This is a genomic window from Vibrio sp. Vb0349 (genome assembly GCF_033338975.1).
In genome coordinates this window covers 1-49,443 of record NZ_JAWOTS010000026.1, presented here as the reverse complement: position 1 = coordinate 49,443, position 49,443 = coordinate 1, and the positions used below count along the sequence as shown (strand labels likewise).

44 protein-coding genes and 1 tRNA gene are annotated in these 49,443 nt (G+C 45.4%); 28 read left to right on the top strand and 17 right to left on the bottom strand.

Annotated elements, in window-relative coordinates:
- The first annotated feature begins 255 nt into the window (after positions 1-255).
- The gene (locus R7Q47_RS19890) at positions 256-975 is read left to right on the top strand and encodes an SIMPL domain-containing protein (RefSeq protein ID WP_005379714.1); all 720 of its coding nucleotides are present in this window, start codon (positions 256-258) and stop codon (positions 973-975) included.
- A gap of 43 nt (positions 976-1,018) precedes the next feature.
- Here R7Q47_RS19890 and R7Q47_RS19885 read toward each other — a convergent pair whose 3' ends face one another.
- The gene (locus R7Q47_RS19885; RefSeq protein WP_318089349.1) at positions 1,019-2,068 is read right to left on the bottom strand and encodes a DUF4382 domain-containing protein; all 1,050 of its coding nucleotides are present in this window, start codon (positions 2,066-2,068) and stop codon (positions 1,019-1,021) included.
- A 229-nt stretch (positions 2,069-2,297) separates the two neighbouring features.
- On the opposite strand from R7Q47_RS19885, the gene R7Q47_RS19880 reads away from it, so the two are divergent.
- Positions 2,298-2,573, top strand: coding sequence for a hypothetical protein (locus tag R7Q47_RS19880; protein ID WP_005383040.1), 276 nt, complete (start codon positions 2,298-2,300; stop codon positions 2,571-2,573).
- A 94-nt stretch (positions 2,574-2,667) separates the two neighbouring features.
- Here R7Q47_RS19880 and R7Q47_RS19875 read toward each other — a convergent pair whose 3' ends face one another.
- The 6 genes from R7Q47_RS19875 to rpsU form a co-directional block, all read right to left on the bottom strand.
- Positions 2,668-3,471, bottom strand: a complete 804-nt coding sequence (locus R7Q47_RS19875; protein ID WP_017633488.1) for a MetQ/NlpA family ABC transporter substrate-binding protein — start codon at positions 3,469-3,471, stop codon at positions 2,668-2,670.
- A gap of 262 nt (positions 3,472-3,733) precedes the next feature.
- Positions 3,734-3,809: transfer RNA gene (locus R7Q47_RS19870), tRNA-Ile, on the bottom strand.
- Between the two features lie 155 nt (positions 3,810-3,964).
- Entirely contained in the window at positions 3,965-5,827 is a 1,863-nt protein-coding gene (gene rpoD / locus R7Q47_RS19865; RefSeq protein WP_005395986.1) for an RNA polymerase sigma factor RpoD, read from the bottom strand.
- A gap of 99 nt (positions 5,828-5,926) precedes the next feature.
- Positions 5,927-7,693 (bottom strand): DNA primase, encoded by a 1,767-nt coding sequence (gene dnaG, locus R7Q47_RS19860; protein WP_005379719.1) that lies wholly within the window; start codon positions 7,691-7,693, stop codon positions 5,927-5,929.
- 149 nt (positions 7,694-7,842) lie between these two features.
- Positions 7,843-8,286 carry a GatB/YqeY domain-containing protein gene (locus tag R7Q47_RS19855; RefSeq protein ID WP_054574265.1) on the bottom strand — a complete coding sequence of 148 codons (444 nt, stop codon included), beginning with the start codon at positions 8,284-8,286 and terminating at the stop codon, positions 7,843-7,845.
- A gap of 27 nt (positions 8,287-8,313) precedes the next feature.
- Complete coding sequence (gene rpsU / locus R7Q47_RS19850) at positions 8,314-8,529, bottom strand: 30S ribosomal protein S21 (protein WP_001145625.1); 216 nt, start codon at positions 8,527-8,529, stop codon at positions 8,314-8,316.
- Positions 8,530-8,759: 230 nt separating this feature from the next.
- Here rpsU and tsaD point away from each other — a divergent pair, with 230 nt between their 5' ends.
- Positions 8,760-9,776, top strand: a complete 1,017-nt coding sequence (gene tsaD, locus R7Q47_RS19845) for a tRNA (adenosine(37)-N6)-threonylcarbamoyltransferase complex transferase subunit TsaD (protein WP_213972999.1) — start codon at positions 8,760-8,762, stop codon at positions 9,774-9,776.
- Positions 9,777-9,952: 176 nt separating this feature from the next.
- On the top strand, positions 9,953-10,768 hold the full coding sequence (locus R7Q47_RS19840) for an alpha/beta fold hydrolase (protein ID WP_203346674.1): 816 nt from the start codon (positions 9,953-9,955) through the stop codon (positions 10,766-10,768).
- 34 nt (positions 10,769-10,802) lie between these two features.
- On the opposite strand, the gene plsY is transcribed toward R7Q47_RS19840, so the two are convergent.
- On the bottom strand, positions 10,803-11,414 hold the full coding sequence (gene plsY, locus R7Q47_RS19835; protein ID WP_005379857.1) for a glycerol-3-phosphate 1-O-acyltransferase PlsY: 612 nt from the start codon (positions 11,412-11,414) through the stop codon (positions 10,803-10,805).
- Positions 11,415-11,664: 250 nt separating this feature from the next.
- Here plsY and folB point away from each other — a divergent pair, with 250 nt between their 5' ends.
- From folB to R7Q47_RS19820, 3 genes are read left to right on the top strand one after another with little or no spacing between them, the layout of a single operon-like run.
- Positions 11,665-12,024, top strand: a complete 360-nt coding sequence (gene folB, locus R7Q47_RS19830) for a bifunctional dihydroneopterin aldolase/7,8-dihydroneopterin epimerase (RefSeq protein ID WP_154204854.1) — start codon at positions 11,665-11,667, stop codon at positions 12,022-12,024.
- Entirely contained in the window at positions 12,021-12,503 is a 483-nt protein-coding gene (gene folK, locus R7Q47_RS19825) for a 2-amino-4-hydroxy-6-hydroxymethyldihydropteridine diphosphokinase (RefSeq protein WP_005387457.1), read from the top strand. The genes folB and folK overlap by 4 nt, the downstream gene beginning before the upstream one ends.
- Positions 12,504-12,517: 14 nt before the next feature.
- Entirely contained in the window at positions 12,518-13,321 is an 804-nt protein-coding gene (locus R7Q47_RS19820; protein ID WP_017636143.1) for an undecaprenyl-diphosphate phosphatase, read from the top strand.
- A gap of 52 nt (positions 13,322-13,373) precedes the next feature.
- Here the strand turns inward: R7Q47_RS19820 and R7Q47_RS19815 are convergent, their stop codons facing one another.
- A complete protein-coding gene (locus tag R7Q47_RS19815; protein ID WP_213962863.1) occupies positions 13,374-14,594 on the bottom strand; it encodes a multifunctional CCA addition/repair protein in 1,221 nt (406 codons plus the stop codon).
- Positions 14,595-14,732: 138 nt separating this feature from the next.
- Between R7Q47_RS19815 and R7Q47_RS19810 the strand changes: the two genes are divergently transcribed.
- The 3 genes from R7Q47_RS19810 (at position 14,733) to ggt (ending at position 19,039) form a co-directional block, all read left to right on the top strand.
- Positions 14,733-16,349 carry an ExeA family protein gene (locus tag R7Q47_RS19810; protein WP_248487329.1) on the top strand — a complete coding sequence of 539 codons (1,617 nt, stop codon included), beginning with the start codon at positions 14,733-14,735 and terminating at the stop codon, positions 16,347-16,349.
- Entirely contained in the window at positions 16,349-17,035 is a 687-nt protein-coding gene (locus tag R7Q47_RS19805; RefSeq protein WP_248487331.1) for a general secretion pathway protein GspB, read from the top strand. The genes R7Q47_RS19810 and R7Q47_RS19805 overlap by 1 nt, the downstream gene beginning before the upstream one ends.
- A gap of 273 nt (positions 17,036-17,308) precedes the next feature.
- Positions 17,309-19,039 carry a gamma-glutamyltransferase gene (gene ggt / locus R7Q47_RS19800; protein WP_248487333.1) on the top strand — a complete coding sequence of 577 codons (1,731 nt, stop codon included), beginning with the start codon at positions 17,309-17,311 and terminating at the stop codon, positions 19,037-19,039.
- An 88-nt stretch (positions 19,040-19,127) separates the two neighbouring features.
- On the opposite strand, the gene R7Q47_RS19795 is transcribed toward ggt, so the two are convergent.
- From R7Q47_RS19795 to R7Q47_RS19785, 3 genes are all read right to left on the bottom strand, one after another.
- Positions 19,128-19,739 carry a TIGR04211 family SH3 domain-containing protein gene (locus R7Q47_RS19795; protein ID WP_248487341.1) on the bottom strand — a complete coding sequence of 204 codons (612 nt, stop codon included), beginning with the start codon at positions 19,737-19,739 and terminating at the stop codon, positions 19,128-19,130.
- 178 nt (positions 19,740-19,917) lie between these two features.
- A complete protein-coding gene (locus R7Q47_RS19790) occupies positions 19,918-21,177 on the bottom strand; it encodes an inorganic phosphate transporter (protein ID WP_005379898.1) in 1,260 nt (419 codons plus the stop codon).
- Positions 21,178-21,308: 131 nt separating this feature from the next.
- Positions 21,309-21,989: a TIGR00153 family protein gene (locus R7Q47_RS19785; protein ID WP_005379896.1), complete on the bottom strand. Its 681-nt coding sequence runs from the start codon at positions 21,987-21,989 to the stop codon at positions 21,309-21,311.
- 212 nt (positions 21,990-22,201) lie between these two features.
- On the opposite strand from R7Q47_RS19785, the gene R7Q47_RS19780 reads away from it, so the two are divergent.
- Positions 22,202-23,734, top strand: coding sequence for an inorganic triphosphatase (locus R7Q47_RS19780; protein ID WP_005379894.1), 1,533 nt, complete (start codon positions 22,202-22,204; stop codon positions 23,732-23,734).
- 41 nt (positions 23,735-23,775) lie between these two features.
- On the opposite strand, the gene R7Q47_RS19775 is transcribed toward R7Q47_RS19780, so the two are convergent.
- Positions 23,776-24,549, bottom strand: coding sequence for a potassium channel family protein (locus R7Q47_RS19775; protein WP_005387432.1), 774 nt, complete (start codon positions 24,547-24,549; stop codon positions 23,776-23,778).
- A gap of 105 nt (positions 24,550-24,654) precedes the next feature.
- Here R7Q47_RS19775 and R7Q47_RS19770 point away from each other — a divergent pair, with 105 nt between their 5' ends.
- From R7Q47_RS19770 to hldE, 3 genes are all read left to right on the top strand, one after another.
- Positions 24,655-25,911, top strand: a complete 1,257-nt coding sequence (locus R7Q47_RS19770; RefSeq protein WP_158173663.1) for a methyl-accepting chemotaxis protein — start codon at positions 24,655-24,657, stop codon at positions 25,909-25,911.
- 113 nt (positions 25,912-26,024) lie between these two features.
- On the top strand, positions 26,025-28,868 hold the full coding sequence (gene glnE, locus R7Q47_RS19765; RefSeq protein ID WP_262592350.1) for a bifunctional [glutamate--ammonia ligase]-adenylyl-L-tyrosine phosphorylase/[glutamate--ammonia-ligase] adenylyltransferase: 2,844 nt from the start codon (positions 26,025-26,027) through the stop codon (positions 28,866-28,868).
- Between the two features lie 67 nt (positions 28,869-28,935).
- Positions 28,936-30,366 (top strand): bifunctional D-glycero-beta-D-manno-heptose-7-phosphate kinase/D-glycero-beta-D-manno-heptose 1-phosphate adenylyltransferase HldE, encoded by a 1,431-nt coding sequence (hldE, locus tag R7Q47_RS19760; RefSeq protein ID WP_017633601.1) that lies wholly within the window; start codon positions 28,936-28,938, stop codon positions 30,364-30,366.
- Between the two features lie 177 nt (positions 30,367-30,543).
- Here the strand turns inward: hldE and tolC are convergent, their stop codons facing one another.
- Positions 30,544-31,872, bottom strand: a complete 1,329-nt coding sequence (gene tolC / locus R7Q47_RS19755; RefSeq protein WP_005379884.1) for an outer membrane channel protein TolC — start codon at positions 31,870-31,872, stop codon at positions 30,544-30,546.
- Positions 31,873-32,101: 229 nt separating this feature from the next.
- Between tolC and nudF the strand changes: the two genes are divergently transcribed.
- The 6 genes from nudF (at position 32,102) to parC (ending at position 39,114) form a co-directional block, all read left to right on the top strand.
- On the top strand, positions 32,102-32,752 hold the full coding sequence (gene nudF, locus R7Q47_RS19750) for an ADP-ribose diphosphatase (RefSeq protein WP_017633602.1): 651 nt from the start codon (positions 32,102-32,104) through the stop codon (positions 32,750-32,752).
- Positions 32,752-33,195, top strand: coding sequence for a DUF1249 family protein (locus R7Q47_RS19745; protein WP_005379879.1), 444 nt, complete (start codon positions 32,752-32,754; stop codon positions 33,193-33,195). Before nudF ends, R7Q47_RS19745 begins: the two co-directional genes overlap by 1 nt.
- 61 nt (positions 33,196-33,256) lie before the next feature.
- A complete protein-coding gene (cpdA, locus tag R7Q47_RS19740; protein ID WP_248487345.1) occupies positions 33,257-34,063 on the top strand; it encodes a 3',5'-cyclic-AMP phosphodiesterase in 807 nt (268 codons plus the stop codon).
- A gap of 47 nt (positions 34,064-34,110) precedes the next feature.
- Positions 34,111-34,695: an esterase YqiA gene (yqiA, locus tag R7Q47_RS19735; protein WP_248487347.1), complete on the top strand. Its 585-nt coding sequence runs from the start codon at positions 34,111-34,113 to the stop codon at positions 34,693-34,695.
- Between the two features lie 249 nt (positions 34,696-34,944).
- The gene (gene parE, locus R7Q47_RS19730; RefSeq protein ID WP_005379872.1) at positions 34,945-36,825 is read left to right on the top strand and encodes a DNA topoisomerase IV subunit B; all 1,881 of its coding nucleotides are present in this window, start codon (positions 34,945-34,947) and stop codon (positions 36,823-36,825) included.
- 3 nt (positions 36,826-36,828) lie between these two features.
- Positions 36,829-39,114 carry a DNA topoisomerase IV subunit A gene (gene parC / locus R7Q47_RS19725; protein ID WP_017633605.1) on the top strand — a complete coding sequence of 762 codons (2,286 nt, stop codon included), beginning with the start codon at positions 36,829-36,831 and terminating at the stop codon, positions 39,112-39,114.
- Positions 39,115-39,151: 37 nt separating this feature from the next.
- On the opposite strand, the gene degS is transcribed toward parC, so the two are convergent.
- The 3 genes from degS to zapG all read right to left on the bottom strand — a co-directional run bounded on the left by degS (position 39,152) and on the right by zapG (position 42,418).
- A complete protein-coding gene (degS, locus tag R7Q47_RS19720) occupies positions 39,152-40,216 on the bottom strand; it encodes an outer membrane-stress sensor serine endopeptidase DegS (protein ID WP_213877071.1) in 1,065 nt (354 codons plus the stop codon).
- Positions 40,217-40,406: 190 nt separating this feature from the next.
- A complete protein-coding gene (locus tag R7Q47_RS19715) occupies positions 40,407-41,774 on the bottom strand; it encodes a Do family serine endopeptidase (protein WP_025768400.1) in 1,368 nt (455 codons plus the stop codon).
- Positions 41,775-41,974: 200 nt separating this feature from the next.
- Positions 41,975-42,418 (bottom strand): Z-ring associated protein ZapG, encoded by a 444-nt coding sequence (gene zapG / locus R7Q47_RS19710; protein ID WP_005379861.1) that lies wholly within the window; start codon positions 42,416-42,418, stop codon positions 41,975-41,977.
- A 195-nt stretch (positions 42,419-42,613) separates the two neighbouring features.
- Between zapG and zapE the strand changes: the two genes are divergently transcribed.
- From zapE to sspB, 8 genes are all read left to right on the top strand, one after another.
- Positions 42,614-43,717 (top strand): cell division protein ZapE, encoded by a 1,104-nt coding sequence (gene zapE / locus R7Q47_RS19705; protein WP_005387411.1) that lies wholly within the window; start codon positions 42,614-42,616, stop codon positions 43,715-43,717.
- Positions 43,718-43,968: 251 nt separating this feature from the next.
- Positions 43,969-44,397, top strand: a complete 429-nt coding sequence (rplM, locus tag R7Q47_RS19700) for a 50S ribosomal protein L13 (protein ID WP_005372872.1) — start codon at positions 43,969-43,971, stop codon at positions 44,395-44,397.
- 15 nt (positions 44,398-44,412) lie between these two features.
- The gene (rpsI, locus tag R7Q47_RS19695) at positions 44,413-44,805 is read left to right on the top strand and encodes a 30S ribosomal protein S9 (RefSeq protein ID WP_005372876.1); all 393 of its coding nucleotides are present in this window, start codon (positions 44,413-44,415) and stop codon (positions 44,803-44,805) included.
- Between the two features lie 694 nt (positions 44,806-45,499).
- Entirely contained in the window at positions 45,500-46,090 is a 591-nt protein-coding gene (petA, locus tag R7Q47_RS19690; RefSeq protein WP_005372877.1) for a ubiquinol-cytochrome c reductase iron-sulfur subunit, read from the top strand.
- Positions 46,090-47,355: a cytochrome b gene (locus R7Q47_RS19685; RefSeq protein WP_005372880.1), complete on the top strand. Its 1,266-nt coding sequence runs from the start codon at positions 46,090-46,092 to the stop codon at positions 47,353-47,355. The genes petA and R7Q47_RS19685 overlap by 1 nt, the downstream gene beginning before the upstream one ends.
- Positions 47,352-48,089 (top strand): cytochrome c1, encoded by a 738-nt coding sequence (locus tag R7Q47_RS19680; protein ID WP_005372881.1) that lies wholly within the window; start codon positions 47,352-47,354, stop codon positions 48,087-48,089. Before R7Q47_RS19685 ends, R7Q47_RS19680 begins: the two co-directional genes overlap by 4 nt.
- A 96-nt stretch (positions 48,090-48,185) precedes the next feature.
- Positions 48,186-48,821 carry a stringent starvation protein SspA gene (gene sspA, locus R7Q47_RS19675; protein WP_005372897.1) on the top strand — a complete coding sequence of 212 codons (636 nt, stop codon included), beginning with the start codon at positions 48,186-48,188 and terminating at the stop codon, positions 48,819-48,821.
- Between the two features lie 17 nt (positions 48,822-48,838).
- On the top strand, positions 48,839-49,324 hold the full coding sequence (gene sspB / locus R7Q47_RS19670; protein WP_005387408.1) for a ClpXP protease specificity-enhancing factor: 486 nt from the start codon (positions 48,839-48,841) through the stop codon (positions 49,322-49,324).
- Positions 49,325-49,443 lie beyond the last annotated feature (119 nt).

The following is a 49,443-nucleotide window of genomic DNA, read 5'->3' as shown; positions in this document are numbered from 1 at the left end:
GAAAAGGGGTTGAACTATCCATATTTACCTCAGCGTACAAGTTGCTGATTGGATAGTAGAAATTACAGATGACAGTTAAGAGGCAAAAGCATGAGCCTTTGGTGACAAACCAATGAAGCTTTATTGACTAAAGAAAACGGTATATCACTGTGCTATGAATCAAAACTCGCGTTATGTCTCCCTCTTAAAACAATAGATAGGCTATCTTATCTAGAACAAAGATTAAGCTAAGTTGATATTTATCAGGGGGAAATAATGGAACGAGTTTCCAATAAAGCAGCACTTTGGATTGGGCTAAGTTTGATACTTGGTCTTGGCATCCTTGGCTATTTTATGCAGCAGACGGCGGTGAAATACCGAGCCTATGAAAGAGTCGTGACAGTAAAAGGTTTGTCGGAGCGTGAGTATCCTGCTGATACGGTGATTTGGCCGATTCAATTTACTCTAGCGAGTAATGATATGGGGGCCATGTTTGATGAAATTGACCAGCAAACCCGTTTGATTTTGGACTTTCTAAGTGCCAAAGGGCTTCCTGAAACCAGCGTTTCCCTTTCTTCCCCAGCGGTCATTGACAGAAAAGCACAGCAATATGGGAGCGAGCAAGACATTGAGTATCGTTATTTAGCCTCGCGAACCGTTACGGTTTACAGCCAGAGTGTTGATGTTGTTCGAGCGGCAATCAATGAAATAGGTGAGCTAGGAAAACAAGGCGTTTTGCTTAACCAAGATCCTTATGCAAATCGTGTTGAGTACAGCTTTACTAAGCTGAATGATGTGAAGCCAGACATGATCGAAGAAGCGACTAAGAATGCGCGTGAAGTGGCTGAGAAATTTGCGAAAGACTCACAGAGTTCACTGGGTAAGATCAAACGTGCAACTCAAGGGCAGTTCTCGATTTATGACCGAGACAGCAACACGCCTTACATTAAGAAAGTGCGAGTGGTATCGACGGTTCAATATTACCTTTCTGACTAAGTAAAAAGCCGCTCAGTACGAGCGGCTTTTTTAATGTGGTGACTTAAAGAATTGGATTAATGTCCTGAGTTGTCAGTTCTGCCTCGACAACATCAACTGGCGTGTAGTGCTGGTAAATCAAGAAACCGTCTTCTGAAGTTTCATGAGCGTCTGGCGTATCAATATACGCAGCACATGTGTAGCCAATGCTGTAAGTACCCGGGCCGATGTAACCAAACTCGTAGCTGTAGGTTGTATTACCTTCTTCGTCTTGCGATTCATTCACGTTAGCTACCGCAACTGGCGCGTTGAGTGGATCTGTCGCACCCATATCGCCCATGGTTGAGCGATCCATTGAACCTGTATACAGATAAACAGAGTGAACGGCAGGAACGTCATTTATTGCATTTGATGCGGCACTGTCTGCTTCACATGCTTGATACTGAATTTCACTGACTTCACCACTAATATGACCTGATTCTGATGCGTTTACTAAGCTTACCGCATTAGAGTTCATGTTCATGTAATCTTTGCCTGTTGGATCCGCCAGACCTTTGCGTAAGTCAAACTCGACAACATAGCTATTATGACCAGTATGAACTTTTACATACTGACCTTTTTGCGAAAACTTTAAGCGACCTTGATCGCTCGTATCTGGTTTAAAACCAAAACAGCTGCCTCGGCTAGGTACAACTAAGCCTTTGATGTTGCCGTCTGTCTTCTCTACGTATGACAGTGTTGTATCGTTTAATTGTTTGCCGTCTTTAGCGTACACACACATAGCATAATCACCAGGAGCGATGTCCTGTTCGTGAATGATCGTTTTAGCGTTGCTTCCCTGATATTCCATTAGATCAACTTGGTGTAGTGCTCCATTGTCACTAGCATCTAACAGAATGTGTTCTCCAGTTTGCTCGCCAGTTTCAGGGTCAAATGGTACAAGGACAACATCTTGAAACGCTAAAACGACTTTGCTGGCATCGTCGACAGGAGCATCGGAAACGCTGAGAGAAAAAGTGGCTGCTTCTGTATCGGATGAAGAGTCGTCGCTACCGCAGCCCGTCAATAAAAGACCACCTGAGATAGCAAGTAAAGGATAGGTATATTTTTTCATTATGACCTCTTGTTTACACTGCTGATAAATGTAAAAGGCTAGTCTCAAAGTCGAGAAATGATGTCATTGTATTGTGATAGACAGGTCAATCTTCAATGGTGCTATATACAAGTCCTTTTTTATAAAACTAAGTTCTTAACTGTGATGAGGGGAGTTTGATGATAGTCAAGCTGGCTTCTTTCTTATGAGCGTAAGTTAGTATGACTTATTGCTAGAAGGAATTAGTATCATGGCATACAAGCACTTTATTAGAGAACTACTGGGTTTAGCGATTGTTGTCTCTGTCGTCTTTGGCGTATTAGGCGTGATGTTAGAGCTCTTCGCACTGACGGCACTTTGGGAGCATCAGCAAACGATAGCCGATGTTTTCTTCCATGAATCACTCTACTTCATCGTATTTTTAATCCCACCATACTTCCTCTGGAAGTTGATTAACCGTCCTGAATTGGTTTCTGCTGACCAAGCTTATTTGGCAATGAAGTTAGAGGCTGAAAGTCGACAATGAGTCGATTTAGTGAGTAATGAAAAGAAGAGGCTATGAGAAAACATTAGCCTCTTTTCTATCTGATTCGTGGGCAAAGTATTCGCTGCTTTATTGATTAAAAAGCTGCTTCGATTGTGCCTTTGAACGTACGATCGAGATAATCACGAATCGCTTGAGATTGATAAATAGAAACGAACTTTTTATACGCTTCATTATTTTTGTCTGCGTCACGAGTGGCGATGACCATGACTGCTAATGGGGCGTCTTTTGCTTCAAGATAGATACTTTGTTTCTTCGGATCTAAACCAGAAGACATTACGTAGTTCATTGTAATCGCAGCCGCGTCCACATCATCTAATGTTCTTGGTAGCTGAGCGGCATCTACCTCGACAAATTCAAATGATTTTGCGTTTTTTGTGATATCAGTTAGGGCGGCTTTATGGCCAACACCCTGTTTCAGCTCAATTAAACCTGCATCGGCGAGTAGCAACAGACCACGACCACCGTTGGTAGGGTCATTTGGAAGCGCTATACGTGCATTGTTTGGAAGCTCTTGCAGTGAGCGATACTTATTGGAATAAAGCCCCATACGCATAAGAATGGACTGACCAATTGATACTAATTGGGCGTTATGGCTACTGTTGAAGTTGTCTAAAAATGGCTGGTGCTGATAGCTATTAATATCGATGCTACCATCGCTAAGAGCGGCATTAGGTGTCACGTAGTCAGAAAACTCAATGACTTCGACATTCAAACCTTGCTTTGCTGCCTCCTTCGCTACCGCCTCGACTACTTGTGCATGTGGTCCAACTGTCGCGCCCACTTTAATGACAGAGTCATCTTTTTCTCCACAAGCGCTTAAGCCGACTACTGCCGTGAGAATCAAAGCTAGTTTCTTTAAGTGACCAATACTTTTCATTGTAGCTCCATTTTTTGTTTTAGACGTCCATACGTTTGTATGTCCATCCTATCAGAAGTTGTCTGAGGGTCAATGGTTTAAATCACGAGCGGACATTTTGTTTCATTGCTACATATAGAAAGCCAGATAATAGTTAAAGAAAAGGGGAAGAGGAAAAGCTATTACGAGGTTAGTGACGAGTTACCGCAACCGAAACTGTACCCAAAGATATAAGATACAAAAAAAGCGTAGTAGGTATTAACCTGCTACGCCTTTCGGAATATGGTGGCCCCTCGCAGACTTGAACTGCGGACCAATCGATTATGAGTCGACTGCTCTAACCACTGAGCTAAGGGGCCTTAATAGGACAACGATTATAGGGGAAGCGTTGCAAGGTGTCTAGATACCAACTAGGGCAATTGCGCTTAGTTTTTATCCACTTAGAACAGTAGATAATAAAAAAGGTGACCTAAAGTCACCTTTTTTGATTTCTAAAAGCTTGTATGCGCTGCGATTATTCGTCTAGGAAGCTGCGCAGAGTCTCTGAGCGGCTTGGGTGGCGAAGTTTACGTAGTGCTTTTGCTTCGATCTGACGGATACGCTCACGAGTAACGTCGAACTGCTTACCAACTTCTTCTAGAGTATGGTCAGTATTCATGTCGATACCAAAACGCATACGAAGTACTTTCGCTTCGCGTGGCGTTAGACCTGCAAGCACGTCTTTTGTTGCCACCTTAAGGCTAGTTGCAGTTGCAGAATCTAACGGAAGTTCTAGCGTTGTATCTTCGATAAAATCACCTAGATGCGAATCTTCGTCGTCACCGATTGGTGTCTCCATTGAGATAGGCTCTTTAGCGATTTTTAGAACTTTACGAATCTTGTCTTCTGGCATTTGCATGCGCTCTGCCAGTTCTTCCGGTAGTGGCTCACGACCCATCTCTTGCAACATTTGACGAGAGATACGGTTTAGCTTGTTGATCGTTTCGATCATGTGTACCGGGATACGAATCGTACGTGCTTGGTCCGCGATTGAACGAGTGATTGCCTGACGGATCCACCACGTTGCGTAAGTCGAGAACTTGTAACCACGACGATATTCGAACTTATCTACCGCTTTCATCAGACCGATGTTACCTTCCTGGATCAGATCCAAGAACTGTAGGCCACGGTTGGTGTATTTCTTCGCGATAGAAATTACAAGACGCAAGTTCGCTTCAACCATCTCTTTCTTCGCACGGCGAGCTTTTGCTTCACCGATAGACATACGACGGCTGATGTCTTTAATGTTCTGTACGTTTAGAGAAGTCTCTTCTTCAATCATTTTTAGCTTAGCGATTGAACGACGGATTTCTTCTTCGTTACGTTTGATCTTTTCAGCGTATGGCTTGTCTGACGCAAGAACTTCATCCAGCCAAGCTTCACTTGATTCATTACCAGTGAACAGCGCGATGAATGATTTCTTCGGCATTTTGCCGTATTCAACCACGGACTTCATGATCAGACGCTCTTGTGTACGAACGCGATCCATAGCAGTACGCAGTTCATTCACTAGGTGATCAAACTGTTTAGGCGTTAGACGAAACTCGCGGAATACGTCTAGCATCATTTCATTAGCAACGGTTGCTTTCGGGCTGTTATAGCCGTACTCATTGATTGCTAATTGAAGATTTTGATAGGTGCTGCGTAGTTGGTTGAATTTCTCTAGCGCTAATTCTGGATCGATACCTACATCTTCTTCAGAATCATCTGAATCGTCATCGCTATCTTCGTCGTCATCAACGTCTTCATCGTCTTCTTCTTCTAACTGAGATTCAGTCAGTTCAGAACCGATGTGTGTTGCCGTTGGTGCAGCGGTGTCGTCAGCATCTGGATCTACAAAACCTGAAATTAGGTCTGTAAGACGTAGTTCTTCAGCTTGAACTTTGTCAAATTGCTCAAGAATGTACGGAATTGTGCCTGGGTATTCAGCAACAGACGATTGAACTTGGTTAATACCTTCTTCAATACGTTTTGCGATGTCGATTTCGCCTTCGCGAGTTAGAAGTTCGACAGTACCCATCTCACGCATGTACATACGTACTGGGTCTGTTGTACGACCAATCTCACTCTCTACGCTAGAAAGTGCAGCGGCTGCAGCTTCGGCTGCATCTTCATCGGTAATATTTGTGTCATCGTTCAGTGCTAAATCATCAGCATCAGGAGCAGTTTCTACTACCTTAATGCCCATGTCGTTGATCATCTGAATGATGTCTTCTACCTGTTCTGAATCTACGATTTCAGCAGGTAGGTGGTCATTTACTTCGGCGTAGGTCAGATAGCCTTGTTCCTTGCCTTTAATAACAAGTGACTTTAGCTGTGACTGCGGATTGTGATCCATAGACGGTATCCAACTTCGTAATCTGGTGAAGGAATCAGTATGCGAAATGCAAACCACTTACTATAACAAATTAAATCGTTGCTGACTAATTAAACAGGGTTACGCTTTTAAATCTAGCATAAGTGCTAGCAGCTCCCTTTTCTCTTCGGCTGATAAACCGACACTTCTTGCTTTGGCCTGCAGGTTTTCAATTTGTTTTTCTACGCACTGGGCAATAATTTTATCCAGTGAGTCTAAAAAGATTTCTTCTTGGTTGTCCTCATCGAGTGGAATGTCCCAACTCGCGAGACGAGACAGAAGGGTCTCATTTTGGCTGTTTCGCCAATGCTCTAATAATTGGCCTGTGTTGATATGGGGATGCGCTTGGCATTTATCAAGTACATCAACAAATAAACTTAGACCAGGAATGGGCAAATCTCTAACGCTAGTTAGATCTGGCACCATACTTACGTATTGTGGGTTTTGAATCAGTAACGCGATCACTTCTCGCATCGGCGTTCGCTTGATTTCTTTATGAGGTTGAGGCCTTTTATCCTCTTTACCTTGTTTTGAAATTAGCTGCTGTAGTTGGCGTTCATCAACCAAACCCAAACGGCGGCCAAGCAATTCTCTCAAGTATAGTCTTAAAGTGCCGCCAGGGACTTTATCAATGAGAGGAACCGCAAGAGTACTCAGTTTTGCCATGCCTTCTTTCGTGCTCATATCGACCTGCTGAGTCAATGAGCTGAACATGAATTCAGACAAGGGCATCGCATTAGACACTTGCTGCTCAAATGCTTGTTTTCCGTTTTGTCGGATATAAGAGTCGGGATCTTCTCCATCCGGCAAAAACATGAATTTTAACTGGCGACCATCCGTTAGGTAAGGCAATGCATTTTCCATGGCACGCCACGCGGCTTCACGGCCTGCGCGGTCACCGTCATAACAACACACTACGGTGCTTGTTTGCCTGAATAACACTTGCAAGTGATCGCCCGTTGTCGAGGTTCCCAATGAGGCAACGGAATAATCTACGCCATATTGAGCAAGCGCGACAACATCCATATAGCCTTCAACCACTAAAATTTGTGGTGGCTCACGGTACGCTTGTAGTACTTCATAAAGGCCATACAACTCTTTACCTTTATGAAATATCGGGGTTTCGGGTGAGTTGAGATATTTTGGTGTCCCATCACCTAATACTCGACCACCAAAGCCTATTACTCGGCCGCGTCTGTCTCGAATAGGAAACATCACTCGACCACGGAATCGGTCGTAGCGGTTGCCTTTATCGTTTTCAATCAACATACCGCCAGTGACGAGCATGTCTTGGTTTTCTTTATTTTGGCCAAAGTTCTTACGAACTAAATCCCATTCATCAGCCACATAGCCGATGCCAAACTTCTGGACGATTTCACCAGACAGGCCGCGATCTTTTAGATACTCAATCGCCACCTTACTTGCTGGCTGTTTGAGTTGGTTACGATAAAATTGAGCAATGCTGCCCATTAAGTCGTATAGGTTACGTTTTTCACTGCTGCTTGCTTGTGGGCCTGATTGAAACGAACCATTACCGCCGCTACGTTGTTCGCGAGGAACATCTAAACCCAAGTATGAAGCGAGTTCTTCAATGGCTTCGACGAATTCTAGTCGGTCGAATTCCATCAAAAAATCGATGGCATTTCCATGCGCGCCACAACCAAAACAATGGTAGAACTGCTTTTCTTGACTGACACTGAATGAGGGGGTCTTTTCGTTGTGGAAAGGGCAGCATGCGCCGTAGTTTTTGCCTTTTTTCTTAAGTTTCACACGTGCGTCGATGATATCGACAATATCAAGTCGAGCTAGAAGGTCATCGATAAAACTGCGAGGGATGTGTCCAGCCATAAAACCTAACAAAAAAAGAAGATGATGAGTGGAGTGAATGCCTTAAAAGAATGAGCGTATTGCCCATTGATTTCATTCCATCCATCCAGATACAAACAAGCCGTGCGCTCCAAAGGATAGCACGGCTTGCTGCAATTGGGTGGGGTACCTTAAGCCAATTTAGCGCGAACTAAACCGCTTACTTTACCCATATCTGCACGCCCTTGAATTTGCGGTTTCAGAACGCCCATTACTTTGCCCATGTCTTGCATGCCAGCTGCGCCAGATTCAGCAATCGCGTTCTCGATGAGAGCCGCTACTTCTTCGTCTGTCAGTGGTTGAGGCATAAAGTCCTCAAGAACGGTAATTTCTGCTTGTTCCGCATCAGCAAGATCTTGACGACCCGCTGCTTCAAACTGCGTTACAGAGTCGCGACGTTGTTTAACCATCTTGGTCAATACTGCAAGAATGTCGTCATCGTTCAGAGTAATCTGTTCGTCAACTTCACGTTGCTTGATTGCTGATAGGGCTAAACGAATAGTACCAAGGCGCAATTTGTCCTTGGCTTTCATCGCTAATTTTTGCTCTTCTTTGAGTTGATCAATCAGAGCCATAACTAAATTCCTTTTGGAGCTCAGTTATTAGTACAGGCGAACGCGACGAGCGTTTTCGCGAGCTAGCTTCTTAGCGTGACGCTTTTGAGCTGCTGCTTTAGCGCGTTTGCGAACTGTAGTTGGTTTTTCGTAGTGCTCACGACGACGCACTTCAGAAAGGATACCTGCTTTTTCGCAAGAGCGCTTAAAACGACGTAGAGCAACGTCGAACGGTTCGTTTTCACGTACTTTAACTACTGGCATATGCCTTTCACCTCAGGGGTTATTCGTTAACGCTGGTATTCAACAGACCAAATCACAATTGTTAGGTCTCTTACCAGCTTGATCAAAAATGGTGCGGAATTTTAATCCGATCACAACTACTTTGTAAAGCCTTTTGTCGATTATTGTCTGTACAAAATTTGTTTGCAGCACCAAGGCGAGGTAATATGACGCCCAAATTTCCTCTATACAGAAAGCATACTGAGAAAACCATGCGCATTATTGGTATTGAAACCTCTTGTGACGAGACTGGCATCGCAATTTATGACGATGAAAACGGTCTCTTGTCACACAAGCTATACAGCCAAGTAAAACTGCACGCAGATTACGGCGGTGTGGTGCCTGAGTTGGCTTCACGTGACCACGTAAAGAAAACCATTCCTCTTATTAAAGAGGCACTAAGAGAAGCGAACTTAACTTCAAAAGACATCGATGGTGTCGCGTATACCGCGGGGCCTGGTCTTGTTGGGGCGCTATTAGTGGGTGCGACTATCGGTCGCAGTATTGCTTATGCTTGGGGAGTGCCAGCGGTACCTGTTCATCATATGGAAGGTCACCTATTGGCCCCAATGTTGGAAGATAACCCTCCACCGTTCCCGTTTGTGGCGGTATTAGTATCGGGCGGTCACTCTATGATGGTGGAGGTGAGAGGCATCGGTGAGTACAAAATTCTAGGTGAGTCGATTGATGATGCGGCGGGCGAAGCGTTTGATAAAACAGCGAAGCTAATGGGTTTGGATTACCCAGGCGGCCCACTATTATCTAAACTGGCGGAAAAAGGTACACAGGGCCGCTTTAAGTTCCCGCGCCCAATGACGAATGTGCCAGGTTTGGACATGAGTTTCTCTGGTCTAAAAACCTTTACGGCTAACACGATTGCTGCAAACGGTGATGACGAGCAAACTCGCGCGGACATCGCATTAGCATTTGAAGAAGCTGTGTGTGCTACGTTGGCTATTAAATGTAAGCGCGCGCTTGAGCAAACAGGCATGAAACGTATTGTTATTGCTGGTGGTGTGAGTGCTAACCGTCGTTTGCGAGCTGAGTTAGAGAAGTTAGCGAAGAAAGTTGGTGGCGAAGTTTACTACCCACGTACTGAGTTCTGTACAGATAACGGTGCGATGATCGCTTACGCAGGCATGCAGCGCTTGAAGAATGGCGAAGTGGCTGATATGTCAGTAGAGGCTCGTCCACGTTGGCCAATTGATCAACTAACACCTGTCGCTTAATCAAATTTATGCGGTAGGTTTGAAACCGGTTCTGTGTAATAAAGGTCTCTGCTCCTCAGAGGCCTTTATTTTTAATTATTCAATGAACCGCCTCGTTTTACATTCTGACTGATGCGATCAGTTCGCTATTGTTTCAGTGCTAGGATGACGTGGAAGAATAAGAAATGGATATAACAATGAATAAGTTTGAAATTGAAGGTCAGCAACTTGCTTATCTAGATAAAGGTAAGGGCCCTGTGCTTTTATTTGGTCATAGTTACCTTTGGGATAGCCAAATGTGGGCGCCGCAAGTTGAGGTTTTAAGCCAGTCATTCCGTTGTATTGTGCCAGATCTTTGGGCACATGGTGAATCGGACGCTGCACCTGCATCGACACAGTCATTGGCCGACTATGCACAACATATGTTGGCATTGATGGATCATTTAGATATCGAAGAGTTCTCGATAGTGGGCTTATCTGTTGGCGGCATGTGGGGAGCAGAGCTAACGGCTCAAGCGCCGCAACGTGTTAAGTCACTGGTATTGATGGATACCTTCATTGGCTGGGAGCCAGAAGTTACGTATAAGAAGTATTTTGCAATGCTTGATACCATCAGCCAAGTCCAAGCAGTGCCTGCGCCAATTATTGAAGCCGTTGTGCCGCTGTTCTTTGCCAACAACGTCAATCAGGATAACCCTAAACTTGTCGCTTCATTCAAACGCAGTTTAGAAGACCTGAATGGTGAGCGTGCGGTGGAAGTAGCTCGCATAGGGCGCATGGTGTTTGGTCGCCGTGATGTGATTGAGGATTCGGAAAAATTTGCTCTGCCGACGTTAATTGCAGTGGGCTGTGAAGATAAACCCCGTCCAGTTTTTGAATCTTATTTAATGAAAGACTGTATCACAGGCAGTGAGTTGGTGGAGATTCCTCAAGCGGGACACATCAGTTGTTTAGAGCAACCTGAGTTCGTCAACCAGATGTTGTTGAGCTTCCTGAATCGAGTTCATGCGTAACCAATACATCCTTCTTTAAACGAAAAACTCGGCATTAAGCCGAGTTTTTTTGTGTCAGTTTTTTCTCGCCGATTTTTGGCTCGTCGCCAGACAAAAGCCGACGAATATTTTGATGATGCTTAAATACGATTAAGCAGCACAGCATAGCAACAGGTAACGTGTATTGCGGTTTAAACATCCAAGTATAAAACGGAGTGACCAAAACCGTGACGAGAGCCGCTAAGGATGAATAGCGGAATAGCGCGGCTACTGACAGCCAAGTTAACATTACCAATCCTGTTAAGTCCAAACCAATCGGAGCGATAGCGCCAAGCGCGGTCGCGACACCTTTTCCGCCTTTAAAGTGGAAAAAGATGGGGTACATGTGGCCAAGACAGGCAGCAATGGCGATGACACCAAGAATGATAGGGTCGATACCAAGAAAGTATCCGCCCCACACGGGGATAGTGCCTTTGAGCATATCGCACAACAAGACTGAAACAGCGGCTCCTCGTCCGCCAATACGCAATACGTTCGTTGCTCCAGGATTGTTAGATCCCACACTGCGTGGGTCTGGCAGTTTTAAGAGTCGACAGATCAAAACCGCACTGGAAACCGAACCTAATAAATAGGCGGCCATTGTCATTATCAGTGCCAGTGCGTCCATAGAAGTCCTTGATGGATTGGAATTTAATGCTCGGTTCCCGCGTAGTTGCTATCATACCCCGAATTTACATAATGCAGAAATCCTCACTGTGATAGAGCTTGCATTATGTGATTTCTTGTATATAAAGATGCTTTCGCAGTTTATACCTAAGTAACATTGTGATGACCAAAGTAAATGTTACTTAGGTATAGAATACTACGATCAAATTACCCCTCACGGGTATCCGACCTCTGTAATAGAAGGACATAAGATGGCTCTGGATAAAGTTTTTATTGAACAGTTAGAAGTAATCACCACAATTGGCGTGTACGACTGGGAACAACAAATCAAACAAAAGTTGGTTCTAGATATTGAAATGGCACACGATAATAAACCTGCGGGCAAAAGTGATGATGTGCAAGATGCACTGGATTATTCGCAGGTGAGTGAGGCGGTACTTAACCACATTGAAAATGGTCGTTTCTTACTGGTCGAGCGCGTGGCTGAAGAAGTAGCAGAGCTTATCATGCAGCGTTTCTTTGTGCCTTGGGTGAAAATCCGCCTAGCGAAGCCTGGCGCCGTGCCACAAGCACGTGCTGTTGGTGTGGTGATTGAGCGAGGCCGAGCATGATCACCACCTATATCGGTGTTGGGACGAACGTAGAAAGAGAGCAACATGTGCTTGCTGCGTATCAGGAGCTGCAACGGCTTGGAGAAAATCTCCTCGTATCACCGATATATGAATGCGAACCTATTGGTTTTAGCAGCAAGAATTTCTACAACTTTGTCGTTGCAATGCGTACCGAGTTGTCATTAGAAGAGTTGAGCCATCAACTACGCGAGATTGAATTTAAGTGGGGACGCGAAGAAAACGCGCAAAAGTATCAGGATCGAACACTGGATCTCGATATAGTGTTGTTCGGTGAGCGCGTCTCCAAGAAAAAACCTGAGCTACCTCGCAGTGATATCTACAAATATCCTTTTGTCACAAAGCCACTGTATGATCTCGAACCGCAATTAGTTATCCCAGGCGATGGACGCACAGTCGCAGACATTTGGCATGCTATGCAGCCAGTCGATTCGCTCAAACCCGTTTCCTTTCATTTTTAATTTGAGTTGTTTACATGAGTTATTTTGAAGCCTTTATTTTGGCTCTGATTCAGGGGCTGACAGAGTTTTTGCCTATCTCAAGCTCTGCCCATTTGATCCTGCCTTCCGCTATTTTAGGATGGGAAGACCAAGGTCTGGCCTTTGATGTTGCTGTTCACGTCGGTACATTAATGGCTGTCGTGATCTATTTTCGTCATGAAGTAATCACTTTGTTTCAAGCGTTATTTGCTTCGATCTTTAAAGGAGATCGCAGTAAAGAAGCTAAATTGGCTTGGATGATCGTGATTGCGACGATTCCAGCTTGTGTGTTCGGCTTATTGATGAAAGACATCATTGAAGTGTATCTACGTAGCGCTTACGTCATCGCGACTACTACGATCGTATTTGGCCTGTTGCTATGGTGGGTAGACAAAAACGCTAAACTCGTTGCCGATGAATACCAAACGGGTTGGAAGAAAGCTGTATTTATCGGTATTGCTCAAGCCTTAGCGATGATTCCTGGAACTTCACGTTCAGGGGCGACCATCACAGCAGCGCTTTACCTTGGCTTTACTCGAGAAGCGGCTGCCCGATTTTCGTTTTTAATGTCGATCCCAATCATTACATTAGCTGGTAGCTACTTAGGCATGAAGCTAGTGACCAGTGGTGAACCTGTCCATGTTGGTTTCTTACTTACTGGCATTATCACATCGTTTATTAGTGCGTACATCTGTATCCACTTCTTCTTGAAGATGATTTCACGCATGGGCATGACACCGTTTGTGATTTACCGTCTGATTTTGGGCGTCGGTTTGTTCGCTTTTCTATTAAGTGCATAATTGATGTTAACGAAAAACGCCCGTGAAATCCGCGGGCGTTTTTGTTTGTTCGTTACTTCTTAAGTGCAGCTTTCACTGCTTCAATACGTCGTTTTTCTTGCTCGTCACGAATCGCAGGGCCTTTAAAGCCCTCTTTGATTATGGTTTGAACGTCAACTGCCGCTGCTGCTTGGTAGGCTTGCCTAAAAATATCCGCCTGTGGATATGGTTGCGTTTCCAGTCCTTTACGACCAGCGTGATCCGCTTGGCAGGAAAGCAAGATATCTTGCAGACGTTCGGACTTACGCCACACATCAAGTTTATTGAGTATTTTAATTATGGTTTGTGGTTTAAGTTCAGCCGCGCGATGAATATTGGAGTGCTGTTCGCACACCATCAAGGCTAAATCACGAAACTCATTTGGTACCCGGACACGTTCGCACAGCTTTTTGATCAGTTTTAATCCTGTATGGCAATGCATTTTGTGGCTTGGCCATTCGCTCTCTGGCGTCACGCCTTTACCCAAGTCATGCACTTGGGCGGCAAACCTGACGGGGAGTGAGTTACTCAATTTTGCGGCTTGCTCTGCCACCATCAAAGTATGGATGCCAGTATCGATTTCTGGATGCCACTTCTCAGGTTGAGGTACGCCAAATAGTGCATCAATTTCAGGTAACACCACGGTTAATGCACCACAGTCTCGTAGAACCGATAAGAAAATATCAGGGCGAGGAGTAGAGAGAGATTTATGCCATTCTTGCCAAACACGCTCGGGAGTCAGTGTGCTCAGCTCTCCGGACTCTGCCATGTGACGCATTAACCGCATAGTTTCGTCGGCAACCGTAAAGTTTAGATCAGCAAGCTTCGCTGCGAAGCGAGCGACACGTAAAACGCGTAGAGGATCTTCAATAAAGGCGTCTGATACATGGCGTAGCAGTTTATCGTTGAGATCTTGCTGGCCACCATATGGGTCATGGATCGTGCCATCACTCTCCATTGCCATCGCGTTAATGGTTAAATCACGACGTATCAAATCTTCTTCTAAGGTGACGTTTTGATCGAAGAAACATTCAAAGCCAGTGTAACCAGAACCTGACTTTCTCTCTGTTCGTGCAAGGGCATGTTCTTCTTTACTTTTGGGATGCAGAAATACAGGAAAGTCTTTACCAACGGCGGTGTACCCTTGGGACAACATCATCTCAGGCGTCGCGCCTACGACCACCCAATCGTTGTCATAACTATCAATTCCGAGCAATTTATCTCGAACTGCGCCACCTACTAAATAAACTTGCACGAATTACCTCTTAATTTATGGATATGCCGTTGGACATTGTAGCAAGCAATGGTACTTTTCTTTACTCCCGAGAGTAGATGCGGCTATGTTTATATTATATCTGACTATTCTCAGGTGGTTTTTTAGCTGGAGAGCCTAATGTATAAGGACTTTTTTGGGTTTGTCGAACAACCATTTTCGATTGTTCCAAACTCACGTTATTTGTATTTAAGCCAACGTCACAAAGAGGCAATCACACATCTCCAAGCTGGGCTAGGCGATGGCGGTGGCTTTGCTATGCTTACTGGCGAAGTAGGTACAGGCAAAACGACTGTCGCAAAAGCGATGCTGGCGAATTTGGGTGATAACACCAAAGCGGGTCTTATCCTCAATCCCACGTTTTCGAGCAGAGACTTGCTCGAAGCCATTTGTGATGAGTTCAAAATCACCTATCCGCCAGACGCAAACCTCAAACAGCTAAACCAGGTTATCCATCAATATTTGCTGCGTAATTATCGTTCAGGTTGGCAGACATTGCTGGTCATTGATGAGGCTCAACACCTTGCTGCCGACGTTCTAGAGCAGTTGCGCTTGTTGACCAACTTGGAAACCGATACCAGAAAACTGCTCAAAGTGTTGTTGGTCGGGCAGCCTGAATTGCAGCGGTTATTACAAACAACACAACTACGCCAACTTGCCCAGCGTATTACCGGGCGTTATCACCTGTTGCCGTTGGATGAAAAAGAGACAGAAGATTACATCGCATTTCGACTACATACAGCAGGTGGCGACCAGCAACTGTTTAATCGTGCTTCTTGTAAACTTATAGCCAAATACAGTCACGGTATACCGCGGCTCATCAACCTTATCTGTGACAAATCCCTCAACATTAGTTATCACCAGGGTAATGTGGTTGTGGATAAGCAAACCGTTCAGCAGGCCTGTGAAGAGGTGATGCAGTTTCAGGCAGATATTTATCAGCAAGATAAAAAAGAGCGCCGGACTTTCCGTTGGCCTGCTTGGGGCTCTGTCACGGTAGGCCTTATTGCTGCATTAAGTACGGGGTGGGCGGTCGTGAATTATATGCCAGCTCAAGCGACGTCAGTGTGGACACAAGTGACGGAGCCAAGAGTAGAGCCAACACCAACCGTCGTCAGCCAACAGTTAACGGATGAGCAGCGTGATTTATTGTTAACACAAAAACAGTCGAACCTCGCTGTAAATGATTTGTATCGTTTGTGGGGATATCAAGCATCGGTTCGCGATAATCTTTGTTTGTCAGAACCGCAGTCGACTATGCGTTGTGAGCGTAAAATGGCGACTTGGCCGCTGTTGATGCAACAAAATCGCCCTGTGATCTTGGAGTTGAATTATCAAGGTGATGTTGGGTATGTCATTCTATATGCCGTCGGTAATGATCAAGCTGAAGTGCTCAATGGTAAGCAGCGTCTCCGTCTGCCAGTTTCGTGGCTAAAGCCGTTGTGGCAGGGCAATATTATCGAACTGTGGCATGCTCCGCTGAATGAAACATTACGTTTAGACATGGGAGGCCCTGCGATTGAAGTATTAGACCGATTATTAGCAGAAGCGGTGAGTGAGCCACTGCTTGAAACGTCTATTTTTGATGGTGCGATGAAAGAGCGAGTCGAGTTATTTCAACGCTGGCAAGGAATTGGTGTCGATGGTATTGCAGGTAAGCGAACGCTAGACCGACTTCAGCAAAATGTTCAGCCAGATGCGCCTCAACTGGCGAGAATAGAGAAGGAGGACGCATAATGTCAGCTGTGAAACATATAGGTCTGTTCTTGCTGCCAATCACTGCTTCTGCTATTGGAGTCGCTTGGTACTTAGATCTCTTTGCACCGAGTGTTGAAGTAGATACAACGTCCCCGATAGAAAAGGTCGAAGTGGTATCACCTTTCAAAGTATTAGACTATCCAGAGAACCCCCAGTTGGCCCAATTGCCAAGAGAGTGGCCAAGTGCAGAGCTATCGCGTGATTTTGGTACATTTACCACCCCCGATGAATACACGAGCCATACACCAAGCAGAGATGAAACACGCAACTCAGCATCAACCCAAACGACTTCTGCTGCTGAAGAGGACCTCGGGTTGTCTTTGGATGATCTGGATTTATCCTCATTATCTCCTGATTTAGCTAGGAAGGTCGAAAATGCCTTATCCCGAGATGATGACAATTCGTCATCACAAACGGCACGCGTGAACGATTTAGAGCGCAACGCTCACCAGTGGCAAGGGCGTCTACCTGCGCTTAATTTGCAAACCCATATGTACGCTAGTGATGAAAATCGCCGTTGGGTGAAAATTAACAATGTTGAGTATCATCAAGGGGATGTCGTTGATGATCAGGTCACTCTAAGAGAAATACAACCGCAAGCTGTGATTGTTGAGTTCCAAGGTGAGCAAATTCGTATACCAGCGTTGTATGAGTGGAAAGGGTAACTCTTGTAGAAACACATCAAGCCAGCGAAATCATATCGCTGGCTTTTTATTTTTCAGAGCATCTTTTGCATCTATTCTGGTGATGATTTTTAGATACTCAAACAAGCAAAATATAGCTTTTCTCAGTCGTTTAAATAGCACCAATATCATTCATCTATTGATAGCGCGATTCCAGTCAGCGTTGTGTAAAAAGACACCATCTTCACGAACTTCGGAGTAATGACTTGGTCCACGTTAGACCCCATCACATAATAGGAGTCTAAACAGAGACACATGCGTATTCTGATTTTTTCTTTAAGTATTGTTGCATCGACAAGCTATGCAGCAAAGCCAGACCCATTCCCAGTTACACCAGATAGTCGCGGGCAAGATTTCATGGTCAGTGCGACGAATCCTTACGTGAGCAGTACCGGTTACTCAATATTGAAAGAAGGCGGTAACGCTGTTGATGCTATGGTCGCGATGCAGATGGTGATGTCTGTCGTTGAGCCAGATATGACCGGAATTGGCGGCGGGACTTTCGCGCTGTTTTATCAACATGACGAGAAAAAATTTCTGGCCCTTGATGGTCGAGATGAAGCGCCCTCTAGCGCGAACCCTGAAATGTTTGTTGAGAATGGGGAAGTACTCAGTCGCAACGAAATATTAGGCCCTCGTTCTGTTGCGGTTCCGGGCACGTTGCGGTTGCTTTACATCACTCATGAACAATACGGCAAGTTGCCATGGGCAGAGCTGATTAAGCCGGCGATTACATTGGCGAGCAATGGGTACGCGATGAACAGCTACACCTACGACATCGTAGTAAGAGAGCAAAGCCGACTTGAGCAAGATCCGGAAGTGAAAGCCTTGTATTGGCAAGGGGACGATATTAAGCCGACGGGAACCTTGATGAAGAACCCTAAGATGGCTGAGACGCTGAGGAAGATCGCGCAACAAGGCGATAGTTACCTTTATGGTGGTGAGCTTGGTCAGCACATCGTAGAGACGGTTAATAGTCGTATTGACGACCAACACGAGAAGTTGTCTTTAGAAGATTTTAAACATTACCAAGTGAAGCTGCGTGACATCATTGAGAGCGACTACCGTGGGAATAAAATCGTCTCTTTTGGTTACCCAGCTTCGGGCGGTGTGATGGTCGCTCAGAGTCTTGAACTGCTTGCACCCTATGACATTGCCCATATGGCGAAAACGGATGTGGAGCCTTGGCGTCTCATGACTGAAGCGATGCGAATTGCAAAAGCCGATCGTATTGCGTATGCCGGAGATCCGGATTATGTGGAAGCACCAGTTGAACAATTGTTATCTAAAACCTATTTGGACCAGAGACGTGATTTAATCCCTGATAATGGCACCTCGAAAGAGAATCCAAAAGCCGGACAGATAACGCAAACTCAGTATGCGCAATATCAAGGCTTCGAGAGCAAAGATACAGGGCACATTTCTATCGTCGATAGAGATGGAAATGCAATAGCGATGACTAGTACGGTAGGAACGGGTATGGGCTCGGGTGTGATGGTCGATGGCGTTATCTTGAACGCGCAGATGGCTAACTTCTCACCTCAGCCAACGGTTAACGGCAAGCCTACGCAAAACTCAATTGAAGCGGGCAAGCGTCCACGTTCGGCTATTACGCCATTAATGGTGATGGACAGTGATGATAACTTGCGTTTGGTGGTTGGGTCACCAGGTAGTTCACAAATCCCGGGGTATGTACTCAAAACCGTGGTTGGGGTGCTGGATTGGAATTTATCAGCGCAAGAGGCTATTGACTTACCAAACATCCAGTATGGCACTAAGATAGACCGCACCAAGTCTTATGACCCGACTGGTTTGCTGGTGGAAAAGAAAACGTTCGCAGAAATGTTGGTGCCTGAGTTTATGGAGCTTGGCTACCCAGTACACGTTATTCCAGTGGTAAGCGGTTTGAATGCAATTGAGCTAAAAGATGGCAAGCTTTATGGCGCAACGGATCGTCGTCGAGCCTCTAGTTCAATGGGGGAGTAGTACTCACTTCTATCAAACGAAGCAAACTAAAAAGCCAGTCAATATCGACTGGCTTTTGCGTTCTTTTTAAAGATAAAAGCGTAAGGGTTTATGCCCAACCCGCAGGAGAGCGCTTTCTACGAGGCATGACATGCGGAAGAATCAAACCAAATAGTAAACCTAAACCTGCGACACCGCCGCCATAAGTGAAGTACTTAAGCAGCATGTCATCTTTTTGTGTATCCAGTTTTGCGCGTAGCTCGCGGTTTTCTGTTTCAACAGAAGTAAGCTGATCGCTGATCTCAGAGTATTTATTTTCTAGATCTGAAATTTGTTGGTTACGTGTTTCGAGAGAGGTAACAAGACCGGCTTTCTCTGCATCAGAAGTTTGACGAGCATTAGCAAGCTGCTCTTTTACTTCGGCTAGCTCTTTCTCAATGCGAGGAAGGCGAATTGCCATGCTCTCTTGGTTTGTCACAAACTTGCTTTGTACCCAACCAGTGCGACCACGGTCATCACGAACTTGCGTATAGCCAGTATCTCGGTTGGTTTTAATCAGTTGTACTTTAGAACCGGCGTTAACACTACCAATAATACGGTAGGTGTTATTTGGACCTGAGTGCATAAAAGTGAAGAGGTCATCAGAAATATAACGGTCTGCTGCTAGGGCCGCTGGCGCTGCTAGCAAAGTAAACAAAACCGCGATGATTAGTTTTTTCACAGTAAATCCCTTAACGATTTTTCTTGGAGACAGCGTTGGCACCGAATGATTGGAGCCGGAAATAGACGAATAGTATGCAGTTTCAAACTTCGGTGCAACAAAGAAGGGAGGCAAAGCCTCCCTTTCTGTGCGTTTGAGTCAATAATGACAAAGCGCTTACATTCTATTGACGAGTGTCTTAAGCGAACATCGCTTGAAGTCCGTAGAAGAATACTACGGCCAATAACGCACCCGCTGGTAGTGTAACGATCCATGATGCCACGATGTTACGAACTACGCCTAGGTTCAGTGCTGCGATACCACGAGCAAAGCCAACACCGAGAACCGCACCAACCAATGTTTGAGTGGTTGAAATTGGCAGGCCTGTACCAGACGCTAGAACTACCGTACATGCTGTTGCTAGCTGTGCTGCAAAACCGCGGCTAGGCGTTAGCTCAGTGATGCCTGTGCCAACGGTTGCCATTACTTTGTGACCTAGTGTTGCAAGACCGACCACGATACCAATACCACCAAGAGGTAGAATCCACCAAGCGATGGTGCTTTTCGTGCTGATTTCGCCCATGTGTTCAACAGTCGATACGACAGCAGACAGTGGACCAATGGCGTTTGCAACGTCGTTTGAACCGTGTGCAAATGCCATCGCACAAGCGGTGATAACCATCAGAACGCTGAAGATACCTTCCACGCCAGAAAAGCTGCGGTCTTCTTCGCGATTAGCGAATTTTTTCTGGATGTATACGTAGCCGCCAATCATCACAAGTGCTGAAACTGCTGCTGCCCACATCCAGGCTTCACCATTGGTCAGGTGAAGACCAACGTGTTTTAGACCTTTTTTGATGGTTACAAGTGCAATCACCATTGTTGTGATGAACATGTAAACAGGTACAAAACGTTTCGCATTAAACAGAGGGTTCTCTGTATCAAAAATCAGGCGTTGTGCGCTGACAAAGATAACGTAAGCAAAGAAACCTGAAATCACTGGCGTAATAATCCAGCTACCAACAATGCCTTGAACGCTGCCCCAGTCAACCGCTTCAGTACCTACTGATACGCATGCAAAACCAATGATTGCACCGATGATTGAGTGAGTCGTTGATACTGGCCAGCCCATGTAAGAAGCAAGAAGCAGCCATGTACCTGCTGCTAAAAGCGCAGACATCATGCCGTAGACAAGAACATCTGGTTGACTAGCAAATAAAGAAGTTTCGATTACACCTTTACGGATAGTGTCGGTTACTTCACCGCCTGCAAGGTAAGCACCTGCAAATTCGAAGATCATCGCAATGATGATAGCTTGTTTTACAGTTAGCGCTTTTGAACCTACAGATGTACCCATCGCATTAGCAACGTCGTTCGCGCCAATACCAATCGCCATCATGAAACCAAAAATCGCTGCAACAATAATCAGGACAGTGCCGTAGTTCGCAAGGATATCCATCGTAATACCTAGTTGTTTTATAACAAGCGGAACAAAATTTTACGCGCGCCAAACCATAAGACGATGAAAATAGTCATCGTCCCTATGACACGTGTTAATTATGCTCTTCGTTATGTCGTTAACTTTATGTTTTAAGATCGAGATAGCATGACTTCCAAACGAGCACCTACGCGCTGCGCTTGGTCGGCAATACCACCTACCCATTCAAGAATCTTGTACAGGAACATGACATCGATAGGGTTCATGTCAGCTTCAATCACCATCAACTGTTGGCGAAGTTCAATCTGCATGGCATCGGTATCATCTTCGATAACGTCTAATTGATGAATCATTTCAGCGACGAGCGTCACTTCACGGCCTTTGAAGCCGGTTTCTAGCAATTCATCAAGTTCATTGATTACCTTTTGCGCCTGATCGGCAGCATCAAGACAACGTTGAACGTAAGCGAGGAAGTTTGGTTGGAGAGCCTCAGGGATGACAAGTTGACGACCATATACACGGCCAGCAATGTCTTTTGCCAGGTTTGCAAGTTTGTCCTGTTGAGTCAAAAGCTCAAGCATGTCAGTACGGTCGACTGGCATGAACAAACCGCGAGGCAGTTTTAGACGGATTTCACGTTTCAGCACATCCGCTTCTTTCTCTAGGTGAGAAATTTGTGCACGGATTTCTGCTGCTTTTTCCCAATCACCCTTTGAAGATACTTCAAAGAATTTCACCAAGTGTGAACAACATTCGTTGACACACACAACGTGGCGTTGCAAAGGCTTAATTGGGGACTTTGCAAATAACCCCATAATTGTATTTACTGGCATGGTCATTCAACCTAATAACTATAACCTTAAAAAAACATACACCATTTCTGAGTGCTTGGCGAAATGTTGAACGATGGCTATAAAGGCGCGCATGGTAACGCATTAAATCGCTCATTAAAACTGTTTTAGATCATCAATCCGGCGATATTTCTCTCTTGCCGTGTGAGAAATTACGCAATATCCTGTTTCTATCTGCTTTGAAAGGTATAGCTATGGAAACCGAAATAGAACTGAAGTTTTTTGTTTCTCCTGAATTTTCAGAAACTTTAAAAGAAAAAATTTCTGAGACAAAAGTACTTCAGCATAGTTGTCGTGACTTGGGTAACACCTATTTTGATACTGCCGATAAATGGCTTCGAAAGCACGACATTGGTTTAAGAATTCGCCGTTTTGATGATGTATTCGTCCAAACCGTAAAGACAGCAGGACGCGTCGTCGCAGGCTTACATCAAAGACCAGAATACAATGCTGAGCACACTAGCGACGAGCCTAATCTGTCGCTTCATCCTCTAGATATTTGGCCTCCAGGTAAAGATGCAGAAACGCTGCAATCCGAGCTTATGCCATTATTCTCGACCAACTTCACACGTGAACAATGGCTGATTGGCATGCCCGATGGCAGTCAGATTGAAGTTGCCTTTGACCAAGGCTTAGTTGTAGCCAAAGGTGAAGACGAAGAAGAGAAGCAAGAGCCGATTTGCGAAGTTGAACTGGAACTTAAGTCTGGCCAAACCGAAGCTTTATTCACGCTGGCACGCAGCTTTTGCGAGCAAGGCGGTATGCGTTTGGGTAACTTGAGCAAAGCGGCGAAAGGTTATCGACTTGCAAGCGGTTATGCGGGTGATGAAGTAAAATCATTGGCACTTGTGGACAGTAGTCCGACGGATACCGTTGAATTTTGCTTGATCAACTCTTTAGAGCACGCTTTGTCTCATTGGCATTATCACGAGCAAATTTATGCTGAGCGTGACAGCGTGGAAGCACTGCGTGAAATCAGTAATGCCATTCGTTTCATTCGTCAAACATTGACTATTTTTGGCGGGATTGTCCCTCGTCGCGCGAGTGCGATTCTGCGCCAAGAGCTTAAATGGTTGGAAGAAGAACTGAGTTGGTTAGATGAGCATGCACACCTTGAAGAGCTTTTAGATGACAAAGGCAATGTGCTGCGTAAGTTGGATGCGCGTAAGTTCTTAGTATCTGAGCTGACTCAGCAGTTACAAGAGTTGCCAAGCCGTGAAGAAGTGCTAGGGTTGCTCAATTCCGCGCGTTACACAGGGTTACTGCTGGATCTAAGCCGCTGGATCTTAGCACGCGGTTGGCAGCCATTTCTTGATGAAAAAGCACGTGAAAAAATGGCAAGTAACATCATGCCGTTTTCAGTTACTCAGCTCGATCGCACTTGGGCTGAGCTAATGGAAGCTTTCCCAGCAGAGCGCGATCTGACGGCGCAAGAGTACGTTGATCAGCGTTATCGCTTATTGCGTAACCTCTATACTGGTATTGGTTTCGCGAGTTTGTATAACTCGGATGAGCGTAACAGCTTCCGTTTACCATGGGCAGATCTAGTGCATGGTATCGATGATCTGCTAATGCTGAACCACTTACTCCCGTTGGTTGATATGCTGGAAGACGCAGAAAAAGAGCAGTTAGAACGCTGGTTGCACCGTCAAGAGCGCTCAATTTTGCATGCAATGGATCAAACCCGAGCGATCAGTGTGGAAGTTCAGCCTTATTGGCGTGAATGATCGTTCTGGTGATAAGAACAAAAAAATAGGACCGCATGGTCCTATTTTTTTGTCTCTGTTTTACGTTGTTGTAGCTCTTTTTCCATGAAATCGAGTCGTTCTAGTATTTGCGCTTGTTGGCTTAGGAGCTGCTCGAGCATACGTTCTTTATTGATTGAACTGTGCGTCTGTTGTTTCGTTGGGGCAGTAAGGATAGAGGTGATAAGACCCGAGATCATACCAAAGATACCCACCCCGCAAACAATGATGATGACAGCCAAAAACTTTCCTATGGAGGTCACTGGATAATGATCGCCGTAACCAACCGTTGAGATTGTTACAAATACCCACCACAAAGCATCGGCGCCAGTACGAATATTCGCTTCTGGGTTTTTCGCTTCGATAAACAGCATTGCACTAGAACCGAGTGTTATGAGGATAACCATCAATAGCAGTATAGAGGCGACCGTGGTTTCGCGGCGGTTTTCTTTGAGCTGATGCAAAATGAACTTTGACGAACGCAGTACTAATACCACTCGCATAATATGAAAAATACGAGCAAAGCGCAGGGGCTCTATCAATGGGATGCTCGCCACGAAATCTATCCAATGACGTTTAAGGAATAACCAGCGATCTGTGGACCGGATCAAATCAATGGTGAGCTGTAGTAGAAAAATACTACAGATTATGAAATCCAGACCGATAAGAACTTGACGGGTTTCGTGATCGATCGGGAAAAACAACAAGCCAGAGATCACAAATAGTGCCATAAAAGACAATATTAGTGACAACAGGCCCATCGGTCGTGTGCTGTCTTTGATATCATTGTTTTTCATACGAAGCTCAAAATAAATCGCGTAACCACGCAAAGCGCGAACATAACTATAAGTAATATAAAGATTATAGATAAAGACTATATAAGACTCGGTGGAGAACTGACAATGGAAAAGCTGGCATTTAAGCCATGGGAAAGGGTCATATCCGACATTCGACTGGTGCCTAAAATGGTCATGTTGATGGTCTTCAGTACTGTCCTGATCGTGGCAAAACAACTGTGGGACGCAAACACTTTTTACGACTCACTTTTAGCGGCGACACAAAACGCGCAAGTTGCCCAACAGCATTATGAAGCATACTTAACGCAAGTTGCTTGGCAAACCGCCTTATTGATAGTGGTTTTTGTCGTGCTCTTATTAGCGGCGGCTAGAGTGATGTTGCGTCAAACACAGTATCTGAGCGACGCGATCAAACTGATGGCGAGCAAGAACCTCTCTGTTCCATTTGGTATGGATTGTAAAGATGAATACGGAGACGTGGCACGTGAATTAGAAAAGACACGTCGACAATTGCACGATGTGATTCAAATGCAAATTAATGCGTCTGATGAATTATCAACGCTCACCGAAGTCATGACACTGAGCATGTCGGAAACGAAGGAATCGGCGCAAGAAGAGTTTAACGAAATTGATCAACTTGCTACGGCGATGAGTGAAATGTCGTCGACGGTCCAAACGGTTGCGGAACATGCCCAGACGGCATCTTCTCTAACAGAGCAAGCTTCCGCGCAAGCAATTTCTGGTCAGCAGTTCTTGCAAAGTACAATGGCGAAAATGAGTGAACTTTCGTCGGATATCGCTTCATCGGCACAAGCGGTTAACCAAGTTGAAGAACGTGTTGAAGCCATTGGTAGCGTTGTAGGGACGATTCAAGGCATTTCTGAACAAACCAACCTGCTTGCACTGAATGCGGCGATTGAAGCGGCGCGAGCTGGCGAGGCTGGGCGGGGTTTTGCTGTGGTTGCAGATGAAGTTCGTAACCTTGCCCAACGTACACAACAAGCGACGGTAGAAATTCAAGAGATGATCGCACAGCTGCAAACCAGTGCTGAATCTGCGGTAGAACTCATGGAAAAAAGCGTTGTAGAAGCGGCAGATGGAAACGAGCTGGTTTCTAATGCTGGATCTGAGCTCGATGGTATTGTTGGGCAAGTGACGCAAATCAATGACATGAACTTCCAGATCGCGACGGCGTCTGGTCAGCAAAGCAGTGTTGCAGAAGAGATGAGCCAAAACCTCACCAATGTACGTGAGTTGGTGGAAGCCTCAGTTGTTGTCGTTACCGAGCTGCTAGAAACCTCTGAAATGATGCAAAATAATGCAGATGAGCTAGACAAGAAGATCAAATCTTTCCAAGTTTAATATTCGATCCCGAACTTTTGATAAAACGCCCACAAACCTTTTGTGGGCGTTTTTATTTGCTTTCAGTCTGGTATAAAGAATGAGTTACCGTGCTTTTCAAACAAGGAAGAAAAATGCAGCTGCCTTCGCCACTGATTTCTATCGCTGAATCTGCCGTACAAAACGCCCAAGACGCAGGTTATTTTCCCCTTTGGCCCGATGAGGTTGCGCAGCAATTTCGTTATGTGGCGGGCTTAAGCCAATTTATAACCGAAGCCATTCATCGCGATGAAGTCCTAGCCCGTGAGTTGCCAAGTATGTTAGCGCAGCCAAGTCGTCAGGAGTCTTACCGCTCACGTCTCGCTGAACTGTTGGAACAATGTCCTGATGAGATGTCTGGTCATCGCGTGTTGCGTCAGTTTCGCAACCGAGAAATGGTGTACATTGCGTGGAAGGATTTCACGCATGCATGGTCTCTAGAGACGTCTTTAAGCCACTTATCTGAGTTGGCAGAAGCGATGATTTTTGAAACCTATCAATGGCAATATCAAGTGTGTTGTCAGGAGTGGGGCACGCCAACAAGTGAGGACGGTGAAGTGCAGCCGATGTTAGTTATCGGCATGGGGAAACTGGGTGGTGGCGAGCTAAACTTTTCTTCCGATATTGATCTAATTTTCACGTATCCAGAGAATGGCGAAACCCAAGGCGCACGCCGCAGCATTGCCAATGCCCAGTTCTTTACTCGTCTTGGTCAACGCATCATCAAAGCGCTCGACCAACAAACCTTCGATGGTTTTTGCTACCGCGTCGACATGCGACTTCGCCCATTTGGAGAAAGTGGCCCTTTGGTAATGAGCTATGCCGCACTTGAAGATTATTACCAAGAACAGGGGCGAGATTGGGAACGTTACGCGATGATCAAAGCTCGGGTGATGGGATGTGAGATGTACCCGCAGTATCAAGAGCTACGCCAAATGCTGCGCCCTTTTGTTTTTCGTCGTTATATTGATTTCAGTGCGATTCAATCTTTGCGACGAATGAAGTCGATGATCAGTAGCGAGGTTCGCCGCCGAGGGTTGAATAACAACATTAAGCTAGGTGCGGGTGGCATCCGAGAAATTGAATTTATCGCTCAAGTTTTTCAATTGATTCGAGGTGGTCGAGAGCCTTCTTTGCGTAATCGAGGGCTGTTGGAAACACTGCAAGGCATTGAAGAACTGGCATTGCTTACTCCACAAGAAGTCAGCGATCTAGAAGCCGCATACAAGTACTTGCGTCAATTAGAAAACTTGTTGCAAGCAATGGCGGATAAGCAAACCCAGACGCTGCCTGATTGCGAAACCGAACGCTTAAAGCTCGCCACCGCGATGAAAATGAGCTGTTGGGAGCAATTGATTGAGCAAACCCAGCAGCATATGGCAAATGTTCACCAAGTTTTTGAATCACTAATTGGTGATGATGAAGAAGACGAGGGGACTACCGTTGCTCGTCATTTTCATGAGCTATGGGATATGGCCGACAAACAAGACGTTCTTGAGCATATCTTGCAGCAGGATATTCAGATTGAAGACTTTGCTTCATGCGCGAAAACCATCATCAACTTTAAAACCGATCTGGCCAAAAAAACGTTAGGCCCACGTGGACGCGAAGTGCTCAATCGTTTGATGCCGAAAGTGTTTGATGCGGTCTTTGCCCATCCTGATGCACAGTTTGGTTTATCTCGTGTACTTCACTTGCTACACAACATCTGCACTCGCACGACTTACTTGGAATTATTGGATGAGCATCCAGCGGCTCTGGTGCAGCTCGTACGTTTGTGTACCGCAAGTCCAATGATTTCAGAGCAGCTGTCTCGTTATCCTATCTTGCTTGATGAGTTAATCGACCCTGCGCAGCTGTACAATCCCATTCCATTAGACAGTTACCGTACAGAGCTGCGTGATTATTTGGCGCGTATTCCTGAAGATGATATGGAACAGCAAATGGAAGCGTTGCGTCAGTTTAAGCAAATTTGTATTTTGCGTATTGCAGCGGCAGATATTGCTGGCGCATTGCCAGTGATGAAAGTGAGTGACCATTTAACTTATTTAGCGGAAGCTATCGTTGATGCGGTGATCAGTCAGGCTTGGTTGCAAGTGTCTGAAAAGTACGGCGAGCCAACGCATGTGAAAGATCGTGAAGGCAAAGGCTTTGCTGTAATTGGTTATGGTAAAGTCGGAGGGTGGGAGCTCGGCTATAACTCCGATTTGGATATTGTCTTCATGCATGACTGCCCAGTCAATGTCTACACTGACGGCAAAAAAGAGATTGATGGTCGTCAGTTCTACCTTCGTTTAGCACAGCGTATCATTCATATTTTCTCCACTCGCACCGCTTCCGGTATTTTATACGAGGTCGATACCCGATTGCGTCCGTCCGGTGCATCGGGTTTGTTGGTTAGCCCAACGGACGCGTTCGACGACTATCAACATCAAGACGCGTGGACATGGGAGCATCAAGCACTTGTCCGCGCGCGCATGATTTATGGTGATGAACCACTGGCAATTGCATTTCACAATACGCGGCATGATGTGCTGTGCAAAGCACGCGATCAAGCTGAACTGAAAAAAGACGTTGTCGAAATGAGAGAAAAAATGCGCGGTCATCTTGGGGGGAAAAAGCCAGGCCGCTTTATGCTCAAGCAAGATGTGGGTGGGATTACCGATATCGAATTTCTCGCTCAGTACCTAGTGCTCAACTATAGTCACGATAAGCCGAAATTGACGCGTTGGTGTGATAATGTGCGCATCTTTGAAACGCTCATTGCGCAAAATGTCATGGACGAAGACCAAGCAATGCAGTTGATACGTGCCTACACGACAATGCGAAACGAAATACACCGCCGAAATCTACTTAATTTAGACGCTGATGTGGTGGAAGATAAGTTTGTTGCCGAAAGGGAGTGGGTAAAACAGGCTTGGAATCAGTGGTTCAGTTAAGGCCATATATTTAGCCTCGATAAGGGCTGTGATAAACTCACTTCGATTTAATTTTTGGAGACCAACAATGAAACCAATTCTACCTGATTACAACAGCGCTGGTGTGCTCATCATCGGTGATGTCATGCTAGATCGTTACTGGTATGGCCCAACCGGGCGCATTTCTCCTGAAGCGCCGGTTCCTGTTGTAAAAGTAGAAAACAATGAAGAGCGTCCTGGTGGTGCTGCGAACGTTGCGATGAACATCGCATCACTAGGTGGCCATGCTCACATTGTTGGTCTAACTGGGGAAGATGAGCCTGCAAAAGTGCTGACGGAGACGCTGAGCTCACTCAATGTGAAGTGCGATTTCGTTGCACTGCCTGATTACCCAACGATTACGAAGCTTCGTGTAATGAGCCGTGGACAACAGCTTATTCGTCTCGACTTCGAAGACAAGTTTGAAAACACAGATTCTGCGCCAGTGTTATCTCGAATGGATGCCGCACTGCCAAACGTTAAAGCCGTGATTATGTCTGATTACGCAAAAGGTTCGTTAGAGCATGTTCAGGCATACATTCAAAAAGCGCGCGCAGCAAATATTCCGGTTTTCATTGACCCGAAAGGTGCGGATTTTGAACGCTACCGTGGCGCAACACTTCTTACGCCAAACATGAAAGAGTTCGAAGACGTTGTAGGTAAAGTGAAATCTGACCAAGAGCTAGTAGAGAAAGCACTGGCTTTGGTTGAAGAGTTTGAATTTGAAGCGCTTTTAGTGACACGCAGCGAAAACGGAATGACCTTGATTCGTCGTGGTCAGGAACCGTTCCACCTTCCAACTCAAGCGAAAGAAGTGTACGACGTGACAGGTGCGGGCGACACGGTTATCTCTGTATTGGCAGCGTCTGTTGCCGCAGGCAAATCATTTGAAGAAGCGTGTGCACTAGCAAACGCAGCGGCAGGTGTTGTAGTTGGTAAACTAGGCACGTCAACGCTTTCTGAGATTGAATTAGCAGAAGCGGTACATGGCAGCCAAGACACGGATTACGGTGTGATTTCAGAAAAAGCACTGATCGAAGCGGTGAAAAAAGCACGAGCTCGTGGCGAGAAAGTCGTTATGACAAATGGCTGCTTTGATATTCTGCACGCTGGGCATGTGTCTTACTTAAACCATGCTGCTGAACTGGGCGATCGCCTAATCGTTGCGGTAAATACCGATGAGTCAGTAAAACGCCTTAAAGGCCCTGGTCGTCCGGTAAACCCAACCGATCGCCGCATGGCGGTGTTGGCAGGTTTGGGCGCTGTGGATTGGGTTGTACCATTTAGTGAAGATACGCCGCAGCGTTTGATCTCAGAAGTTCTACCAAGCTTGCTAGTAAAAGGCGGTGACTACAAACCAGAAGAGATTGCTGGTGGTAAAGAAGTCATTGCGGCGGGTGGTGAAGTTCGTGTATTGAACTTTGAAGATGGCTGCTCGACCAGTGAAATCATTAATGCAATCAAAGGCGGTAAGGGCTAAGCCTGCTGTTTGTTAGCATTGAAATGCTATTTGCTCATAAAGGTCGCTAAGTGCGGCCTTTTTGATACTTTTAGTTCAGAGGCACTTTTAGGCTCTGAACTAAAAGTAATAAAAAACGCCAGCTGATAACTCAACTGGCGTTTTTATTTATTAAGACCTGAAGTATTCAATTCGCGGTTATTTTGCCGCTTTCAAACCTGCATCAACGTCTAAGATGTCTTGTTCGCTTAGCGTACCAACTGCTTGGCGTAGCTGAAGAACACTTAAAATGTAGTCGTAACGAGCGTTCGATAGGTTTTTGTTCGCATCGTATAGACGACGAGTCGCGTCCAGTACATCAACGATAGTACGAGTACCTACATCAAAGCCAGCTTCTGTTGCTTCTAGTGCAGAGCGTGCAGAAATAACCGCTTGCTCATACGCACGTAATGCGCCGATAGAGGCGTTAATGTTGTTGTTTTGTGCGCGAACATCTTTGACTACGCTACGGTACTGTGCTTCAAGATCTTCGCTTGCTGCCACGTACGCGTATTCAGCTTGTTTGGTTTGAGAGGTTACGTTACCACCTGTGTATAGCGGTACTGCAAGGTTCACACCAATATTGAAGTTGTCTGTCGTGTTATCACGAGAGCTATGAGAAGTATCACCGTAGTTGTAACCACCGTCTAGAGAGAGCGTTGGTAGGTGGCCAGAGCTTGCTAGTGAAATATTGTCACGCGCAATGTCTTGAAGAATACGTGAAGATAGCAAGGTCAGGTTTTTGGTTTTTGCTTCATCAATGAGCGATTCAGCTGGTACGGTCGATGGGCTAGCGGTGAAGCGGCCAGTGTCCAAAATGTTGAGATCTTTGTGCTCTTGGCCTGTAATTTCACGCAGTGACTCGTAGCTATTAGTTAGCGCGTTTTCTGCCAACACTTCGTCCGCTAGCACTTGGTCGTACTGAGCTTGTGCGTCATGCACGTCAGTGATTGCAGACAAACCTACTTCAAAACGCTGTTTAGTTTGCTCAAGTTGACGGCCAACCGCGGCTTTTTCTGCACGTACGAAAACAAGATTATCTTGTGCGCGTAGAACTTCAAAATACGCTTGTGACACGCGAAGAATCAGTGCCTGTTGCGTCGCTGCGTAAGTTGCGTCTGCTTGGCGAGCACTTTTCTCAGCAGTATCTAGAGAGATCCAAGATGCGCGGTTGTAAAGTGCTTGTGAAAAGCTAACGCCAGCGGTTAGCGCGTTGCCATCGTTTGATACGTCACTAATTAGATTTGAATCGTATTCAGTATCACCACGAGTTAAATTGTAACCCGCAGTAAGGTTGATCTGTGGTAATAGAGCACTACGGCTTGAGGTGATTGCTTCGAAAGCTTGGTCACGTTGTGCTGCTACACTGAGCAATTGTGGATCATTTTGTTTTGCCAAGTCGTAGATTTCAGCCAAAGAGTCTGCGAACGCAGACGTACTCATGCTACCTAGCGCTGCACTGATAAATAGTGGAAGCAATTTTTTCATTTTCTATTCCCGCGGTCCATAGATTGGTTAATTCTCAGTAGTTTAACTCAATTTGCACGATATTTACTCTAAAGTTTGCACTTTTTTACACGTAATTATCCACTTGTGCAATAAATTTTTAGCAAAGACTTAAATTAATTTGTAACTATTATACAAAAAGTTGAGCCAAGTCCTTTGAGCAAGCGAATAACAATGAGTAAACTACAGGATTCACTCAGAGAGGTGTTGAATGCAACAGCGTGACAAACAACAACAAGATTTTACTTCGCGAGATGTAAAAGTCATCTCGAAAGAAACCTTATTTGAAGGTTTTTTCAAAATGGTGAAATACCGCTTTCAGCATAGGCTATTTGCTGGTGGTTGGAGTGGAGTTGTCGAACGAGAAATGTTCGAGCGTGGTCACGCAGCAGCGATGCTTCCTTATGATCCAAAGACGGACCAGGTCGTAATCATTGAACAGATTCGTATTGGCGCGTTGGAACATGAACACCCTTGGCAGCTAGAAATTGTCGCCGGTATGATTGACCGCGATGAATCTGCTGAAGCCGTAATTCGTCGAGAGGCTGTCGAAGAAGCGGGGATTCAGGTGGGGCGCGTTGTACCTGTTACGTCCTATTATCCTTCGGCTGGTGGTTGCTCGGAAAAGCTAGACGTCTTTGTTGGTGAAGTGGATGCGTCTAAAGCGCACGGCATTCATGGTTTAGACTATGAGAATGAAGATATCCGAGTTCATGTCATGAGTCGTGAAACGGCGTATCAATGGGTGAAGGACGGAAAATTTGAAAATGGTGCGTCGATTATTGCGTTGCAATGGCTGCAATTACACCATCAAGAGTTAAAGTCAGAATGGGGACTATCCCAAACGGTGGAGAGTGAGTAATGGCACAATTGGCTGAAAAACAGAGATATCATGTTGATTTAGCTGGTCTTATGAGAACGTATGAGACCAACTACGCTAAATTGAATGCCTTATTGCCTGCTTCTGCTGAAGTTGGGGATGTACGTTGCTACCAAGCGGCGAACATGGTTTACCAATTGACCGTGAATGAAATCACAAAATACACCACAGTTGTTGAGATATGTCAGAGTGATGAAACGCCAGTGTTTCCTTTACCGACGATGTCTGTCAGGCTTTATCATGATGCGAGAGTAGCCGAAGTATGCTCAAGCGGAGAGTTCTCTCGCATAAAAGCTAAGTATGATTATCCCAATGACCAACTGATGCAGAAAGATGAAAAGCATCAATTAAACACATTCCTCGGTGAATGGCTGACGTTTTGTTTACGAAGTGGTATCAGTAGAACACCACTTGCCTTCAATTGATCGTCACTTCACTAAAGGAAAATAACAAATAACGATATAGTGGACGAATCAGGTTTTCATTTTGCAATCATCTAGTGACAGCATCAAACTTTTACAAATTACGGATACTCATCTGTTTGCTGCCGATGAGGGAAGTTTGCTAAGCGTAAAAACAGTCGATAGCTTTAATGCTGTTGTTGCTGATGTTTTACGCCGCAACGTGGCGTTTGATTACATCTTGGCGACAGGCGATATTTCCCAAGACCATAGTGCAGAATCTTATCAGCGCTTTGCCAACGGCATTGAACCGCTAGAGAAAGACTGCTTTTGGCTACCTGGTAATCATGATTACAAGCCTAATATGGGCAGTGTTTTGCCTTCGCCACAAATCAAAGCCGCAGAGCATGTGTTGCTTGGCGAGCATTGGCAGTTAATTCTTTTAGACTCGCAAGTTGTTGGCGTTCCTCATGGGCGCTTGAGTGATCAGCAATTAACGCTACTCGAAGAAAAGCTAGCCGAACACCCAGAAAGACACACACTTGTTTTGTTGCATCATCACCCGTTACTGGTCGGAAGCGAGTGGCTTGATCAACATACTTTAAAAGATGCCGAAGCGTTTTGGCAGGTTGTCGAGCGTTTTGATAACGTGAAAGGCATTCTCTGTGGTCATGTTCATCAAGATATGAATGTGCTTTACAAGGGCATTCGAGTGATGGCAACACCCTCAACTTGTGTTCAGTTTAAGCCTAACTCGGATGATTTTGCCCTTGATACCACTTCGCCTGGTTGGCGGGAGCTGCAACTACACGCTTGTGGCGATATTACGACCCAAGTAGGTCGGCTTCCTGATGGCCAGTTCCAACCAGACTTCTCTTCTAACGGCTACTAACGCGCCCGAGCTCTCTGTTCGGGCTCGCTTTTTTGTGCGAGATATCTATGAGTAAACCTTCACTTCTTCTCTATATCCATGGCTTTAATAGCTCTCCACTCTCCATGAAAGCGAATGTGATGAGAGCCTACTGCGAGCAACATAGGTCTGATATCAAGGTGATTGTTCCCCAGTTACCTTGTTATCCTCAGCAAGCGGCGAAAATGTTGTTGGATATTATCGAGCAATATAAAGATGACTATAAAATTGGTCTAATGGGCAGCTCATTAGGCGGTTTTATGTCAACGTGGCTAAATGACAAGTTTGGGTTTAAAGCGGTAGTGGTTAACCCCGCAGTCAAGCCTTATGAGTTGCTAGTAGATTATTTGGGTAAGCAAACTAACCCATATACGCATGAAACCTATACACTTGAAGCTTGTCATATTGACGAGTTAAAAGCTCTTGATGTACAAAGCATCGCGTCGCCACATTCTTTTTGGTTATTGCAACAAACAGAAGATGAGGTTTTAGACTATCGACAAGCGGTAGATAAGTTTGCAGACGCTAAGCAAACAGTAGAACAAGGCGGTGATCACAGTTTTGTAGGCTTTGAGCGTTATCCTGCACAGATTATCGAATTTCTAGAACTGTAATTCGAAAGCGATTGGAAAAGGCTCATAGTTTTTATTGATATATCCAACCGTTTCTTGACATGGGCGGTATGCTTTCCGACTATGTTTTGCCAAAAGATCTTAAGGGTCGAGGACCCTGGCTACTTTGTTATGCATCATGTTTACAAACTCTTAGTGATGTGAACAGGGTGGCTTTTTCGTTTCCTGAGTATGGGTACGCCCATTGGTGATACTCAGGCAACAAGTAAACTTTGAGAATAATTCCGTATTATGACTGAACAATATAATGCTGGTGCCATTGAAGTACTGAATGGCTTAGAGCCAGTACGTCGCCGACCAGGGATGTATACGGATACAGCGCGCCCAAACCATTTGGGCCAAGAAGTTATCGACAACAGTGTCGATGAAGCGCTAGCCGGACATGCCTCAAAAGTACAAGTCATCCTACATGCTGACCAATCACTCGAAGTGATCGATGATGGTCGAGGCATGCCTGTTGATATCCACCCAGAAGAGAAAGTATCAGGCGTAGAGCTAATTCTATGTAAGCTACATGCGGGTGGTAAGTTCTCTAACAAAAACTACCAATTCTCTGGTGGTTTGCACGGGGTAGGTATATCTGTAGTAAACGCGTTGTCAAAACGCGTTGAAGTAACAGTTCGTCGTGATGGTCAAGTGTATGAAATTGCATTTGAACACGGCGAGAAAGTGTCTGATCTGACCGTAACTGGCACATGTGGTCGTCGCAATCGCGGTACCAGCGTACATTTCTGGCCTGATGCGAAGTACTTCGATTCGGCTAACTTCTCTGTGACGCGATTAGTCAACAACCTGCGCGCAAAAGCGGTTTTGTGTCCGGGCTTAGAAATCACATTAACCGACAAAGTTAATGACAAAGACTATAAGTGGTACTACGAAGATGGTTTGAAAGACTATCTTGCGGAAGGTGTAAAAGGCTATCCAGTTATTCCTGAAGAACCATTTACTGGTGAGTTCTTGGCGGATACTGAAGCGGCAAACTGGGCGGTAATTTGGCAGCCAGAAGGCGGTGAGATGATCACCGAAAGCTACGTTAACCTGATCCCAACCGCTCAAGGTGGTACGCACGTTAATGGTTTACGCCAAGGCTTGTTGGAAGCGATGCGCGAATTCTGTGAGTTCCGTAATCTATTACCTCGTGGTGTGAAGCTAACGGGTGATGACGTTTTCGACCGCTGTTCTTACGTGCTGTCGGTTAAAATTCAAGATCCACAATTTGCAGGCCAGACCAAGGAACGTCTCTCTTCTCGTCAAACCGCGGCATTTGTCTCTGGCGTTGTAAAAGATGCGTTCAGTCTTTGGTTGAACGAAAAGCCTCAGCTCGCAGAGCAATTGGCAGAAGTCTGTATCGCTAACGCGCACCGTCGTATGCGAGCGGCGAAAAAAGTCGTACGTAAGAAAGTGGCGTCCGGCCCGGCACTGCCAGGCAAGTTGACCGACTGTTCTGCACAGGACTTAAGTCGCACTGAAATCTTCTTTGTGGAGGGTGACTCTGCGGGTGGCTCGGCAAAACAGGCACGTGACCGTGAATTCCAAGCCGTGATGCCACTGCGTGGTAAGATCTTGAACACGTGGGAAGTCTCTGCCGATCAAGTTCTTGCGTCTCAAGAAGTACACGATATCTCTGTTGCTTTGGGTATTGACCCAGATAGCGACAACCTCGAGAGTCTTCGTTACGGTAAGATCTGTATCCTTGCCGATGCGGACTCGGATGGTCTTCACATCGCAACGCTGCTTTGTGCTCTATTTACTCGTCACTTCCGCGCACTAGTGGAAGCGGGTCATATCTATGTGGCGATGCCGCCTCTGTATCGAATCGACTGCGGGAAAGAAGTGTTCTACGCCCTCGATGACGATGAAAAAGATGGCATTTTAGAGCGCTTGTCGAAGAAGAAAGCCAAAATCAACGTGCAACGATTCAAAGGTCTGGGTGAGATGAACCCACTTCAGTTGCGTGAAACCACCATGGATCCGAACACGCGTCGCTTAGTGCAGTTAACCATTGACGACTCTACGGCGACCATGGAAATGATGGACATGCTGCTAGGTAAAAAGCGTGCAGATGACCGTCGTTCTTGGTTACAAAACAACGGCGACTTGGCAGAGGTGTAACGTATGTCTACAGAAATTACCTACGATGGCGTCGAACAATTGCCAATGCGCAAGTTCACTGAAGACGCTTATCTGAACTACTCAATGTACGTAATCATGGACCGCGCCTTGCCATACATTGGTGATGGCTTAAAGCCGGTTCAACGACGCATCATTTATGCGATGTCAGAGCTTGGTCTCTCTGCATCAGCAAAATACAAAAAATCTGCACGTACCGTTGGTGACGTGCTAGGTAAATACCATCCGCACGGTGATTCAGCGTGTTACGAAGCGATGGTATTGATGGCTCAGCCATTCTCTTACCGCTATCCATTAGTGGATGGTCAAGGTAACTGGGGTGCGCCAGATGATCCGAAATCATTTGCGGCAATGCGTTATACCGAAGCAAAACTGTCTAAGTTTGCTGAAGTATTGCTTGGCGAACTTGGTCAGGGCACGGTTGAATGGCAACCTAACTTTGATGGCACAATGAAAGAGCCACAAATGTTGCCAGCACGTCTGCCTCACATCCTACTTAACGGTGTAACCGGCATTGCCGTTGGTATGGCAACAGACATCCCACCGCACAACGTTCGTGAAATCGCAGATGCGACTATTCATTTGATCGACAACCCGAAAGCAGAACTGCCAGATGTGATGCAGTATGTCAAAGGTCCGGATTACCCAACAGAAGCAGAAATCATCTCGCCGCAAGCGGATATCGAGAAGATTTACCGCAACGGTCGTGGCAGCATCAAAATGCGTGCGGTTTGGCACAAAGAAGGTTCTGACATTGTTATCACTTCTTTGCCTCACCAAGTATCGGGTGCCAAACTGCTTGAGCAAATCGCTAACCAGATGCGTGCGAAGAAGCTGCCAATGGTTGACGATCTTCGTGACGAATCGGATCACGAGAACCCAACGCGTATTGTTGTGGTGCCTAAGTCAAACCGCGTCGATTGTGATTTGTTGATGAACCACTTGTTCGCATCAACGGATCTTGAGCGCAGTTACCGCGTTAACTTGAACATGATTGGTTTGGATAACCGTCCTCAAGTTAAAGGTCTGGTGCAAATTCTATCTGAGTGGATCGAGTTCCGTCGTACGACTGTGCGTCGTCGTCTACAACACCGCCTAGACAAAGTCATGGCTCGTCTACACATCTTGGAAGGTTTGTTGGTTGCTTACCTCAACCTAGATGAAGTGATTGAGATCATCCGTACTGAAGACGATCCAAAAGCTGTGCTGATGGAACGCTTTGGTATTACCGATATCCAAGCGGATGCAATTTTAGATACCAAACTTCGTCATCTAGCAAAACTAGAAGAGATGAAGATCCGTGGTGAGCAAGACGAGCTAGAGAAAGAGCGTGAGAAGCTAGAACAGCTACTCGGTTCTGAGCGTCGTCTGAACACACTACTGAAAAAAGAAATCAAAGCAGACGCAGAGAAATACGGTGATGACCGTCGCTCTCCAATGGTTGAGCGTGCAGAAGCAAAAGCGCTGACTGAACGTGACCTCGTACCAAGTGAGCCAATCACGGTTGTGCTTTCTGAGAAAGGTTGGATTCGTCACGCGAAAGGCCATGATGTGGATGCCGAAGGCTTAAACTATAAGTCGGGTGATAAGTATTTAGCGCATGCTCGAGGTAAGAGTAATCAGCCTGCGGTATTCCTAGGTAGTGACGGTCGAAGTTACTCTCTGGAATCGCACTCACTGCCTTCTGCTCGTAGTCAAGGTGAGCCGATTACCGGTCGCTTGAATATTACGGCTGGTAGCAGTATTCGCCAAGTCATCATGAGTGAAGAAGATCAGCTGTGGCTGGTGGGCTCAGATGCAGGTTACGGCTTTGTATGTAAAGGCGCGGACTTGCTGTCTAAAAACCGCAGTGGTAAAGCGCTCGTCACTTTACCTGCCAACTCTGAGATCATGACGCCAAAAGAGATTGAAGATTTAGACTCTGATGAAATCTTAGCAATCACTAACCAAGGTCGCATGCTGCTGTTCCCAATCAAAGACTTGCCACAACTGGCGAAAGGTAAGGGGAATAAGATCATCAACATTCCTGCTGCTAAAGCAAAAGAGCGAGAAGAAGTACTATCTCACTTAATGTCTTTACCAAAAGGTGCATCGTTAACGCTGTACGCGGGTAAGCGAAAGTTGGGTCTTAAACCGTCTGACCTTGATAACTTCCGTGGCGAACGTGGTCGCCGAGGTGGGTTATTACCGAGAGGTTTGCAGCGAGTCACTCGCATTGAAGTTGAGCTAGATGATTCCGATACGACGGAAACACCGAGCGATAGCGAGTAACGCACAAATAAAAATCCCAGCCAATGGCTGGGATTTTTTATGCTTCTTGCTTGTCTTCGGCAATGGTGACTTTCAAGGTCATCTCTTTTCCTTTGCGAATGATACCGACGTCCACGGTGGTGCCAGGACGTAAATCGGTGACGATATCCATAACGCTCTGACGCCCTTGCACTTTATTGCCATCAATACTGATAATGATGTCCTGCTTTTGGAAGCCTGCCGCATTGGCTGGACCATTTGGATCAATACCAAGTACGACAATACCACCTATGTGTTCATTTCCAAGCAGGCGAGCAGTGACCGCATTAATGTCTTGGCCGTCGATTCCAATATAACCACGAATCACGCGGCCATCAGCGATGATTTTCTGCATGATCTTACTGGCTAGCGGCGCAGGGATCGCAAAAGAAATACCGTAAGTTTCTAAGTCTGTCGCTTGCTGAAAAGAGGCGGTGTTAATGCCGACGAGCTCGCCTTGTGTGTTCACTAGGGCTCCACCAGAGTTACCTTCATTGATGGCGGCATCGGTTTGAATGAATGCTTGACGACCGTCGCTAATAGATGAACGACCTGTGGCAGAAATAATGCCGAACGTTGTGGTTTGTCCAAGGTTGTATGGGTTACCGATGGCTAGTACTACGTCGCCCACTTGTGGTTTGTAATTAGAGTTCAGAGGGATTACGGGCAAATTCGAACCTTCGACACGCAGCACGGCTATATCAGTACGTTTATCTGTCCCTACGAGCTGAGCCGCTGCGGCTCTGCCGTCTTGTAATGCCACAACAATTTGATCAGCTTGAGCAACCACATGATAGTTAGTAATGATGTAGCCTTTCTCACTAACAATGACACCTGACCCCAGACCTTGAGTCGAGAGTTTATTGCGATCATTCTCAACATACTTACGGCTGTAGATGTTTACCACTGCAGGCGCTGCTCTTCGGACCGCTTGATTAAACGTCAACTCGACTGATGCGATATTAACAGGTTGAGGATCAAGCGCGGCAGGAATTACGTTGTTGCGCAAAGATGGAACCGCCAGTAATACCACTGCGGCAGTAGCCAAGCCTAAAAAGACAGAACGTAATAAAAAGCTGAGCATATCCTCTCCATGCGTGAGCGCCAAAATGGCATCGAAGATGAAGAATAGCATTACATTGAAAAATAACAAAAGGGCAGCACGTCATCGCGCTGCCCTTTTCATTAGTTATTGAGCGATAAGGAAAAGTGATCGAGACTTATCACTCAGCACTATGCATCGAAAACCTTATTTTCTATCACTTTGAAAGTGGTTAACGAATGACAAGATAAATAGTACGTTCACCACGTTGAATATTAAGAGCCAGTACACCTTTGTGTTTCTCTACGATTGTACGAAGCTCGGCAAGGTTTTTCACTCGTTGACGGTTCACACCGATAATAATGTCACCTTGTTGTAATTGATATTGAGCAGCCGGAGAGTTATCTGCAACGCTCGATACTTTAACACCTTGGATTACATCACTTGGTGTTGTATTGCTTAACTCCGCACCTTTGAGTCCCTCATGTAATGTCTCCGCTTTAGCTTTCATGTTCGTAGATTCGCCAAGCGTTACATCAAAGGTTTTATTCTTACCATCTCGAACCACACCTAATGTGATTTCTTTACCTGCGCCCAGTGTTGCCACTTTTGCGCGAAGCTCTGAGAAAGTATTAATCGCTTTGCCGTTCACCGATACAATTACGTCACCGGCTTTTAACCCTGCTTTATCGGCTGCGCTGTCCGGTACGACTTGACCAATAAAGGCCCCTTTACTTGACTCGTAACCCAATGCATCAGCTAGCTCAGAGGTTACTTCGCCACCTTGCACACCCAACATGCCGCGTTTGACTTCACCAAACTCTAGAATTTGATCAGTGAGGTTTTTCATCATGTTTGATGGAATCGCAAAGCCAATACCCACATTACCGCCATTAGGGCCTAAAATCGCAGTATTAATACCGATCAGCTCACCATTAAGGTTGACCAATGCACCACCAGAGTTACCGCTGTTAATTGCGGCATCGGTTTGGATGAAGTTTTCGAAGTTTTCAACGTTTAAGCCACTACGACCAAGGGCTGAAACAATACCCGAAGTCACAGTTTGACCGAGTCCAAATGGGTTACCAATCGCAACCGTAAAGTCACCGACACGCAGTTTGTCGGAATCCGCGACTTTAATCTGCGTTAAGTTTTTCGCTTTCTCTAATTTAAGTAACGCAACATCGGCCATTTCATCACCGCCAACGAGAGTAGCGTCATACTCGCGCCCGTCAAAGAGGCGAACTCGAATCTCATCTGCCCCCTTGATCACGTGGTAGTTAGTGACAATATGGCCTTTCTTCGCATCAATAATGACACCAGACCCTAAACCTCTGAACGGGCGCTCTCGCCTTTGTTCCATAGGAAAGTCTGGGCCAAAGAAAAATTGAAATTGCTCGGGAATGCGGCTGGTTTGTACTTGTTTACCTTCTACAGCAATACTCACAACAGCTGGGGTCACCTTCTCAAGCATTGGTGCCAAGCTAGGTAACTGTTGGCCATCCACATTCAAAGGTAATGCGGCAGTGGCTTGAACTGGGGCAATAATCGAACCCAAACTCAGAGATAGAACGGTGAGCGCAAGCAGTGGTTTTTTCATCCAATAACTCCTCTTGAAACATATCTGCCAAAAAGAAATATCCGAACGTTTCGTTCACTTTGTTAATAACTAATATAGGGTCTAGTTCGGACAATCAAAAGGGGAGGCAGTGCACATCCAAGTTAGAGCGAAGGTGAGGTGAAAAAGTTCAAAAAAGGGCCGATACAAATGTATCGGCCCTAGATAGAAGTAAGAGAGGATTATGATGCTTTTGCGGTTACCGCTTCGGGAGCATTAATGATTTCTTTCTCTTGATCCTTCAAAAGACCGGTGGCGCCATTAGCGTAGTCTTTTGGTTGTTCGTTAAACTCTGGTTGATCTTCTGCAATGGTTTCAGACGACATTGCCGTTTTCTTATCAAACGGGTTGTCTTGTTCTGGTAAGTTTGGCAAAAGCTCAGAAGATGTCTTGGCCATATGTTGGTATAGCTTGGTGTAATCTTTACCTAGGGTGTCCAACATTTCTGCGGTTTGTGCAAAGTGATCGACGAGCTCTTGACGTTGTTGCTCTAATTCAAACTTGGCCGCTTCAAGTTCTTTCTGCACAGACTTTTGTTTCTTGTATTCAGGGGTGGTTAGTCTACTAATGACTACGCCTACGATTGTACCGACCAGCAAACCCACAATGGCATAAATCCAAGGCATAACTGCTCCTTATAGTTGTTTTAACAAGTCTTTTACTACTTAGTTACACGCGGTGCTCGTCCATGTTACTATGGCTTGAACAGCCGATAAAGAAAAATAGCAGTATGTCTTCGGGGACTGATAACTACTTCTCTCTATTCTCAAAGTTGACCCCGAGGTAACCCTTTTCTCTATACCTCTATACGACTTAATACGATGACACCACTACAACAATATCAAAAAGACATAGCAGAACACGGGTTTCAGCGTGATGAAGCTCAGTATCAAGCGGTCGTTGCATTAGACAAGCTTTACCATGCTATCGTTGAATTTCAGTCAGCGCCTGTTCCTCAGCTTTCCAAATGGCAAAAGCTAATGGGGAAAAAAATCGACAAGCCTGAACCACCAAAAGGTCTTTACTTTTGGGGTGGGGTCGGTCGCGGTAAAACCTACCTTATGGATGCATTTTTTGATGCTTTACCGACCCAAAGAAAAATGCGCGTCCACTTCCATCGATTTATGTATCGAGTACATGATGAGTTGAAGCTGTTAGGTGATGTGGAAAATCCGCTATCAAAAGTGGCGGATAAATTTAAAGAAGAAGCCGATGTGGTTTGCTTTGATGAATTTTTTGTTTCCGACATTACTGATGCGATGATCCTCGCAACGCTACTTCAAGAAATGTTCAAGCGGCAGATGATCCTAGTCGCGACTTCAAACATCGAGCCGCAGAACTTATATCGTAACGGTTTGCAAAGAGCGCGCTTTTTGCCCGCGATCGATATGATTTTGGCACGTTGTGAAGTGTTGAATGTCGATAGTGGCGTTGATTATCGCTTAAGAACGTTAGAACAGGCTGAAATATACCATTACCCGCTTGATGAGCAGGCTAGCATAAACCTTAACAAATATTATCAGCAGCTGACTGGAGAGCGTCAGTTTGTTGCTCATCAAATCGAAGTTAACCACCGTCAACTAGCGGTGATTGAAGCAAGCGACGGGGTGCTGCATGCGTCGTTTGCTCAGTTGTGTCAAACTGCTCGCAGTCAAAATGACTACATTGAATTGTCTCGTATTTACCACACGGTATTACTGGCAGATGTTCAACAAATGAACCGAAAAATCGATGATGCGGCGAGACGCTTTATCGCGCTGGTCGATGAGTTTTACGAGCGCAATGTTAAGTTGATTATTTCTGCTGAAGTGCCAATGGCCGACTTATATACTGACGGGCAGTTAGAGTTCGAATTTAAGCGCTGTTTGTCTCGGCTTACTGAGATGCAAAGTCATGAGTATCTCGCGCGTGAACATTTGGCCTAGATCCAATGGATTCTTAAAAAAGTGAAGAAAAAATTAGTGATTTGGCGCAAAAAAAGGTGATTTTTTCTTCGCTCTTCTCTATAATCCTGCGACCCACCGTTACTGCAGACCTGATTATCGAAGTTATTTCGAAATTGAAGGTCGAGAGTACCAACGACTCGAAGGGGTGATGACTGGGCTCTTAGACAGTGTGGGAGCACTATTGGGTGTTCCTTTAAAGTTTAAAATTTAATTAACGGGTTATTGTTAGCATGAAAACTTTCGTTGCTAAACCAGAAACTGTAAAACGCGACTGGTACGTTGTAGACGCTGAAGGTAAAACTCTTGGCCGTCTAGCAAGTGAAATTGCATCTCGCCTACGTGGCAAACATAAAGCTGAATACACTCCTCACGTTGACACTGGTGATTACATCATCGTTATCAACGCTGAGAAAGTTGCTGTAACTGGTAACAAAGCTAAGAACAAAGTGTACTACCGTCACTCTGAATTCCCAGGTGGTCTAAAATCTATCACTTTTGAAAAGTTGATCGATCGTAAACCTGAGATGGCTCTTGAGCTTGCAGTTAAAGGCATGCTTCCACGTGGTCCTCTAGGCCGTGCTATGTACCGTAAGCTAAAAGTTTACGCGGGCGCTGAGCACAACCATGTTGCTCAACAACCACAAGTACTAGACATCTAATTGGGGATTTCGAAAATGGCAGAGAATCAATACTACGGCACTGGCCGTCGCAAAAGCTCAGCTGCACGTGTTTTCATTAAACCAGGCAGCGGTAACATTGTAGTAAACAAGCGTAACCTTGACGAATACTTCGGTCGTCCAACAGCACGTATGGTTGTACAACAACCTCTAGAGCTAGTTGAACTAACTGAAAAGCTAGACCTTTACGTAACAGTTAAAGGCGGCGGTATTTCTGGTCAAGCTGGTGCTATCCGTCACGGTATCACTCGCGCGCTTATGGAATACGATGAGTCTCTACGTCCTGCTCTACGCGCAGCTGGCTACGTTACTCGTGACGCTCGTTGCGTTGAACGTAAGAAAGTTGGTCTACGTAAAGCACGTCGTCGTCCACAGTTCTCTAAGCGTTAATTTCCTCTTATCGGGAATTATGCTTTTCAGAGTTACTCTGGAAACTGTGTACCAAAAGCTCGGCTCTATGCCGGGCTTTTTTGTATTTAAAGACATCATACTTGTCTTCAAGCAACGAACAGTCTTCATTTATCATCACATTCCGAGTAGGCCTTCTTATTCGTCCTCTTCGTCGAAAGGTTGCCAGTGCCGTTTTATATGTGTGCCTTATTTAATCGCGACTCACCACGCTTTCTCTTGCGATGCAGCATAGATGTATTCATCAGCAAGAATGTCTTTGTATCTTATTCTCCCTGTAACATGTTTTAAAATGACTTACGCTCCTTTTTGAGCATTCTGCGTGCTACAAAATTGAAAATATAAACACAGCAAGCTGAACGCGTAATACGAAATATTTCTCTGTGTAATTAACTGAAAACTACCAAGATAAAAGGTTTTATCCGCTTTCAGCGGGGCTTCTATGTGGTGCTTTCTTGTTACAAATCACATCAATTTTTTATAATTCTGCCGCTTTTGTGACGACGCGAGCGATTTGCCTCACAAATGTTACAAAAAGGTAGCTTTATCTTGTCAAAAAGTAGGGTTTTCTTTATCATTTCCCTCCAATAAATAGAACTAAATTCATTATTTGTTAGCCATGCTCTTATAAGCGGAATAATAACGATCCAAAGGGAGCAAATGGGAGAATGTTTGGATGAGCAACGCGCCTTTAAATAACGGTCGCAGGCGTTTTCTAACCGCTACAACGGCAGTTGTTGGTGGGTTAGGGGCAGTCGCCGTCGCCGTGCCTTTTATCAAATCATGGAATCCGAGTGCTAAAGCCAAAGCGGCGGGCGCACCGGTTGAAGTGGATATAAGTAAAATTGAACCAGGTCAGCTGGTTCGTGTTGAGTGGCAGGGAAAACCTGTATGGATTGTTCGCCGCACTCAAAGCGTTCTGGATAACTTAAAATCGATCGGTGATAAGCTTCGCGATCCACAATCTGAAATGGAGCAGCAGCCTGAGTACGCTCAGAATGAGTTTCGTTCGATTAAGGAAGAGTTTTTCGTCGCAGTTGGTTTCTGTACCCACTTAGGTTGTTCACCAACCTATCTACCTGACTCTTTCTCAGAGCAGGTGCAGGGCGTAAGATCTGGCTTCTTCTGTCCTTGTCATGGTTCTAAGTTCGACATGGCTGGTCGAGTGTTCCAAGGAGTACCTGCTCCGTTGAACCTTGTCGTTCCTAAGCACATGTATTTGAGCGATACCAAGCTCATTGTGGGTGTTGATGAGGGAGATGCATAATGCAAGCAATGTTAGATTGGGTTGAAAAGCGTATTCCTGCAATGAATGCTTATAAAAAGCATTTGTCTGAATACCCAATGCCTAAGAACTTCAACTTTTGGTACCTTTTCGGTTCTCTGGCGATGCTGGTTCTTGTTAACCAAATCCTAACGGGTATTTGGCTAACGATGAACTATGTTCCTTCAGGTGACGGTGCATTTGCGTCTATCGAATACATTATGCGTGATGTAGAGTACGGTTGGCTTCTGCGTTACATGCATTCCACTGGCGCGTCAGCGTTTTTCGTTGTTGTGTATCTTCACATGTTCCGTGGTTTGATCTACGGTTCATACCAAAAACCTCGTGAACTATTGTGGATCTTCGGTATGTTGATCTTCTTAGTTCTCATGGCTGAAGCGTTCATGGGTTACCTACTTCCATGGGGTCAGATGTCATACTGGGGTGCGCAGGTAATCATTTCCCTGTTTGGTGCTATTCCTGTTATCGGTGATGACCTAACGCTTTGGATTCGTGGTGACTACATCATCTCTGGTGCAACGCTAAACCGTTTCTTCGCACTACACGTTATTGCACTGCCTATCGTTTTGCTTCTTCTTGTCGTTTTGCACGTATTGGCGCTGCACGAAGTAGGCTCAAACAACCCGGATGGTATCGAAACTAAGCTGCCAAAAGGCTCAATGGGCGACGATTACAAAACGCAATTCAAGTTCCACGATTACTACACGAAGAAATATGACATCATTGATTCGATTCCTTTCCATCCGTACGGCACGGTTAAGGACTTGGTCGGTGTTGCTGGTTTCTTGTTCTTCTTCTGTTACGTGCTGTTCTTTAACCCAGAAATGGGTGGGTACTTCCTTGAGCCGCCTAACTTTGAAGCTGCAAACCCATTGAAGACACCAGAGCATATTGCTCCGGTATGGTACTTCACGCCGTTCTACGCAATCCTACGTGCGGTTCCAGACAAACTATTAGGTGTTATCCTAATGGGTGCGTCCATTGCAGTGCTGTTTGTTCTACCTTGGTTGGATCGTTGTAAAGTTCGTTCATACCGTTACCGTAGCAAACTTCATCTATTGAATATTGTACAGTTCACTATCGCCTTTATCGCTCTAGGTATTTTAGGTGCGTTACCAGCGACACCAACGTACACACTACTATCTCAGATCTTTAGCTTGTGTTACTTCATGTTCTTTGTGTTGCTGTTCTTCTACAGCAAAAATGAAGCAACCAAACCATTACCAGAGAGGGTGACATTCAAATGAAGAAGTGGATTGTAATTCTATTTGCTATGTTGCCATCACTAGCGATGGCAGCTGGGGCCAATGTTCCGCTGGATAAAGCGAATGTTGACCTTACGGATAAAGCTTCGCTACAAAACGGCGCGAAGTTGTTCATGAACTACTGTTTTGCTTGTCACTCTACGCAATACCAGCGTTACGAGCGTGTAGCAACAGACTTGGAAATTCCAACAGACTTAATGAAAGAAAACCTGATTTTCAATCCTGAAGCGAAAATCGGTGATCTAATGGTCAATGCTATGCCACCGAAGCAAGCTGCAAACTGGTTTGGTGCTCCACCACCAGATCTTACGTTGGTTGCACGAGTTCGTGGTGCTGATTGGTTATATACTTACTTACGCTCTTTCTATGTTGATCCATCTCGTCCATTCGGCGTGAACAATATCGTCTTCCCGAGTGTTGGTATGCCGCATGTGCTTGAAGAGCTACAGGGCATCCCGACGCCGATTTACGATACGAAAATCGTAGATGGCGAAGAAGTACAAGTTGTTGTTGGTACTGAAACCGATGGCACGGGTGAGCTGAGTGAAGGCGAATATGACAAAGCGGTTGGCGATCTCGTTAACTTCTTAGTTTATTCAGGTGACCCAGTGCAGCTTGAGCGTCACGCTCTAGGCTGGTGGGTAATGGGCTTCTTAGTGCTTCTAACCATCGTTGTTGTGATGCTCAAGAAAGAGTATTGGCGCGATGTGCATTAATTGTGCTAAAATACCGTGCTAATTCCCAATTTTAATTGATGTACAATGGAGGCTTAGCCTCCATTGTTTTTATTTGTAAGTGTACTGGAGGGCTCCATGGCTGTAGCTGCCAATAAACGTTCTGTGATGACTCTTTTCTCAAGTGCATCAGATTTGTATAGCCATCAGGTTCGCATTGTACTAGCTGAAAAAGGCGTAAGTGTTGAAGTTGAGCTTGTTGACGAAGCAAACCTTCCTGCTGAGCTTGTTGAGCTAAACCCATATAAATCAGTGCCAACTCTTGTTGACCGTGAGCTAGCTCTTTACGATTCAAAAATCATCATGGAGTACTTGGACGAGCGTTTCCCTCATCCACCTCTAATGCCGGTTTACCCTGTTGCTCGTGGCAACAGCCGCTTGATGATGTACCGTATCGAACGCAACTGGTATTCACTCGCTGAAAAAGTGATGAAAGGTAATGCGGAAGAATCAGAAAAAGCACGCACAAAGCTGCGTAATGATCTTCTGACGTTAGCGCCAATTTTTGCTGAATATGAGTACTTCATGAGCGAAGAATTCAGCTTGATCGATTGTTACCTAGCTCCACTATTGTGGCGTTTGCCTCAACTTGGTATCGATCTTGTTGGCCCTGGTTCAAAAGAAATCAAGGTATACATGAACCGCGTATTTGAACGTGATTCGTTCCTTGCTTCTTTGACTGAAGCTGAACGTGAAATGCGCCTAGTTCGTTAAGCGATTTAAAACACGTTATGGATATTGCAAAAATGACTGCTCGCCGCCCGTATATGCTTCGCGCATTTTACGACTGGTTAGTAGACAATGACTTGACTCCTCACTTGGTTGTGGATGCAACAATGCCAGGGGTGCGTGTCCCGGTTGAATTTATTCAAGATGGTCAAATTATTTTGAATATTGCGCCACGTGCAGTGGGTAATCTTGAGTTAGGTAATGATGCGATTACCTTCCATGCTCGCTTTAGCGGTCGTCCGCACTCAGTGATTGTGCCTGTGTATGCTGTTCAAGCTATTTATGCACGTGAGAATGGTGCTGGTACTATGTTTGAACCAGAAGAAGCGTACACTCACATCGAAGAAGAAGCGATGACCGAGGAAGAATCATCCCCATCGTTCACAACGGTTAGCGATGAGCCTTCTGAATTAGTTTCTGATTCAGATGCCGAAGAGGACGATGCTCCTCGACCAAAAGGCAAACCAAGCTTAAGAGTGATTAAATAATAAAAAAGCAGCGTAACGCTGCTTTTTTCTTTTTAACTTTTGTGTGCCGTCCTAAATAAGGTTGACACTTTCCACCCCCAAAATTGGAGAGTGTTATGAAATCAACAACTAAAAGAACT

What these genes read in the sequence shown, in the direction of transcription:
- R7Q47_RS19890 (WP_005379714.1), top strand. Translation starts at nt 256, where the DNA reads ATGGAACGAGTTTCCAATAAAGCAGCACTTTGGATTGGGCTAAGTTTG.
- R7Q47_RS19885 (WP_318089349.1), bottom strand. Translation starts at nt 2,068, where the DNA reads ATGAAAAAATATACCTATCCTTTACTTGCTATCTCAGGTGGTCTTTTA.
- R7Q47_RS19880 (WP_005383040.1), top strand. Translation starts at nt 2,298, where the DNA reads ATGGCATACAAGCACTTTATTAGAGAACTACTGGGTTTAGCGATTGTT.
- R7Q47_RS19875 (WP_017633488.1), bottom strand. Translation starts at nt 3,471, where the DNA reads ATGAAAAGTATTGGTCACTTAAAGAAACTAGCTTTGATTCTCACGGCA.
- rpoD (WP_005395986.1), bottom strand. Translation starts at nt 5,827, where the DNA reads ATGGATCACAATCCGCAGTCACAGCTAAAGTCACTTGTTATTAAAGGC.
- dnaG (WP_005379719.1), bottom strand. Translation starts at nt 7,693, where the DNA reads ATGGCTGGACACATCCCTCGCAGTTTTATCGATGACCTTCTAGCTCGA.
- R7Q47_RS19855 (WP_054574265.1), bottom strand. Translation starts at nt 8,286, where the DNA reads ATGGCTCTGATTGATCAACTCAAAGAAGAGCAAAAATTAGCGATGAAA.
- rpsU (WP_001145625.1), bottom strand. Translation starts at nt 8,529, where the DNA reads ATGCCAGTAGTTAAAGTACGTGAAAACGAACCGTTCGACGTTGCTCTA.
- tsaD (WP_213972999.1), top strand. Translation starts at nt 8,760, where the DNA reads ATGCGCATTATTGGTATTGAAACCTCTTGTGACGAGACTGGCATCGCA.
- R7Q47_RS19840 (WP_203346674.1), top strand. Translation starts at nt 9,953, where the DNA reads ATGAATAAGTTTGAAATTGAAGGTCAGCAACTTGCTTATCTAGATAAA.
- plsY (WP_005379857.1), bottom strand. Translation starts at nt 11,414, where the DNA reads ATGGACGCACTGGCACTGATAATGACAATGGCCGCCTATTTATTAGGT.
- folB (WP_154204854.1), top strand. Translation starts at nt 11,665, where the DNA reads ATGGCTCTGGATAAAGTTTTTATTGAACAGTTAGAAGTAATCACCACA.
- folK (WP_005387457.1), top strand. Translation starts at nt 12,021, where the DNA reads ATGATCACCACCTATATCGGTGTTGGGACGAACGTAGAAAGAGAGCAA.
- R7Q47_RS19820 (WP_017636143.1), top strand. Translation starts at nt 12,518, where the DNA reads ATGAGTTATTTTGAAGCCTTTATTTTGGCTCTGATTCAGGGGCTGACA.
- R7Q47_RS19810 (WP_248487329.1), top strand. Translation starts at nt 14,733, where the DNA reads ATGTATAAGGACTTTTTTGGGTTTGTCGAACAACCATTTTCGATTGTT.
- R7Q47_RS19805 (WP_248487331.1), top strand. Translation starts at nt 16,349, where the DNA reads ATGTCAGCTGTGAAACATATAGGTCTGTTCTTGCTGCCAATCACTGCT.
- ggt (WP_248487333.1), top strand. Translation starts at nt 17,309, where the DNA reads ATGCGTATTCTGATTTTTTCTTTAAGTATTGTTGCATCGACAAGCTAT.
- R7Q47_RS19790 (WP_005379898.1), bottom strand. Translation starts at nt 21,177, where the DNA reads ATGGATATCCTTGCGAACTACGGCACTGTCCTGATTATTGTTGCAGCG.
- R7Q47_RS19785 (WP_005379896.1), bottom strand. Translation starts at nt 21,989, where the DNA reads ATGCCAGTAAATACAATTATGGGGTTATTTGCAAAGTCCCCAATTAAG.
- R7Q47_RS19780 (WP_005379894.1), top strand. Translation starts at nt 22,202, where the DNA reads ATGGAAACCGAAATAGAACTGAAGTTTTTTGTTTCTCCTGAATTTTCA.
- R7Q47_RS19775 (WP_005387432.1), bottom strand. Translation starts at nt 24,549, where the DNA reads ATGAAAAACAATGATATCAAAGACAGCACACGACCGATGGGCCTGTTG.
- R7Q47_RS19770 (WP_158173663.1), top strand. Translation starts at nt 24,655, where the DNA reads ATGGAAAAGCTGGCATTTAAGCCATGGGAAAGGGTCATATCCGACATT.
- glnE (WP_262592350.1), top strand. Translation starts at nt 26,025, where the DNA reads ATGCAGCTGCCTTCGCCACTGATTTCTATCGCTGAATCTGCCGTACAA.
- hldE (WP_017633601.1), top strand. Translation starts at nt 28,936, where the DNA reads ATGAAACCAATTCTACCTGATTACAACAGCGCTGGTGTGCTCATCATC.
- tolC (WP_005379884.1), bottom strand. Translation starts at nt 31,872, where the DNA reads ATGAAAAAATTGCTTCCACTATTTATCAGTGCAGCGCTAGGTAGCATG.
- nudF (WP_017633602.1), top strand. Translation starts at nt 32,102, where the DNA reads ATGCAACAGCGTGACAAACAACAACAAGATTTTACTTCGCGAGATGTA.
- R7Q47_RS19745 (WP_005379879.1), top strand. Translation starts at nt 32,752, where the DNA reads ATGGCACAATTGGCTGAAAAACAGAGATATCATGTTGATTTAGCTGGT.
- yqiA (WP_248487347.1), top strand. Translation starts at nt 34,111, where the DNA reads ATGAGTAAACCTTCACTTCTTCTCTATATCCATGGCTTTAATAGCTCT.
- parE (WP_005379872.1), top strand. Translation starts at nt 34,945, where the DNA reads ATGACTGAACAATATAATGCTGGTGCCATTGAAGTACTGAATGGCTTA.
- parC (WP_017633605.1), top strand. Translation starts at nt 36,829, where the DNA reads ATGTCTACAGAAATTACCTACGATGGCGTCGAACAATTGCCAATGCGC.
- degS (WP_213877071.1), bottom strand. Translation starts at nt 40,216, where the DNA reads ATGCTCAGCTTTTTATTACGTTCTGTCTTTTTAGGCTTGGCTACTGCC.
- R7Q47_RS19715 (WP_025768400.1), bottom strand. Translation starts at nt 41,774, where the DNA reads ATGAAAAAACCACTGCTTGCGCTCACCGTTCTATCTCTGAGTTTGGGT.
- zapG (WP_005379861.1), bottom strand. Translation starts at nt 42,418, where the DNA reads ATGCCTTGGATTTATGCCATTGTGGGTTTGCTGGTCGGTACAATCGTA.
- zapE (WP_005387411.1), top strand. Translation starts at nt 42,614, where the DNA reads ATGACACCACTACAACAATATCAAAAAGACATAGCAGAACACGGGTTT.
- rplM (WP_005372872.1), top strand. Translation starts at nt 43,969, where the DNA reads ATGAAAACTTTCGTTGCTAAACCAGAAACTGTAAAACGCGACTGGTAC.
- rpsI (WP_005372876.1), top strand. Translation starts at nt 44,413, where the DNA reads ATGGCAGAGAATCAATACTACGGCACTGGCCGTCGCAAAAGCTCAGCT.
- petA (WP_005372877.1), top strand. Translation starts at nt 45,500, where the DNA reads ATGAGCAACGCGCCTTTAAATAACGGTCGCAGGCGTTTTCTAACCGCT.
- R7Q47_RS19685 (WP_005372880.1), top strand. Translation starts at nt 46,090, where the DNA reads ATGCAAGCAATGTTAGATTGGGTTGAAAAGCGTATTCCTGCAATGAAT.
- R7Q47_RS19680 (WP_005372881.1), top strand. Translation starts at nt 47,352, where the DNA reads ATGAAGAAGTGGATTGTAATTCTATTTGCTATGTTGCCATCACTAGCG.
- sspA (WP_005372897.1), top strand. Translation starts at nt 48,186, where the DNA reads ATGGCTGTAGCTGCCAATAAACGTTCTGTGATGACTCTTTTCTCAAGT.
- sspB (WP_005387408.1), top strand. Translation starts at nt 48,839, where the DNA reads ATGGATATTGCAAAAATGACTGCTCGCCGCCCGTATATGCTTCGCGCA.